Origin of the sequence: Mesorhizobium sp. M6A.T.Cr.TU.017.01.1.1 (assembly GCF_004023115.1) — a bacterium.
GTDB classification, from domain to species: Bacteria; Pseudomonadota; Alphaproteobacteria; order Rhizobiales; family Rhizobiaceae; genus Mesorhizobium; species Mesorhizobium mediterraneum.
On the sequence record NZ_RZTA01000013.1, the window covers coordinates 10,885 to 65,760 of the forward strand.

Here is a 54,876-nt window from a genome sequence, read left to right on the forward strand (position 1 = left end):
TTCTGAAGGGCGGCCCCGATCCGTCCTCGGCCCCCCTCGCCATACTCAATGGTTTGCTTCATCACCCGCGCCCCCATTGCAATCGGCACCGCCAAGCCGATGCCGACACTGCCGCCGGCCGGCGCGATGATGCAGTGTTGATGCCGAGAAGGCGGACATCGGCGGTGACCAGGGTTACCGCGAGAAAACGCGACGAGACTGGCCGAGAAACAATGCAGGAAACAGCTCGATGTTGCCGGCCCGCGGGCTACTTCTTGGTCGGCGCCGAGGTGGCGCCGGCGATCGCTTGGCTTGCCAGATCCGCCTTGATGTCGCGTGCCAATTGCAGATGCTCGAGCACTGTCGGCAAAGTCTCCGAGGCGAAATGCTGAAGGTCGGCGTCCTGTCCCGAACCTATTTCCCATTCAAGCAGCTGCACCGTCTTCTGGTGATCGGTGATCTGCCCACTGATATAGGCAAGATCGAATTTCGCCCCGTCGAGCTTTTCAAGCTCGGTCCGTTTCCGCTCGTGCTCCTCGTCGAGCCCTTCCGGCAGCGGGATCTTATTGGTTTCGGCGAGCGATTTCAGTCTCGCGTTCGCCGCCGAGTGGTCGTCGACCATGCGGCCGGCAAATGCCGTGACGGCAGAGTTGCCGGACTTTTTCGCGAGCTTGCCGAATTCGACCTCGGCTGCGCCGCCGGCGGCGGCGAGCTGCGTGAACAGCCGGTCCTGATAATTGGTCTGATGAGGCGCCGGCTGTCCCGGCGCCTTCATCTGGGTATCCGGGGCCATGCCGGCTGGGTTTCCGATCTGGGCCAAAAGGGGCGATACCGAGAGAGCCGATGCTGGAAACACTGCCAATCCCAAAGCAGTTGCAAAAACACGCATGAGAACCTCCATCGAAGATGTGCCTGGGCCGGTCGGCCTGTGTCAAAGCGCGAGCATGTAGGCAACGAGGTCATTCTTCTCGTCTTGGGTGAGCTTGGTGCCGAGCACCAGGTTGAAGAACTCCACCGTATCGGCGAGTGTCATCAGACGGCCGTCATGCAAATAGGGCGGCGTGTCCTTTATGCCGCGCAGCGTAAACGGCTTGATCGGTCCGTCCGGCAATTCCACCATGTCGTTGAAGGTCTGCCCCGGCTTATAGAAGCGCTCCAGCTTCAGATCGTGCATGTTGTTGTCCATGAACGACGTTTGCGGGACATGGCATTGCGCGCAGCGGCCCTTGCCCATGAACACGCGCTCACCCGCCAGTTCCTGCCCGCTGGCCAAAGCGGGATCGAGCCGGCCGAACGGGTCGAGCTTCGGCGCCGGCGGAAAATCGATGATGTTCTGCATCTGCGCCATCATCGCCACCTGGTTTGTACGATCGGGCAGGTGGACGCCTTTCCTGGTCGCGCTGACATGGTCGCCGTTGAAGTATGCGGTGCGCTGCTCGAATTCGGTAAAATCCTCGACCGAGCGCAGCGACCGTTTCGACCCATGGATCTGCTGGTTGAACAGACCGCGCAGGCTGGTGGTGTCAAGACGGAAGCGCGCGGCCTGCGGCCTGACATCGGGCGTCAGATGAAAGGCAGCATTGGTGTTGAAGTTGGCATGGCAATCGAGGCAGGTTACGCCCAGGCTCTGCGCCGCCACCTTGCGGTCCTCGGTCTGATTGAATTCCTCCTGTGGGAACGGCGTCAGGAGAAGCCGCAGCCCCTCCATCTGAACCGGCGTGATGATGCCGTTCATGATTTCGTAGTAGTTGCGGATCGTCAGCAGCTCGCCGCGGGACACGTCGCCCAGTTCCGGATGGGTGGTCAGGAATATCGGTGACGGGAACTCTGGCGTGAGGTGATCGGGAAGATCGAAATCGACATCGAAGCGTCTCAGATCGCGCCCCTCCTGCCGGCCGATCTCACGAATTTCTTCTTCCGGGAAAACCTGTCCTCCGGTTGCCTGTTTGACATGGGGCAGCGGCAGAAGACCGATGGGCAGCAGGTTGCGGTCACGTATCTCGCCAGGGCTCATCTCCGCCAGGCCCTGCCAGGTCTGGTCCTTCGCCAGCTTGACCCGGACGCCGTCCTGGACAGGTTTTATCCCGCCCGACATCATTGTACCCGGCATCGCGCGATCCGACAGGTCGTATCGCTCCTCCAGCAAAGCCCTCTGGCGCGCCATGACGCGCGGCTTCTGCGCTTCGTCGTCGGCCTTGACGGCGGAGAATGGACGGGCGGGCAATGGTCGGTAGGTTGTATCGGGCGGCAGTGGATCCGATAGTGCGCTGAGGCTGGCGGCCGCAACGATTAGAGCGCACGGAATGCCTGCATTCACCACTCTGCGCATTTTGTCCCTCCATGGCTGAAGCGCCCCGAACCGCGCTGTCCGTGATTTGTTCCCACAGCGAGCGAGGAAACAGGGATCGAGCAGTTGCGCGATGCTTGCGGACAATGCCGGGCGCCGGACTAGCGAGGCTCGCCTGGCGACTCCCGTTTGCCCCGCCTTGCCAGCGCCAAGCCGCCAATCAGCATCAGTGCACCCCAAATCAGGAACCCGATGTCCCAATAGATCCACTGGTCCTGCGGGACGGTTTCGTTGACATGGTGGATGCCGAGAAGCTGGTGATCGATTACCCCCTCGACCAGGTTGAACATGCCGAAGCCCATGAGCATCGTCCCAAGCAACATCTTTCCCGACCACCAGAGATGAGATTTGTGCGCGGTGCGCCAGAGCACGATCAGACCAAGCACGACGAACACGTATGTGCCGGCGTGGAACAGTCCGTCGAGAAGCGTGTTGAACCGAAGGTTCTCAACACTGTCGTCGGGATAGCCGGCGCTGGTCGCTATATGGTGCCACTGAAGCAACTGATGCAGCACGATTCCATCAAAGAATCCGCCTAAGCCAAGCCCGAGCAGAATACCTGCCGACGTCGGAAATCGGCGATGCTGCGAAGCCATCGTCGCCATCCTTTTTCTCCTCGGGCAACCTAACTTCGGGCCAAGCCATGTGTTCCTCTACCCTGCGGGTGGATTCGCGCGCAGCTAAGGTCGCAAGAATCGGATGTTTAGGCAGCGGAAGCGCTGGCGATGACAACATCCATTCGAACAGATGAAAGGCTGCGCCTCTGGCGGAGAGAGCGGGCCGATCGGGCCGCTGTTCCGAGTTTTATGACACTCGACCGAGATCGCGGTTTCGCCTTCGACGCTCGATCATGCGCGCATTTCGACGAGCGACTCTAAGTTCGGCAAGCGTTGGTTGCCACCAGCCTCGGGAATGCTCCATCGGTCCAGCTTCATCACGAGCGGGCCATGTTTTGATGAGTTCCGTCAGCGTCGCCGAGCGCCACGTTCCCCACACGTAGTCGAAGTCTGCCCGCATCGCATGTGGATAGAAGGCGGCCAATCCTGGCGGTTCGACGACTTCACCTGACACATCGGTAAAGACGACAACACCGTACTGCTCTGTTGCGACGGGGCGGCCCGTCGGAGGCAAGTCTTCAGCTGGCAACGGATAGCGGTGGCGGCGGCGTTCAGCATATCGCAACCGCGTGGTTCTTTGAGCTTCCGAGTCCCTCTCAGCCTCGCGTCGCCGCTTCCTTTCCTCGGGCTCGTTACGTCGGGCAGCCTCTTCGATTGCCGACCACCGCCGCCGCAGTTCCTCATAGGACCGAAACGGCACGCGCCATGCCCGCAGTTCATCGTCCCAACTTGCCCAGGGAATGCCATGTAGTTCCCGAAGGGCGGTCCTCGAATATGGCGTCCGAATGCGCAGATCGTCGGCAACATCGAGATAGGGACTGGAGATCGGGTCGAACGCATAGGCGTCACGTCCCTTGCTGTCGGCGTGGGCCGCCAGCAACTCGGCCTCACGCGCCAGCCAACGGTCGACCCGACGGGCTGCCGTCTTGCCTGGTACAAACCAGCTCCTGCGCTCGTCGCTCCACCTCGCTCGCGGAAATGCCTCCCGAAATCGTTCGACAAGTATTCGGTCATAAGGAAAATTCGCCAAGGCACCGGGCGTGTCTTGTTTCTGCAGCGCAGGCTGAGGCTTGGATTCCTCCACGGTCGTGCCGTCAATAGTATTGGATTCGCAGAGAAACGCCCCGCCGGGCCTAATGGTTCACTCGCGAGTCACAAACGCGAGTGGCCGAGCTGTCGCCCGGTAGCGGGCAAGCATTCATTTACCTGCCTTCGACGGAGTTAAGGCAAAAGTCTCGAAAACTCCCGCACCTGGAACTGTACACGCCTACATTGCTAGACGGCACGCCTTCGTTCCGACAAAACTGCGAATCGCGGGGCCACTGGCAATCCGCAGGTCGGCGGGTTCAGGCAATGCTCATTGAAAGATGGGCCGCCGGCTTTCCTTTTGGCTGTAAAGCTCCGCGGGTTGTCGATCTCAGTTGTCGTCTCAAATTAATCGGCGGGGAGTGGCGACGCGGATGGCTGTAACACGCTACCATTTGGACGCACCAACATTGTCGGCGCCTCGCTTTTGTGTCGGAAAAGAAGACTTGCCTTTGTGTGATCACCTGTCGTGACCAGGGAAGAAGCAGAACAGGGTGTTCGCTACTTTTGCACAAAATGGGCTGAAGAGCGCGGGCTTCCTCAAACCAGAGAACCCAAGATTTTCCGATTTCTTTTCTTGGCTTGAGCAGAAGTCGCCGGGCTACTTGAAATTCCGAAGCAGTACTTCGGAGTTGCCGTAGCCCTGGAACGAGAACCGTGCAGCCACATCCTACGCGGCTGCAGGCCTGCTGCTTCGATGGGGACATGCTGGTCCGCAAGTTCCCGCCTATAAAAGGAAGTTCGCAGAAGCTTGCCGTCCCAAAATGTTACTCGCGTTAGAGACCTGCCATTGGCCATTGCGCGCTGTTCGAACGCCGCGGTTATTTAGAGCGATGGCTAGGCCACGCGGGCTGGTGATGCCGGACCGTTGGATGGAGGCGATGATGGGCAGCACGGTCTGGGCAAATCTGTCAGCTTCCCGGATCGAGATTTTACGGCCTCTGGCTGCAGCTTCTGCGGTGTTGGTCGGATTACCGAGTTTTAGCCCAGTGGTCTTGCGTGAGGCGAGGGCGGCTTTGGTGCGCTCAGAGATCAATCGACGCTCCTTCTCGGCCAGCGCCGCATACAGGTGAAGCATGAATGGATCGGCGTCGGCGCCGAGTTCGGCAACGATGAACGGCATCCGTTGCACCATCAGTCCGGCGATGAAGGCGACATCTCGAGAGAGACGATCGAGCTTGGCCACGACCCGCGGGCATTTTGTCTGGCGGGCAAAGGCGAGGGCGGCTGCAAGTTGCGGGCGGGCGATCCAGGGCGTCCGAGCCCTTGCCAGTTTCGACCTCGGTGAACTCCTGGATGACCACGATGTCCTCGGCATCAGCGAAGCGCGCGACCGCGGCACGCTGGGCCTCGATGCCCAAGCCTGAACGTCCTTGCCGCTGTGTAGAGACCCGATAGTAGGCGACCGCGCTCGTCATGCTGCTGTTTCCGGGGTGTTCAAACTGCAAACCACCGTTTGCAGTTTGCTCAAGGCCAGGACCAAGCTGACCGGAAACGCACGGCCCTGAGCGGCATGGCCGCCCGACTATCGGAGAAGGTCGGCAGGAGCCACGGCGCGGTGTTGGCCGCTTTCCTTCGTCGCGAACGGCTCCGGCCGACCGCTGTTGGCGTTGGCATCGGGATACCGCATGCCCGCCTGGACGGGATCGCCGCTCCGGCGGCGCCAAGCCTCAAGACCCCGAAATGGCCCCGGTAAATAGCGGAGCCAATGATTAGACGGCTCTAGTCGGGAACAAAGTCGAACACCCATGATTTGTACGTTGCCCAGAGTGACAGGACCGCTAGCTATCCAACGGGTGTTCCATGGATTCTCCAACGTTGCCTCCGCCACCTCCCACTGAACTCAGCCAAGCACTGAAACGCAATATCAAAGCGATTGAGGAGCGCCGGGCGAAGGAAGCAAGCGATGCAACTTTGGAAGAGAAAATCGCTCAGGCGATTACTTCTTTTACGGGCAGTATGCGTTTCGTGTACCTTCACTTGGCCGTGTATGGCGGCTGGATCGTCTCGAACTTGGGCTGGATACCGATCACTCCGCCCTTTGATCCGACATTCGTGATATTGGCTATGGTAGCTTCCGTCGAAGCCATATTCCTCTCGACCTTTGTACTGATCAGCCAAAACCGGATGTCAGCTGCCGCAGACAAACGGGCGGATCTGGACCTTCAGGTGAGCCTGCTGACGGAGCATGAACTCACAAAGCTTACTGAACTTGTGGATTCGATAGCGGATCGGTTGAATGCAAAACCAGCCTTAAGCGATGTAGAAGTCGGCGAGATTAAGAGGGACATTGCGCCAGAAGCAGTGCTGGACGAGATCGAATCGAAGCAGCGGGAGGCTGCGGAGAAGCTAGACCAGCGCTGAATCGACACAACGCCCTAGTGTCGTGATTTCGAAATTCGGTTGTTTTGATTTCCCTTCGGTCGAACTTCGAAAGCATGGGGCTGATGGCTGGGGCGGGCCATCAGCCTGCCTCGCCAGATGCCACACTCGCGGCCTGGCATGCATTGGCCTTGTCTTCCCGACCCTTCGCAGTGCGGCTGGTAGCCACCCGCGCAGGCGAACTTTTCCATGTAGAAGTGAAGGCTAAGCTGGTCGGTCTCGACCGGCTGAAGCTGCGCGCGGCCCAGATCAAGGAAGTGGCCACGGGGACGATCCGTGTGGCCAGCCTGTCGGCACTGGGGCATGGGCTAGTGCCGCGCGCCATCGTGGCTTTTTCGCGCAAGCATCCGCAGGTGCGCATCAGCTATCAGGTGCGCACCTCCAATGTGGTGCGCGATCTGGTGGCATCAGGCAGTTTCGACATCGGGCTCGCCGCTGACGAGGTGGACACGAGCGGTGTACTCCACAGCGTCTTCAACACGCCGCGCGCGGTTTGCGTGATGCCGAAGAACCATCGACTGGCGGAGAAGGCGGTGATCACGCCAACCGATCTCGCCGACGAGGCGTTCCTGGCATTGTCACCGGAGGACACGGTGCGGTTGCGATGGACAAAGTTTTCGCCGCGCAGGGCGTGCGCCCGCGCATCCTGATCGAGACCCCCTATGGCCTGACGATCGCAATTCTTGCTGCAAAAGGCATGGGAATCGGCCTGGTCAATCCGTCCGTTATCACCGACCGCATGATCGCTGGCATTATCGCGATACCGTTCGAGCCGGCGGTCCATTTCCGAGAGTTGATCCTGCGGCCGCCAGACGGCATCAACTCGGCTCTGATTACCGATGTCATGGCGGAACTCTATGCCGCGCGCAATGTGCTATCGACCGAAGAGTAAGGCAAAGAGTCGGTGCCGAGAAGCGAGGCAGGCGCGAAGATCTGTCCAATATCAGATGGGACGGATCGATCTCCCTGGGCCAGTCCGATCCGTATTATACGTGCTAAACTTTCTCGCAGATCGTGCCATGGGCAGAAAAGCGGTGTTGAGTGACATTGATGGTTACGCTTTGAAAAATAGAATGAAATGAGTCACATATCATATAGGCCGGCAATGTCAGTCTGTCCAATCTCAGTGTGGTTTGGAAACTGTGGATAAATGATTGAAAAATATAGGAAATTCGTCATCGCGCCTATGATGGATTGGACGGACCGGCACTGCCGGTTCTTTCATCGTCAGTTGACACGCCGGGCGCTGCTTTACACCGAGATGGTCGTGGCCGACGCGGTCATCCAGGGCGCGCGCGAGCGCTTACTCGGCTTCGACGATACCGAGCATCCAGTCGCGTTGCAGCTCGGCGGCTCCGATCCGCAGAAGCTTGCCGAGGCGGCGCGCATCGGCGAAGCCTTCGGCTATGACGAGATCAATCTCAATGTCGGCTGCCCGTCCGATCGCGTCCAGTCGGGCACGTTCGGTGCCTGCCTGATGAAGGCACCAGTTCTTGTCGCTGACTGCATTGCGGCGATGAAGGTTTCCGTCAGTATCCCCGTCACAGTCAAATGCCGGATCGGCGTCGACGAGCAGGATCCTGAGCCGGCGCTCGACGCGCTGGCGGACGGCGTTTTCGCGGCCGGCGCCGACGCGCTGTGGGTGCATGCCCGGAAAGCGTGGCTGGAAGGGCTGAGCCCGAAGGAAAACCGCGACGTCCCGCCGCTCGACTACAGCAGGGTCTATCGGCTGAAAGCCAGAAAACAAAACAAATTCATTGGCATCAATGGCGGTATTCAATCTCTTGAAGAAGCGCTCGACCACATTGATCACGTCGACGGCGCTATGCTCGGCCGCACCGCGTATCACACGCCGGGCATTCTGGCAGGCGTCGACGCCGCGTTTTACGGCGACAAACCCGACGCGCTCGATTTTGTCGCGCTGATCGACGCCATGGCGGATTATGCGGCGCACCATATCGAGCGGGGCGGGCGGCTTGGTCATGTCACCCGTCATATGGTCGGGGTGTTCCACGGCCTGCCGGGCGCGCGCCGCTACCGGCAGATCCTTTCCACTGACGCGACAAGGCCCGGCGCTGGACCGGATGTTCTGAAGGCGGCTTTCGCTGCAGTCGATTTCGGCAGGGCGGATGCGGAAGCAGCCTGACTGTTCAGTCGCGAAAGATCATGCGGCGCGTCTACGCAGTCCGTTCAGCAATCCAGAGGACCGTCGATAGCTGAGGCAAGTCGGGCTAAGCAGCGCGCGCCCGCTCGCCGTCCGGCATTTCTTCTCTGATCCCGCGTGCTGCGCTCCGGACGCGAAGGGCGTCGCGCTTCGGCGGCGCTTTGAACAGTCGGGCATAGTCGCGCGTGAATTGTGAAACGCTCTCGTAGCCCACCTCGAACCCAGAGCTGCTTGCCGAGAGGCCTTCATCCAGCATGAGGCGGCGCGCTTCGACCAGGCGAAGCCGCTTCTGGTACTGTCCCGGTGTCAGCGATGTCATCTGTTTGAAATGCTTATGGAAGGCGGTGAGGCTCATTGCCGCTGCCGCCGCCAGGCGTTCGGCGGACACGCGCGATCGGTACTCCGCTCTCAGGATCGCGATGGCCGCGGCGAGGCGGCTCGCGTGGCTTTCTGGATCCGCAAGTGCCCGCAAGGCGACGCCGTGCGGCCCCGACAGAAGCCAATAGTGCAGCTCATGCATGATTCCGTCGCGCAGGAGCGGTATCGCATCGGGCCGGTCCAGCAGCCTCATCAGCCGCGATGCGCAGTCCAGCGCCGCGGCTTCGGTGTCTTCGGCGAACAAGGTGCGTGTCTCGGACGGGCGTAGCGGGCGGACGCTGCCCAGTTGCGCCGTCAGCTCGCGCAGGATCGTCATCTCGAGCTCGACCGCTACGGCCAGATAGGGTTCGCTCCGGCTCGCCTGCACGATCCGCCCGACGACCGGCATGTCCGCGCTCACGATCACAGACTGCCCGGCGGAGAAGACCTGCTGCTCTCTTCCCACGGTCATGCGCTTGGCGCCCTGTAGGACCAGGCACACCAGGGGTCGATAGACTGAATGAAGATCGCCGGAAGGGGACTCGATGTACATCATCTTGAGACCCGGCACAGGCGTCACCGCCAAGCCATCGCTGTTGGCATGTCGACTGGCATAAGCCTGAGCGGCCTGTTTGAGCGAGTCCATGTGATCTCTCTCCTGTAGCGTGGCTCGATACCTAGCATACCGCGCGCGCAAACGTCACGTGGGCTGCAGAATCGAGCAAGTTTTGCGCATGGGTTGGCAAGCTCCTGGCCGGCCCGCGCGGTATGTAACGTCCCGACAAAAGCAAGTTCGCTACAAGGAAAGGAACTCCCAATGTCTGGACAGAACGAGGTGCCGAGACGAGCCGTGCTGGCGGTGGTCGCCATGGCTCCAGTAGCACTCGCGGTCGGGGCCGCCCGCGCGCAAACGACCGGTCAGGCGCCGGCATCGCGCGGCAAGGTCGCCCTGGTGACCGGCTCTTCCCGGGGCATCGGCGCAGCGACGGCCAGGCGCCTCGCTCGTGACGGCTATGCCGTCACCGTGAATTGCGAAAAGAACCGCGATCTCGCGGCCGGCGTAGTCCGGGAGATCGAGGCAACTGGCGGGCGCGCCATCTGGGTGCAGGCCGACGTCAGCGATCCCAGTGCAGTGCAACGCCTGTTCGAGGAAAACGAGCGCGCGTTCGGCGGCGTCGACGTTGTCGTGAGCAATGCCGGCATCATGCGGCTTGCGCCTTTCCGCGACATGACCGACGCCGATTTCAGCCGGATGGTCGACGTCAACCAGAAGGGCAGTTTCTACGTGCTGCGCGAGGCGGCGCGGCGCGTGCGCGACGGCGGCCGGATCATCGCGCTGTCCTCGAGCATCACTCAGCTGCGCAGCCCGACCTACGGAGCTTACGCCGCCACCAAGGCCGCGCAGGAACTCTACGCGAACATACTCGCCAAGGAACTTGAAGGCCGCATGATCTCGGTGAACGCCATGGCACCAGGCCTTGTGAACACAACCCTCTTCACCGACGGCAAGACCCCCGAGCAGATCGCCGGCTTCGCCGCTCGCACGCCACACAAGCGGCTAGGCGAGCCTTCCGACATTGCCGATGCGATCGCGGCGCTCTGCAGCGGGGACGGCGCCTGGATCAACGGACAGACGGTATTTGCAAACGGTGGCGTCGTTTGATCCCGAGCAGCTGGAATACATGGAGCACAGAACGATGAAAACGACGGGAAACACGATCCTCATCACCGGCGGCGGATCCGGTATTGGGAGGGAACTGGCGCTGCGCTTCAATGCGCTTGGAAACACTGTGATCGTCGCCGGACGGCGCGAGGAGGCGCTCGAGCGGACGATTGCCGGGCGTGAAGGCATGCACGCGATGGTCGGCGATGTCGAAGATTCGGAAGCAATCACAGCATTTGCCAAGCGCGTAGTCGCCGAACACCCGGCACTCAACATGCTCATCAACAATGCCGGTATCATGCGCCGCGAAGATCTGACCAGGACCCGCGATCTGCGCGACGCGGAGGAGACGATCGTCACCAACTTGTTCGGGCCGATCCGGCTCATCAACGCGCTAATCGACCACCTGGCGGCCCGGCAAAATGCCGTGATCGTCAACGTCTCGTCAGGCCTGGCCTTTGTGCCGCTGAGTGGCACGCCGACCTACAATGCCACCAAAGCGGCGATCCATTCCTATACGGTGTCGTTGCGCGAGCAACTCAAGGGCAAGGTCGAAGTGATCGAGCTTGCGCCGCCCGCGGTTCGCACTGAACTGACGCCCGGCCAGTCGACCCGCGAGGAGTATATGCCGCTCGATGCGTTCATTGACGAGGCGATGGCGTTGCTCAGTCGGCAGCCGACGCCGAAAGAGATCCTGGTGGAGCGAGTAGGCTTCCTGCGCTGGGCGGAACGGGAAGGCCGGTTTGATCAGGCAGTCGAGATGCTCAACACTCACTGAGCGGCGCCGAAGCAGCCTGACTGTTCAATCGCGCAAGATCATGCGGTCGCCGCGCACGTCAAAACCGGACAGCGAGCTGATGAAATTCATGCCGAGCAGGCTCTGGCCGAGCATGCCGGGCGCGGCAATCATGACCGACATGTCCTTGCGCACGATCCCGCCGATCGCCAATTCGTCGGTTCTCACGGCGGCGGCGCGCGCCATGCCATTGGCGGTAGAAACCGGTATGGTGAAATTGAGAACGGCTGGATTGAACCCAGCCGCTTGCGCGTCCTGCGCGGTCAGCACGGTGCTGGTTGCGCCGGTATCGACCACGGCCCGGACCGGCGTGCCGTTGATCATGATGCGCGCTTCGAAATGGCCATTGCCGGCCTTGTCCAGGGTCACGGTGGCGTGGCCGTCTTCCAACCCCAATGCCAGTGGACTGCCGGGAACAAGGCCGGCCGTTACCCGGCTGGCGACATCCTGCAACTCATAACGGTACTGATAGCCGGCGATCAATGCGAGCACGATGACGACCCAGGTGCCGAGATTGCGGGCCATGGCGCCCAAGGGCCTGCCTGATCTGAGCAGGCCGGCGCCGATGAGCGCGACCAATGCGCCAAGCCAGATCAGCCGGCTGAAATCGTAATTCTCGACGCCGAACGTGCTGCCGGCGGAATCGTTGAGCATGAGCAGGACCACGCCGGCCCCGATCACGATCATCAAAGTCCAGAAAAACCGGTTCATATATGGCTCACGAGAGGGCGTCGCGTTCGCGCGCGAGGCGGGTGCGGCGCGTTTCCCGACGCGGTCTGCGTTCAACCATCTCCAGTCGGGCCGGCAGCTCGGCCATGACGCTGCGGCGGACTTCAGGGGTCATCTCGATCCAGGCGCCGATTTCCTCGCGCGTGCGGCCGCACCCGAAGCAGAAGCCGGTTTTCATATCGATCGAACAGACCAGGATGCATGGGGATTCGATGGCCGTCATGATATTCTCTTGTCTCGCTTCCACATGGTGTAACGGCAAGGCCAATGCAAGCCCTCCGGAATGCGCCGCCGGCAACCGCTTTCGCGTCAATGCTGGCAGTTGTGCCTACGAAGCAAGGCGGCTATGCCGCTCACCAACTCCAGGGAATGATCACCAACGACATGACCAGCGCGCTGCCCTTCGACGATTTTCGCAATCTTCTGGCGACCCTGCCGCCGGCCGACGCGGCGGCCGAAGCCCGTGTCCGTGCGTTGTTTGCCAAGGCCGACAAACCCAAAGATTCGCTCGGCCGCGTCGAGGACATCGCCGCGTGGCTCGCCGCCTGGAGCGGCCGTGCGCCGCCGGCGGTGAACAGGCCGTTGGTGGCGATCTTCGCCGGCAATCATGGCGTCGCCCGGCACGGCATTTCGCCGCGGCCTGTCGCTGCTACGGCGAACGCGGTCGAGCTTTGCGCGGCGGGCGGTGCTGCGGTCAACCAGATATGCATTGCCAACGATCTGGGGCTGAAAGTGTTCGATCTTGCGCTGCACATTCCGACCGCCGACATCACCGAGGATGCAGCACTTGACGAGCGCGGCTGCGCCGCCACCATGGCCTTCGGCATGGAGGCAGTCGCCGGCGGCACCGATCTGCTTTGCCTTGGCGACCTCGGCGTCGGCAATTCCACTATAGCAGCGGCTTTGTTTGCGGCACTGTTCGGCGGCAAGGGTGCCGATTGGGTCGGATCCGGATCGGGTGCCGATGCGGCGATGCAGGCGCGCAAGGCCGAGGTGGTCGATGCGGCGCTAGTCCTCCACGGCACAAGTCTCAGGGACCCGCTCGAAGCGTTGCGCCGGGTTGGCGGCCGCGAATTCGCGGCGATCGCCGGCGCCATCCTCGCCGCCCGGATGCAGAAGATCCCGGTGCTGCTCGATGGACTGGCGGCGACAGCCGCCGCCGCGACACTGCATGCTGCCAACCCCGCCGCGCTCGACCATTGCCTGCTTGCCAGTCTGTCGCCAGAGCCTACGCACGCTCGGGCCGCCGGACGGCTCGACCTGCGCCCGCTGCTTGATCTCGGCGTGAGCCACGGCGAGGGGGCAGGGGCGGCCCTTGCCGCGGGTCTGGTCAAGGCAGCCGCGCTCACCAGTTCGGGCATGGCGGCGGCGGTTCGTTAGGCGACTAGCGCCGCCGGGCGGCAACCGCCTTGGTCGGCAGTGCAGGCAATTCCTCCATTACCCGGCTCAGCGGGAAGATGGCGATGGCCTCGGTGCCTTCACGCAGTTTGGAATGGAGTTCGAACTCGCCGCCATGCAATGCGAGCAGGCTCTGGACGATCGGCAGGCCGAGCCCGGTGCCTTGTTCGGCGCTCTTGATGGCGATCGAGCCCTGGCCGAAGGCGGACAGCACGACCGGAATCTCGTCTGCCGGTATACCAGGCCCATTATCCCTAACGGAGAGGTATTGGCCGCCGCCCGCCGTCCAGCCGACGCGCACGCGGATTTCGCCGCCAGTCCCGGTGAACTTGATGGCGTTCGACAAAAGATTGAGCGCGATCTGTCGCACCGCGCGTTCGTCGGCGAACAGGCGCGGCAAGGCGCTTTCGAAATCCTGGACGATACGGATGTCCTTATTGCGCGCCTTCAGCTCCATCATGTGACAGCAATCCTCGACGACGGAGAGCAGCATCATCGGCTCCTCGTTGAGCTGGTAGCGGCCCGCCTCGATGCGCGAGAGGTCAAGGATTTCGTTGATCAGATCGAGCAGATGCTGGCCAGAGTCGTGGACGTCACGAGCATAGTCGCGATAGGTCGGGTTGCTCATCGGTCCGAGCACTTCGTTCGCCATTACCTCGGAGAAACCGAGAATGGCGTTGAGCGGCGTCCGCAGCTCGTGGCTCATCGAGGCCAAAAACCGCGACTTTGCCAGATTGGCGTCTTCAGCCCGTCGTCGCGCTTCGTCCGACATCGATTTCGCCGTGTCCAGTTCGGCGATAAGCGCGTCCTTTTCGGAGCGGAACGAGAGCAACATCAAGGACGAGCGATTGAGTTGGCGCGCCGTATAGACGAAGAAGGGCAGCGAGACGATCAGCAAACCGGCCATGATCAGCTCGACCGGAATCCACTGCCTCGTACTGGCACAGGCATAGACCGCGACCGGAACGGCAAAGGTCGACAGCAGCGCACCGCGCAGCGATGACGCGATGATCGCGGTCGCCGCCATGGCGAGCAGCAGCACTACCGCCTTAGTCAACTGGAACTGATCGACCTGGCAAGCGTCGCAACCGAGCCAGGCGAACCAAGCCCAGCCCAGGCCGCAAAGGAAGTGGCCTACCAGGAAATCGCTGTGCGTCTGCAGCGGGTTGAGTTCGGCAGCTTCCGTTTGATCGATGCGCCTCGCCATGAATACTACGATGGTGTAGCAGATGAGTGTAAAAAGCGCCCAAACGCCAATTTCGTTACCCACTCCAGCAAACAGACCCGTCGCGGCGGTCGCCAGGACGAGAATCGGAACGATGGTCGCGCTGCCTATCATCGCACGGGCGTGGAGTTTTAAGAGCTCGCGGTCGAAATCAAGATTTCCGACCTGCTGCGAAAGACGGTCGCGCGTCTTGCGCACCGCGCGCGCCACATCGCTGTTGCGATGGGGTTTCCTGCGGTCCACAATAAACTTGTCCGCTGTGGTCGAGCGTTGCGAGGGCATGGAGACTTCAATTTATGCGGGCAGCGGTTTCAAATTGTTAAGCTACGTTCGAATGATTAACCAACGGTTTGCCATATGAGCCGTTCGTGGTCGTGGCGACCGCGACAGCGATACGTGCCGCCGCGGCCGCGAAGCCTGTGGCGCCGGCTGGGGGACTACGCACTGGCCGTCATCGTCCTCGGTCTGCTGATCCTTCTGGCAGCGCGCCTTGACCGGATCGAGACGCGCAAGACGGAGGGTGCCGCCGTCGTCAATGACGGCGATACGATCACGCTCGGTACCGAGCGCATCCGCATGCGTGGCATTGACGCGCCGGAATATTCGCAAATCTGCCGTAAGGACGGTATCGACTATGCCTGCGGCAAGCTGGCACGGCAGTCGCTGGTGAGGCTGATATCAGGCAAACCCGTCTCCTGCACCGGCTGGCAGCGCGATCGATACGGCCGGCTGCTCGGCGATTGCAAGGCCGGCGGCAAAGATCTCAACCGCGCCCAGGTCGAGGCCGGCTGGGCGGTTGCCTATGGCGATTTCGAAACCGACGAAGCCGCCGCTCGTTCCGGCAAGGCTGGCATCTGGGCCGGCACGTTCGACGAGCCGCACGATTGGCGCGAGAGTCACGATCACGAGGTTGTCGAAAGAAAGCATGGCAGTCTGGCTTCGATTGGCGATGCCTTGCGAGAAATTTTTCGCTTCTGGTGAGCAGCAACCTTATAATTTGTCGGATCAATCAGGAGGATGGAATGAAACTCTTCGATGGCGGCCGCGCTCCCAATCCACGGCGGGTACGCGTCTTCCTTGCCGAAAAGGGCATTCAGGTTCCGCTGGTGCCTGTCGATATGGGCGCGATGGAGCACAGAGAACAGACGGTCAGTTCGCGCAACCCGCTGCAGCGCCTGCCGGTGCTCGAACTCGACGACGGCACCGTCATCACCGAATCCGTCGCCATCTGCCGCTATTTCGAGGAACTGCATCCGGAACCGGCTTTGTTCGGGCGCGGTGCGCTCGGCAAGGCGCTGGTCGAGATGTGGCAAAGACGCATGGAGCTCAACCTGCTCGGTTGCGTCGCCGCCGCGTTCCGGCACACCCATCCGGCGATGAAGGAATGGGAGGTTCCGCAAATTCCCGAATGGGGCGAGGCCAACAAGCCGAAAGCCATCGAATTCCTGAAATTCCTCGATGAGGAACTGGCGAACCGTGAATTCATCGCCGGCGAAACCTATTCGATCGCCGACATCACCGGGTTGATTGCCGTCGACTTCATGAAGCCGGCGCGTATCAAGGTGCCGGAGGAGTGCAGCAATGTACTGCGCTGGCATCAGGCAGTCTCCAGCCGGCCGAGCGTCGCCGCCTGAGTATGAGTTCTCCGAGAATGAACGACGAGCTGGAAAACTTCGCGGCGACCGTACGCACCTGCCGAATCTGCGTCGAAAACCCGGTCGGCCGGCCGTTGCCGCATGAGCCGCGCCCGGTGCTCAGGCCGTCGTCGAGCGCCCGCATTCTGATCGCCAGCCAGGCACCGGGCACCAAGGTGCATGTGTCAGGCATGCCGTTCACCGACGCCTCCGGCGATCGATTGCGAAATTGGCTGGGCGTCAACAGCGAAGAATTCTACGACACGACAAAGTTCGCCATCGTGCCGATGGGTTTTTGCTTTCCCGGCCAGGATGCCAAGGGCGGCGACCTGCCGCCGCGCCGCGAATGCGCACCGGCCTGGCGCGCGCCGCTGATGGCACTGATGCCGCAGGTCGACCTGGTGCTGACGATCGGCCTCTATGCGCAATCCTGGCATTTGGGCGCAGCGCGCCGGCCCTCGCTGACGGAGACGGTGATGAATTGGCGCACCATCTGGGATGCGCCCGGCAACCCGAAAGTGCTGCCGTTGCCGCATCCGTCGTGGCGCAACACCGGCTGGCTGAAGCGCAATCCGTGGTTTGAAATGGATTTGCTGCCGTTTCTGAGATCGGAAATCCGCTATCGCCTCGGCTGAAGCGTGAGCAAGAAATCACTCGCTTTTGCGCTATCTGACAGAATTTCTTTCTTGTGAATGGCCTAAATAAGAAGGACTATAGCCAATCTATTCCAAGTCTATCCCTGTGGGAGCACCCAATGGACCGCCTTGACAGAAAAATCCTCCGCCTCTTGCAGGAGGACGCGACGCTCGCGGTCGCCGATGTCGCCAAGAAAGTCGGACTGTCGACCACGCCCTGCTGGCGGCGCATCCAGAAGCTCGAGGAGGAAGGCGTCATCAAGCGGCGCGTCGCCATCCTCGATCATGAAAAGGTCAATGTGCGCGTCACCGTGTTCGTGTCGATCCGCACCAATTCGCACAGCCATGAATGGCTGCGGCGCTTTTCGGAGGTCATCCAGGAATTTCCGGAAGTGGTCGAGTTCTACCGCATGAGCGGCGACGTCGACTATCTCTTGCGGGTGGTGGTGCCCGATATCGCGGCTTACGACGCCTTCTATAAGCGCCTGATCGCCAAGATCGAGATCCGCGACGTGTCGTCGTCGTTTGCCATGGAGCAGATCAAGTACACGACCGAAATGCCGCTGGACTACATGGTGCTGGACAAGGAATCGGGCGCGAACGCTGCTTGAGGTTTTTTTGCTTAGTTCTTCTTTTTGTTGAGAAAACGCCACGGTGAGTTTGCCGGCTGCGTGATCGTATCCGGCACCACATCGACGTCCACCACCTCCGCCTTGCGCACCGCGTAGCCTGACTGGATGACGCTGGCACCGTCGACGATGAAGAGCTGACTCTTCTCCATGCCCGGCTCCAGGGCGCCGGTCACGGAAACCGGCTGGTAGGCCTCCGACATCCTGTAGGGGTGCGCGGGCGTGACGAGGACGATCTGATTGGGCGGCGGCGTCGGCATGTGACTGCACGCACCCGTCCACGGCACCAGCAGGAACTGGTAGACGAGATCGCCCTCGCGATCGACCGGTAGCGCGTATCCCGCCAGTTGGATGGTCTTGTCCTGCAGATTGAGAGACAGCGTCTCGCCATGATCAGGCATTTTTGCCGCGATCATCGGCAGTCCGACACTTTCGGCAGCCGCTTGCGTCGCCGGGCGCAGATCCTTCCAGAATATACGCGCGGTTTCGGCGGAAGCGCTGCCCGCCGCGATGGAAATCAGCACGGCCGCCAGCGCCGCTGTCGATTTGAGACGATTGCTCATCGTGTGCTCTCCATTTGACAGGAGTTAAGCTGCCGTCGCCAACAGCGTCAACGTTCGAGCCGCATCACATGCCGGCGCGAGCCGGCCATGCCGATCTCGTGGAATCCGCGGGCCACGAACATGTCTCGAAAGCCCATGAAACGGTAACTCGGCGATGCCTGGTCGACCGGATAGGCCTCGATCGTCCTGGCGCCTTTGGCGAAGGCGTGATCGATGGCCGCGTCGAGCAGTGCGGTTGCCAGCCCGCGGCTGCGCAATGCCCTCGGCACATAGAAACAGACGATCGACCAGATGCCCGTTTCGGTATCGTCCTGCTGCGGCGACAGTTTGCGGTAGGTTTCGCGTGGTGCCATCGAGCACCAGCCTATGGTTTTGCCTCCGGCTTGGGCGACAATGCCGACCGGCGTGTCGGCCGCGATGAGCGCCATCATCGCCCGTTTCCTCTCATCGTTGCCCACGTGCTCGCGGTTTTCGAGATCGCGCCAGGCCATGCACCAGCAATATTTCGGCCCGCCCGGCTGCTCGAACAGGTTCTCGAAATCGGTGCGCGTTGATCGCGTCACCTCAGTAAAGAGGATTTCGCCCCATTCAGCCTTTCCTGGCGAGCCGCTCAAGCGTTTTGGCATCGGAAAGCTCCCTTGCAGCGTCCTTGCCGATCCAGCGTGCCGTCTTGTCGGTCGAGGCAGCCAGCTTTTGTGCCAGCGCAAGGGCAGGGCCGTGCAGATCCATCGATCGCTTGCCGATCGAACGAAGCGCCCAGTTCACCGCCTTTTTCACGAAATTACGGCCGTCGGTGGCTTGCGCTTCAATGATCGACAGGAAGTCGAGGAAGGTGGCCTCTGGTTCGTTCTTCCGGTGGACCACCGACCAGGCCATCATGGCAAAAGCCGTACGTCGAACGAATTCCCGGTCGTCGACCGCGAATTCGACGATCAGTTCCCTCCAGCAATCCGTGTCGACAAAGAGATCGGAGACGCCGTCAACGATATCCCATGAGTCGAAAGTCGCCGCCCAACGTCTTGCATCCGCGACAGAAAACCGCGTCGGATCGGCCGTGACGGAAGCGATGAACTGCGCTTCCATGATGCCCGACTGCCACAGCTCGAACGCACGTTCATGGTTGCGCTTGATTTTCTTGGCAATCTGCCGCTGCACGCCGTGCGAGATACCGAGCGCACGTTCGATCTTGATGCCGTAGCGCAGCATGCCAAGGCGATTCTCCTCCGAGCCGATCGAGCGCAGATGGGCGACAATTTCCTCGGCGCTGGACTGAGGCGACAGCTCGGCCACGACAAAACCTATTTTTCCAATCGCGCCAACAGCGAAGACGTATCCCAGCGCTTGCCACCCATTCCCTGCACATCCTTGTAGAACTGATCGATAAGTGCCGTCACCGGCAGCTTGGCGCCGTTGCGGTCGGCCTCCGCCAGGCAGATGTCGAGATCCTTGCGCATCCAGTCGACGGCAAAGCCGAAATCGTATTTGCCGGCATTCATCGTCTTGTGCCGGTTCTCCATCTGCCACGAGCCGGCCGCGCCCTTGGAAATCACCTCGATGACCTTTTCGATGTCGAGCCCGGCCTTCTTGCCGAAATGGATGCCCTCGGCCAGCCCTTGGACAAGGCCGGCGATGCAAATCTGGTTGATCATCTTGGTGAGCTGGCCGGAGCCGACCGGACCCATCAGCCCAACCATGCGGGCATAGGCATCGATGACCGGCTTTGCTTTGTCGAAGGCTTTCTGCTCGCCGCCCACCATGACGGTGAGCACGCCGTTTTCGGCGCCGGCCTGACCGCCGGAGACCGGTGCATCGAGGAACGAGAACCCGCCCAATTGCGCCTTCTCCGCCAGTTCGCGCGCGACTTCAGCCGACGCCGTGGTGTTGTCGATGAAGATGGCTCCCTTCTTCATCGTCTGGAACGCACCCTCGGCTCCGATCGTCACCGCGCGCAGGTCGTCGTCATTGCCAACGCAGGAAAAGACAAAGTCCTTGCCGTCGGCGGCTTGGGCCGGCGTGTTGGCAACACTGCCGCCATGCTGAGCAACCCATTGCTCGGCCTTTGCTTTGGTGCGGTTGTAGACGGTGACGTCGTGGCCGCCCTTGTTCCTGAGATGTCCGGCCATTGGATAGCCCATGACGCCAAGACCGAGAAATGCCACCGATGCCATGTTTTCGAATCCCTTAGAAGCCTGCTTTCCGACCTTCTTAGCGGATCAGGCAGAGCTATGGGAGTCAGCGGTGCAGATGTATCGTGATGCGCCGTTCTATCCACTCGACCGCGTGGCGCAGTATCTCGACAATGATCAGATAGATGATCGCCGCCCAGACATAGGACTGGAAGTCGAAAGTGCGCGAATAGGTGAGCTTCGTGATGCCCATCAGATCATAGACAGTGATGATGGCGACGATCGCCGAGCCCTTGATCATCAGGATGATCTCGTTGCCGTAGGGCCGCAGCGCCACGATCAGTGCTTGCGGAAGTATGACCTTCCACATCGTCTGCAATTTGTGCAGGCCGAGCGAGGCGGCGCCCTCCCACTGGCCCCTGGGCACGCTCTGGATCGCGCCGCGCAGGATTTCCGCCTGATAGGCGGCAGTGTTGAGCGAGAAGGCGAAGATTGCGCAGTTGAACGCCTCGCGGAAAAAACCCCAGAGGCCGACCATCTCGAGTTGCGGCCTGAAGGAGCCTACGCCGTAATAGATAAGGAAGGTCTGGGCCAGCAGCGGTGTGCCGCGGAAGAAATAGACATAGGCATAGGCAAGACCTGAAAGAACCCGGTTCTTCGACATGCGGGCATAGGCGATCGGCACCGACAGGATCGCACCGAGCACGATCGAGATGGCGACAAGCAGTAGAGTGATGCCAAGTCCCGATACATAGCCGGGCGCGTATTTCGCGAAAAGCTCGCCGTTCCAGGCGAGAATGAGGTAGGCGGCGATCCCGGCGAGAAAAGCGATCCACAGACAGACCAGCGCGTAGCCGAGAATGCGTTGCCGGGGCCAGCCGCGTGGCAGAGCCGGCGGTCGGTCGATGGCGGCTACGCTCATCGCTGCACCTGCTGGCGGCTGACCGCACGTTCGATCGCGTTTATGCCGAAGGACGATATGATGGCGAGGAGCAGATAGATGAGGGCGGCGACACCGAAAAACAGGAAGGCGTGCTTGGTGACGCGGGCGGCGACGCCCGCTTGCCGCAATATGTCGGTAAGACCTATGGCGGACACCAGGGCCGTGTCCTTGAGCAGGATGAGCCACAGATTGGCAAGGCCCGGTAGCGCGATACGGATAAGCTGAGGTAGGACCACAAGTCGCATCGTCTGCCAGCCCGACAGGCCAACAGAATAGCCGCCCTCATACTGTCCCTTCGGGATGGCGCGGAATGCGGAGAGGAAGACCTCGCTGGCGTAGGACGAGAAGACGACGCCGAGCGCGATCATGCCGGAAACAAAAGCGTTTACTTCGACCGCGGCGGTCGGGTCATACAGGCGCATCACTTGCTGGATGCCGATTTGCGCGCCGTAAAAGATGATGAACAGCGTCAGCAGCTCGGGCAATCCGCGAAAGATCGTGGTGTAGATGTTGCCGGCCAGCCGCAGCGACGGCTCGTCGGATTGCTTGGCCAGTGCGACCAGAAAGCCGATCACCAGACCGACAGGCAGGGTCGCGGCTGCAAGCGAAACGGTGATGAAAACGCCATAGGCAATGTCGTCGAGCCAGCCTTCGGGGCCCCAACTGAGCAGCGTCCAAACGCTTTGCATCCGCCTGCCTGTTCTCCTTTATGGGCTCTTTGAGAGCAGCGCGGCGTCACCCCTCGTGCGCCGCCCCTTGTGCGAACGGCGGGAATGTCCCGCCGTTCGCTATCAGATCCATAAGGATCAGGACTCGCCGCCGTAGACGTCGTACTTGAAGTACTTGTCGTTGATTTCCTTGTACTTTCCGTTGGCGCGGATGGCGTCGATCGCCGCATTGAATTGGTTGACCAGCTCGGTCTCGCCCTTACGCACCGCGATGCCGGCGCCCGGACCATGGATCTTGATGTCAGGCGCGATCGCACCGATCACCTTGCAGCAGGCGCCCTCAGGCGTGGCAAGCCAGCCTTCGAGAACAGTGATATCGTCGTTGACCGCATCAACGCGGCCATTGGCGAGATCGAGCTGGTATTCCTGCGCGGTGGGGTAAGGCTTGATCGTGCTGTCGGTGTAGGTTGCGGTCGAATAGTTGAAATGCGTAGTCGAACCCTGCACGCCGATCGTCTTGCCGGCCAAGTCCTCCTTGGTCACGCCCTTGATGTCGCTGTCCTTGGGCGCGACGATTGCCGGTGGCGTGTTGTAGTATTTGTGGGTGAAGTCGACCTTCTCGGCACGCTCCGGGGTGATCGACATCGATGCGACGATGGCATCGAATTTGCCAGCCTGGAGCGCCGGGATGATGCCGTCCCAATCCTGCGCGACGAATGTGCACTTCACCTTCATCTCGTCGCAGAGTGCCTTGGCGATGTCGATGTCGAAGCCCACGAGCTGGCCGTCGGCGGTCAGGTTGTTGAACGGAGGGTAAGCGCCTTCAGTGCCGATCCTCAAAGTCTTTTCCTGAGCCTGGGCAACGCCCAGCGTCAGCAGCGCGGCCGATGCGGCGAGCGCTATACGCAATGCAATACGCATGATGGTCCTCTCTGTATGTCCCGGCCGTCGTTCCAAACGGCTCTGTGGGCGGTGCTTTTGACCGCCCGCTGGCGCGATACTCCCACTCTTTCCCCAAAAAAAGCAACTGCAAAAACCGTTGCTTCCGGGATTTGCATTCGTGGACAATGATGACGTTGGGGCAGGCATAATAGCGGCGAAAAAGGGCCCCTTCGCAAATGCCCTCAGCGCTTCATGCCTGTCGCGCGCTCGATGAAGTCGGCTATCGATTTCGTGTCGTCGAGATCAAAGACAGGCAGGCTTTCGCCCGCTATGGCGAAGTCGGCGGCGATGGCGACGATATGCGGATCATTTGCCGAAAGCGGTGCCCGGTCCTTGGCCTCCAGCCGCCGTGTTTCGATCTTGCTGTGCGCCTCACGCTTGTAGCCTTCGACCAGCACGATGTCGAAGGTGCCGAGCCGCGACAGGATCGTGTCCAGCGTCGGCTCGTCCTCGCCGCGCAATTCATGCATCAGGGCCCAGCGCCTGTCTGACACAATGGCGACTTCCGTGGCTCCGGCCTGCCGATGGCGAAAGCTGTCCGCTCCCGGCTTGTCGATGTCGAAATCATGATGGGCGTGTTTTACCGTCGAGACTTTCCAGCCACGCCGGACAAGTTCGGCGACCAGCTTTTCGGTCAGCGTCGTCTTGCCGGAATTCTTCCAGCCCGTGATGCCGAAGACGCGTCTCATCATCGCCTCATGGTCTGCAACAGACGTTCGGCTTCGGCAAGGTCGTCGGGCGTATTGATGTTGAAGAAAGGATCAATCTCGTGCCCACCGGAGTTCCACATCGGAAATTCGACATCGACAAAGCCGTGCCGCTCGATGAAGGCGAAAACCCGCCTATTGTCTTCATTGACCAGGAAACGTCGCAACGCGTCGTGCAGACCAAGCGGCCAGAGCGCGAACGTCGGATGCCGCTTGCCACCCGAACTGGCGACAGCGATCGCGCCGGGACGTTCCTTGACCACCGCGGCCAGCCGCCCGACCACATCCTCGGGAAAGAACGGCGTGTCGCCAGCGACAGTGACGACCACACTGCAAGCCATGGACGCCCACTCGAGGCCGGCAAGGATGCCGGCAAGCGGTCCCGCGTAACCCTCGACCGTATCGGCAAGCACCGGCAGTCCGAACTTGGCAAAGCGTGTCGGATCGCCGTTGGCGCTCAGCGCCAGCGGTCCGACTTGCGGGGCAAGGCGCGCGACGACATGGTCGAGCACGCGGCGGCCTCCCAGCGCAAGCAAGCTTTTGTCGCCACCACCCATTCGCCGCGACTGGCCACCGGCCAGAATGATCCCTGCAATATCTCGGTTCATCGTCTGCTGTCTTCTCGCCGGCCCCAAATCGTCAGGTCCAGCGACCCTCGGGGCTCGTCTATATGCCGTCCGGCGCCATATCAGGTCCAGCGCTTTCGGCGGCTGTCTTTCGCCGGCCGACGATCCGTTCGCGGTAAAGTGTGTAGAGGCCGGAGCCGACGATGACGGTGGCGCCGAGTATCATCGGCAGGTCGGGGACGTCACCGAAGATGAACAGGCCAAGCAGGATCGACCAGAGCAGGGCTGTGTAGCGGAACGGCGCGACGAACGAGATGTCGCCCACCCGCATCGCCATGATGATGAACTGGTAACCGATGACCACGAGCACTGCCGCAAGCGCTAGCAGCGCCGTGCTTTTTCCCGTCATCGGTGTCCACCCACCCATTGGCGAAAGCAGTGCCGCGCCCAGCACTGTCATGGCAAGTGCTGTGGCGGTAGACACCAGCAATGTCGGAACGGCCTGCGGTATTCGCGTGGTGGCGAGATCACGCACCGCGCAACAGGCGACGCAGGCCAGCGCCAGCAGGGAATAGATGCTGAACCCCTCGAGGCCGGGCCGCACAATGATCAGCACGCCGGCAAAGCCGATGGCGATGGCCAGCCAGCGCCGCCAGCCGACGCCTTCATTGAACACAAGTGCTGCGCCCATCGTCACCGCAAGCGGCAGCGCCTGCAGCACGGCCGAGACGTTGGCAATTGGCAGATGGGCAAGAGCAATGAGAAACGACACGGTAGCACCGGCTTCGCCGGCGACACGCACCGCAACCATCGGCTGCAACATCGAGCCGGGCAGGGCAAGCGCACCGCGTTGCCAGGCAAGCAGGCCTATAAAAAGCGAAGCGAAGGCGCCGCGGATCAGCATGACCTGCGCCATGTTCATGGATTCCGACGAGAATTTGCTGATCGCGTCGTTGAGGGTGAAGCCACTCATGGCCACCATCATGAACAACGCGCCGCGCAGGTTTGGCGAAAGAGGCAAGGGCGTTACCGGTTGTGGTTCTGCATCAAGCCTCTAGCAGCCGGCTGCAAAACAGCAACGTCAAAGGGCTAGTCCACAGCCGTTCCGTGGCCCGTTACATCCTCCTCGCAAGAGCGGCAGGATTTATTTCGGCGGTGTGAGCGAGAAGATCAGCCGCCGGTGACGCTCATGTGCCGCGACACCGATGGACGGTTGGTGCGGCGGTCGATGATGAAATCATGGCCCTTCGGCTTGCGGCCAATGGCTTCATCGATGGCGTCGGCGACCAGTTCATTGCCTTCGGAGGCACGCAACGGCGCGCGCAGGTCGGCGGCATCTTCCTGGCCGAGGCACATATAGAGCGTGCCGGTGCAGGTCAGCCGGACGCGGTTGCAGCTTTCGCAGAAATTATGCGTCATCGGCGTGATGAAGCCGAGCTTGCCACCAGTCTCGGCGACGTGGACGTAGCGGGCCGGACCACCGGTCTTGTAACGAATGTCGGTCAGCGTGAACTGCCGCTCCAGTGCTGCGCGCAGCAGCGACAGCGGCAGATACTGGTCGGTGCGGTCGGCATCGATTTCACCCATCGGCATGGTTTCGATGACCGTCAACTCCATGCCGCGGCCGTGCGCCCAGCGCAGCATTTCCGGCAGCTCGGCGTCATTGAAATCCTTCAGCGCCACCGCATTGAGCTTTACCTTCAGCCCCGCCGCCTGCGCAGCGTCGATGCCATCCATGACCTTGTCGAGATTGCCCCAGCGGGTGATCTGGCGGAATTTTTCCGGGTCCAGCGTATCCAGCGAGACATTGATGCGCTTGACCCCGCAATCGGCGAGCTCAGCGGCAAAGCGGGAAAGCTGCGAGCCATTGGTGGTCAGCGTCAGTTCTTCCAGCGCACCACTTTCGAGATGACGCGCAATCTGGCGGACGAGATGCATGATGTTCTTGCGCACCAGCGGCTCGCCGCCGGTAAGACGCAGTTTCCTCACACCCTTCTCGATGAAAACCGTGCACAGCCGGTCGAGCTCTTCCAGCGACAGCAGATCCTTCTTGGGAAGGAACGCCATATCTTCGGCCATGCAATAGGTGCAGCGGAAATCGCAGCGGTCGGTGACCGACACGCGCAGGTAGCTGATCGTGCGACCAAAAGGATCGATCATGTCCATGCTCGTGCGTTTCCCGTGGCTGCGAACGGCATCGTTATATATGGCTATGTGATACGATCCAACCTGCTATTCAAGATAAGAGGTCTCGATCTTTGGTAACATCGCGCCGCCGACAGATTGCGTCGGAAGTTTCGAAGCGGCCTTTTCCCGTTGCGTGAAGCGGCGTAGGGAAAGGACAGATGATGCGGAATCTATCACCATGACGGCGCCGAAGGAACTGAGGGTCTCGAAGGACCGCAAGCTGCTTACCGTGACCTTCCCTGACCATCAGCCGTTCGAATTGCCGGCGGAGTTTCTGCGTGTTGTCTCGCCATCGGCCGAAGTGCAGGGCCATTCGCCCGAACAGCGCGTGACCGTTCCCGGCAAGCGCAATGTTGCGATCCTGAAGATCGAGCCGGTCGGCAACTATGCCGTCCGCATCACCTTCGACGACTTCCACGATACCGGCATCTTCACCTGGAATTACCTGCATACGCTGGGCCATGAGAAGGAGGCACGCTGGGCCGCCTATCTCGCCGAGTTGGAAGACAAGGGGCTAAGCCGCGATCGTTGAATGGTTCCCGCACGACGCCCTGGTCAACGCAGGATCGCCAGTATTTCGCTGGTGTCGTGATAAAACGGCGTGCCTTCGATCAACCGGTCATCCTTGAAGCATAAACCTCTTTCAGGTCGAGCCAAATGCCATTCGCAACCAGTGCATAGTGAAACAAGAAAGATACGGTTTTCGGAGGAACTAATGCATTACACACTTTATGCTGCGCCAGGCTCATGCTCTTTTGCGCCTCACATCCTCATGGAGGAGATTGGAAGACCATATTCGCTAGCGTTGATGTCTCCCGGCCATCCCGAAACCAAAACCGACGAATTCCGTCGATTCAATCCGAAAGGGCGAATCCCTGTTCTCATTGCCGAGAATTTCACTCTCACTGAAGCGCCGGCAATTTTGTTGCACCTGGGCCTGACGAACCCAGACACGGGACTCCTGGGAGCGGATGCAGCAAATGTCGTCCGTTCCATCGAATGGTTTAACTGGCTATCCAGTGCGGTTCACGCGGTCGCCGTCCGAATGATCTGGCGCGCCGACTTTTTCTTACCGGATGAAACGATGTACGCGCCGTTGGTTGAAAGAGGAAAGGAGCATTTGGCCTCCGCATTTGCTCTTATAGATACCAAGATGAAGGACCGAGTTTGGGCAATAGGAGAGTGCTACTCAATCGTTGATCCATATTTGCTCGTATTCTATCGGTGGGGAAATCGTATGGCCATTGATATGCAAAATACTTATCCAGCTTGGACCACTCATACTCGTCGACTGGAGGAACGTGCGGCTGTGCAACGAGCTATAGCGCAAGAAGGAATATCCCTCTGGGAGTAGCTGTTGCATTGCCGAATCCAAAGATTGGCAAGGCCACCGATCAATACTCGCTCGTGCTTTAATCTGGTAGCGTTGTTTATCGGGAAACCAACGCTATGGCCTCGATAGGGCAAGGACTGCGGCTCATGCACGACAATCTCGGCATGAAATGCGCTAGCAAGCGTGTCGAGGCTCGCCGGCCCTGATTGCAGGAAGCGCATTCAACCTCGAACATGTTTTCAAGAAGTTCCATGGCGGTGCGTCGCCGATCGAGTGGTTTATCCATTTCGGTCTCCGTGATCAGTATCGTACGGTTGACGCGACTTGCCCCTTATATCGTTGGTTCGACACCCGTTTCCAGACAACCGAAAAGACGTGCAGCACGTGTCGTCAAAACGTCACGGATATGGAGTAGCGGCGGCGGATACTCGGAGACGAAAACATGCCCGTCATCACCACGGTCGAACAGCTCGAAGCGCTTTATGGCCTGCCCGGCGAGACCTCGCTGGTCAAGGAACTCGACCATGTGATCCCTGAATACGCTGCCTTCATCGAAGCCTCGCCCTTTGTCGCGCTCGCGACCAGCGGGCCGGAAGGGCTGGATTGCTCACCGCGCGGCGATCTCGCCGGCTTTGTTCGCATCCACGATCCGAAAACCCTGATGATGCCGGACCGGCGCGGCAACAACCGTGCCGATTCGCTGAAAAACATCATTCGCGATCCGCGCGTCGGCCTGTTGTTCCTGGTCCCAGGCTCCGGCACGACGCTGCGCGTCAACGGCCGCGCCCATATCACCACCGACGCCGCGCTCTGCGCCTCGTTCAGCGTCGACGGCAAGCCGGCGCGCTCAGTCACGGTCATCGATGTCGATTCGGTTTATTTCCAGTGCGCCCGCGCCATTGTCCGGTCGGAACTGTGGAACCCGGCGAGGCATGTCGATCCGAAATCGCTGCCGACACCTGGAACAATCCTGGAAATCACCAGCCGGAAAGGCATCGACGGCGAGGCCTACGACAAAGAGTGGCCGGAGCGCGCGAAAAAGTCGATGTGGTGAGCGGATCGCTACCGGCCCCGTCACGCTTCCTTGAGAACGTCGGCAATCTTGCGCATCTGCTCGCCGATCATATCGCATTGCTCCGGCGTCGACTGGCTCATCGCTTTCTCGATCAGCGCCATATGGACCTTCAGCGCCTGCATCAGAAGTTCCGTGCCGGCTTCGGTCAAGGTAAGCCGCAGCACCCGCTTGTCCTTCTGGTCACCTTCGCGGCGCAGCAGGCCGCGTGTCTCGAGTTGCGGCAAAAGCATGGTGATGTTGGAACGGCCGACCAGCAGCCGGCGGGCGAGATCATGCTGCGACATGCCGGGATGGCGGTAAAGGTTCATCAGCACGTCGAGTTGCGCCGGCTTGAGGTCAAGCGGCGCGAGCTTCACCGCCAGCGTGCGCTCCAGCACATGGCAAGCGCGCGCCACCGCGACCCAGTTGCGAAACCGCGGGTTGTCCCAGGGTAGCTCTTGTTTAATGTTCATGTTTGAACTATTATGTTCATGCTTGAACGAATGGATGGATCGCCACTATGGCATCATTTGGATTGAAGGTCATCCGGGGCGTGTTTGCTGCCGCCGAACATGTGGCTCCCCGCCTTACCGGGCGCGCGGCGTTCGAACTGTTCTGCCGCACGCCGAACGCCAAGATCCTCAGCGACGGCGAGCGACGCGCCGTCGACCGCGCCGCCGGCTTCATGGCCGAGGCGCGCCATCATCGGCTGAAGACCAAAAACGGGTGCGTCATGGCGCATGAATTCAGGCCAGAGCCGGGCAGGCGGGCCGTCGGCACGGTGCTCGTCATCCATGGCTGGCGTTCGCGCACCGAATATATGCGCACGCTGATCGAAGGCTATCGTGACGCCGGTTACAAGGTTGTCTCGCTCGACCTGCCGGGGCACGGCCAGTCGCAGGGCCGCCGACTCACACTGGTCAGTGCTGTCGAAGCCGCACGGCTGACCGGCGAATGGTTCGGCCCGTTCGTGGCGGTCGTCGGCCATTCCTTCGGCGGCGCCGTCGCCGCCAATGCCGTCGTCGGTTCGGTCAAGAACATTCCGCCGCTGGCGGCCGAGCGGCTGGTGCTGATCGCGGCCCCGAGCTCGCTGCCGGCGATCTTCAACGATTTCAGCCGCATGCTCAGTGTCGGCCCACGCTCGCAGGCCGCCATGGCGGACCGGGTCGAACGCATCGCCGGCCGGCCGCTGCACGAATTCGTCGGCGACCGCCAGCTTGCCCGCACGCCAGTGCCAACGCTGGTCATCCATGCGCCGGACGACCGCGAAGTGTCCGCCGACCATGCGAGGCTCTATGCGGGCGCCGGCGACCACGTCACGCTCTACTGGGCGGACGGGCTCGGCCATCGCCGCATTCTCGCCGACAAGGGCGTGGTCGAGCGCGCGATCGACTTCGTTGCCGAACACCGGGAGCCGGTATCGCTGCATTAAATGCCGCCGGCGTTTGTCACGTGTCGGTGCCGGCCATCCCCTTCCACGCTGCCATCGCACCGGCGACAGTCGCCATAAGGGCGGCGCGCGATGCGCCGTCGCGCGCCTGGATCGACATGCCGTGCTGCACGGTCGCATAGAACGTCGCAGCCACGCGGCAATCGAAGTCTGCCGGCAATTCGCCTTCCGCGACGCCACGTTCCAGCCGTCTCAGCAAGGCTGCGCGGTTCTCGGCGCGGCGGCGGCGCAGATCATCGCAGATGGCGCCGCGGCTTGAGTCCTGGTGCAGCGCGCCGAGCGCGATCAGGCAGCCTTGCGGACGATCGGTCTGCGAATAGGCCTTGGCCGTCTGGCGCAGAAAACGCTCGACCGCCTGGCACGCCGTCGGCGCCTTTTCCAGTGCGGACCAGATATCGGTGCCTTCGACCTGCGTGTAGAGCTCGACCGCTTCGAGAAAGAGCGCTTCCTTGCTGCCGAAGGCGGCGTAGAGGCTTGGCGAGTTGATGCCCATCGCCGCGGTCAGGTCGCTCATCGATGCGCCCTCATAGCCCTTGGCCCAAAACACCTCCATTGCGCGCCGGAGGGCAGTGGTTCGATCGAAGGTGCGGGGGCGGCCTCGTTCCGTCATGGCATCCTTTCTGTGTTGATTGATACATAAATCTGTTGACGCATCCGGGCAAGGCTGGCAGACATTTATGTATCGATCATTACAGAAAAGGAGTAAACGAATGTCTCCCATCGGCTTGAATGGCAAGGCCGCGCTCGTCACCGGCGGCAGCCGCGGCATCGGCGCGGCGATTGCGCGAAGGCTCGCGGCCGACGGCGCCAGCGTCGCGCTTACTTACGTGAATGGCGAGGAGCAGGCCCGTGCGGTCGTGGGAGAAATCGAGGCGGCCGGCGGTCGCGCCGTTGCCCTGAAGGCCGACAATCGCGACGCTGCCGCAATCCGAGCGGCGGTCGGTGAAACAGTGAAGGCCTTCGGGCGGCTTGACATCCTCGTCAACAGCGCCGGCATCTGGCGCGCCGCGCCGATCGATGCATTATCGCTCGCCGACTTCGATGAAACCATGGAGGTCAATGTCAGAGCCCCGTTCGTGGCCTCTAAGGCGGCGGCAGTGCATATGGGCGAGGGCGGCAGGATCATCTCCATCGGCAGCAATCTGGCCGAGCGTGTCACCGACACCAGCCTCAGCGCCTACTCGGCCAGCAAGGCGGCATTGGTCGGCTTGACCAAGGCATTGGCGCGCGACCTCGGTTCACGCGGGATCACCGCCAACGTCGTTCATCCGGGCTCGACCGATACCGATATGAACCCGGCCAGTGGCCCGCACGCCGAGCACCAGCGGCAGAAGATGGCGACGCCTCGCTTCGGCAAGGCTGAAGAGATCGCCGGCATGGTCGCCTGGCTGGCCGGTCCCGAAGGGCGCTTCGTGACAGGCGCCGCATTGACCATCGACGGCGGCGCCAACGCCTGACCCGTGCGCTAGTTCCCAAACCGGAGCGGGACTCAATCCGCTCCGGTTGCCCCGGTGTCGTGAAACTGTTCTGCAACAGACCTTCCCAAAATTTATGGAAGCTTAACGAAATCGGTATGAATCGGTATAGTCGCGTCTTACACCCGTCATACGGTGGGCAAGACCGTCAAGCGTGCGGAACGGGAACCGGTTGCAGCCGGAGCGGGTGATCCATGAAATTTCTCGGAAACAAAGCAACCGTGATGCCGCTTGCGGCGATCGCGGCAATGCTTGCCTTCGGCATGCCGCAGGCAGACGCCCAGGGGCTTTTCGAGAGGCTTTTCGGCGGCGGCATCCGGCACACACCGCAAGGTGATTTTCCCCCGCCGCCGTCGAGGCAGAAGTCACGATTTAAGCCAAACGCAACGGCGCCGGCCGTTTCCCGAAGCGCAGGCAACAAGCGCAGCGGCGGAGGGGGCGGTGCCGTCCAAATCAGCAGCCCGTCCTATTACACCTACAAAAGCGATCCACTGGTGCGCGTCGACTTCTCGACGCTGGCGGTAACGCCGGGGCCGGCAATGCCACAGGATGCCGCCTTCCAGCCGTCTTCCGCCACTCCATCTTCAGTTACTGGCGCCGCCTTCCGCGAAGCGATCGCCGGCCTTGGTGACTACGAACTCTATGCTGAAAAAGACATCGCCAAGGCGCTTGTTGCCTATTACTCGGCCAATCCTGATTTTATCTGGGTAACGGGAGCCAGCGCTAACAGCCGCGCGCAGGACGCGGTGCGGGTGCTTGGCGAGGCGGCGAGCTATGGCCTCACACCTGCCGACTACACGGTAGAAGTGCCCGCGGCCAGCGTATCGACCAGCGATGCCGATGCGCGGCTGAAGGAGCTCGTCCGCTTCGAGATGGCACTGTCGGCGCGAGTCCTGCGCTACGTTCATGACGCGCAAAGCGGTCGCGTCGACCCCAATCGCATGACCGGATATTATGATTTTCCGGCCAAGCCGCTCGACATGGAAGGCGTGCTGAAAACGCTAGCACGCACCCAGCAAGCGCGCACCTATCTCGAATCACGGCATCCGCAGAACGTGGAATATCAGGCGCTGCGCGTCGAACTGGAATCGCTTCAGGCCAGCGCCGAAGACGAGATCGTCGTCGATCCCAAGCTGTTGCTGAAGCCAGGCGAGACCAGCCCCGAACTGCCGAAGCTTCTGGCGAAGATCGCGCGCAACCTCGACGACGAGATGGGCGGCGCCTATGGCGAGATATTGGCCCGGCTCGCCACCAGCGAGGTCTATGACCCGGAACTGGTGCCGGTTATCAAGGCGGTGCAGAAGAAGGCCGGCATGAAGGGCGACGGCGTCATCGGGCCGCGCACCGTGGCGGCGCTGGCTGGAACGTCCAAGGTCGACAAGATCCAGAAGGTAAAGGTCGCGCTGGAAGAGTTGCGATGGTTGCCATCCGATCTCGGCAGTCCGCGCGTCTTCATCAACCAGCCGGCCTTCACGGCGAGCTACATCGAAAATGGCGAGGAGAAGCTGAAGACCCGCGCCGTCATCGGCAAGACCACCAATCAGACATCCTTCTTCTACGATCAGGTCGAGCAGGTCGACTTCCATCCTTATTGGGGCGTGCCGCAGTCGATCCTCGTCAACGAGATGCTGCCCCGGTTACGCCGGGATCCCGGCTATCTCGACCGCGCCGGCTACGAAGTGGTCAATGCGCGCGGCAAGCGCATTCCCTCCTCCTCGGTCAACTGGGGCGCTTATGGCGCGAAGATACCTTATGGCGTGCGCCAGCTGCCGAGCGAGGCCAACGCGCTGGGCGAGCTGAAGATCCTGTTCCCCAACAAGCACGCAATCTACATGCACGACACGCCGCAAAAGTCGTTTTTCCAGCGTGACATGCGCGCACTCAGCCATGGCTGCGTTCGTCTGCAGGATCCGCGTGGCATGGCGGCTGCCGTGCTTGGCACCTCGGTCGACTATATCGCGGAGAAGCTGAAGCACGGACATTCGACCGAAAAGGTGGCGCGCACGATCCCGGTCTATGTCGCCTATTTCACCGCCTGGCCTGATATGTCCGGCAATGTCGAATACTTCCATGACGTCTACGACCGCGACACGCGGCTGCAGCAGGCGCTGGACAGCACGGAAGCGGTGCGCTCGCCGGCAAGCTGAGACTAAGCCTTGGTCGATCCGTCCTAACGTTGGGAGAGCGGGCGTCGGAAGCCGGCTTCGCGCCCGGCGATCAGCCAGTAGACCAGACCGGCGACAAGACCGGCGGCGGCGATGATGCCGATATCGGCCCAGCGCTCGGGGCTGATATCCTCCGGCGCGCTGGGCCAGATCAAGGCGAAGCCGGCAGCCGCTGCCGCGGCGCCGAAGACCATATGCAACAGGAAATTGCGCAGCGAAAACAATTCGGCGATCAGCGCGAAGATCAGCGTCTGCAGGCCCGTCAGCACGATCGTCAGGAAATAGATGAACATGCCGAGCGGCGGCACGACCAGCGCCGCGATCGGGCTGACCCCCATGAAATCGAAGTACCCCGGCGCATTGGGCAGCGAACTCAATGCACCATAGATCGTGGCCACAGCGATCAGCCCGACCAGCACCGCAACGAAATAGCCGGCGAGCATCATCAGGACGCGTTTCGCCACATGCTTTACCGTCGCCATGCCCACCCCCGTGCGGCTCAATGATAACGCTGCAGTCAGCCATCAAAGGCGCATCGGCGCAAGGGGACACCGAAAAGCGTGCAGGAACTCGCCCCCGCTCTTGGTGACGCGACGGCGCTGCCAGTCTCCGAGGGATGCCACCAAGCTGCGCACGTATTTGCATGGAGGAAAGTGCGGCGATCTATTTCGGCTCGGCGGTCACGGGATCATAGGTGATTTCGACTTTCGCCTTGTCGGTCGTGTAATAAGTAACGGTGTAGGCGCCGCTGTCCCAGGCGACCTCGTCGACGTAACGAAAGTCGTCGCGCTGCTCGACCTTGGCGATTATTTCCGACAGTTTCCTGGCATTCTGGGGCGGCAGCGGGCTTTCGTCCGCGGCAAATGCCGATCCGCCGACAAGCAGCACGGCGGCCGCCAAAACAAATCTGGACATGGCTTTCCCTCACACTTCGACGAGTAGAAACTCGCGGCCATGCAAGTTTGTTCCGGGGTTCTGGATGCACACTCGCGAATCGCGCCGATGCATCGCGTTGTTGTTGCTCACGTTACGGCGTCTGCAGCGCTCATCCCTCCTCGGGGAAGAGATGGGCCAAGGCCGTGTCGAACGCGAGTTCCAGAGCGTCACCCGGTTGAAAGATCTTGTCTTCATTGAAGGCCGCAATGAGCTCGCGATCGTCGCGAAGCGTCAGGTCCACAACCGTCTCGCTGCCCAACCGCTCGGCATGTGCCACGACGCCATGCAGCATGCCTTTTCCAGATTGCACCGCCCGGAGGTGCTGCGGACGGATGCCCAGGATGGCCTTACCGTCTTTCCGGAAGGGGCGTCTTCTGGTCGCCACCCTGATCGGCTCCAGGGCTCGGTTGCCCACTGTTGCCGCTTCGCCATCGAGGTCGAGGACGTCGACTGTCAGGAAATTCATCGACGGGGCTCCCAGAAAACCGGCGACAAACCTGTTGGCCGGCTCGTGATAAAGCTCCATCGGCGCTCCGATCTGCATGACTTGACCGTCCTTCAGGACGACGATCCTGTCGGCCAGCGTCATCGCCTCGACCTGGTCGTGGGTGACATAGATCATCGTTGTGCCGAGTTGCCTGCGCAGCCGGCCGATTTCCATGCGCATGTCCATGCGCAGCGCGGCGTCGAGGTTGGAGAGCGGCTCGTCAAACAGGAATACGGCCGGTTTGCGCGTGATCGCGCGCCCGATAGCGACTCGCTGGCGCTGGCCGCCCGAAAGCTGACTTGGGCGGCGGTCGAGCAAATGTTCCATTTGCAGGATGCGTGCGGCCTCGGCGACCTTCTGTTCCTTTTCCTGCTTGGAAGCGCCCGCGATCGTAAGACCGAACGCAATATTCTCGCGCACGGTCATGTGCGGAAAGATGGCATAGCTCTGGAATACCATCGCAACACCGCGTTCCTTGGGTTGGAGCTCGTTGACCACCCGGCCTCCGATCTCGAGGATGCCTTCGGTCATCTCCTCGAGCCCGGCGATCATGCGCAGCAAGGTGGACTTCCCACAGCCGGACGGTCCGACAAAGACGACGAACTCGCCATCGTTGATGTGGATATCGACGCCTTTGATGACGTCGACGCGGCCATAGGATTTCTTGATGCCCTTGAGCGAGACCTCAGCCATGAGCGATGGCTCCCGTTTCCTGGTTCATGTGTCGCAATTCGGGGTCACCGGTCGTTTTTTCGTCCTTGAGGAAATAGCCGTGTCAGCGCTTGCCGTCATGGGCACGCTGTCCCAGACCCGCTGTCTTTAAGCGCGACAACCATGTATTCAGCCCTTCACGCCGGTAGAGGCGATCGATGCGATGAAGGCGCGCTGCAGGAAGAGATAGAAAATCAGCACCGGGACGGTGATAAGGGTGAGATAGGCCATGACCTCGCCCCAGGCGACGTTGAGTTGAAAGAAGTAGCCGAGACCGACCATGATCGGGCGATAGTTTTCCTGCTGCACCACGATGAGCGGCCAGAGATATTGGTTGTACATGACGAGGAACTTCAGGATGGCGGCAGTCGCCAGAACCGGTCCTGAAAGCGGCATGACAATGCGATAGTAGACCTGCCACCAGCTCGCGCCCTCCACCCGGCCCGCCTCAATCAGCTCGCCCGGCAGCCCTTTGAAATATTGCACGAACAGGAAGATCGTCAGCCCGTCGGCGATCCAGGGGATGATCTGCACCCGGTAGGTGTTCAGCCAGCCCCATTGCAGCCCCTCGAGCCCGATCCAGGGCAGTTTCGAGACCAGGAGCAGGAGCGGGATAGCGATGGTTTCGAAAGGGATGATCAGCGTGGCGATGACGATCGAGAGCACCACGTCGCGCCCCTTCCACCGCAGGAAAGCGAAGGAGAATGCGGCCAGCGAACAGATCAGCAACGAGAGAAGGACGGTCGCCCCGGTGACCAGAACCGAGTTCAGGACGAACAGGGCGACCGGCGCCCGCCGGAACGCTCCGAAATAGTTGTCGAGGCTGATGTCCCCGACGGGCAGGAAGGCACGCAGGCTGGAGGTGTCCGCGAGGAGCTGATTGTCGGGCTTGAAGCTCGAGTTGATCATGAACACGAGCGGAAAGATAAAGATCAGCGCGATCAGGCACAGCACCAGATAGCGGACGAAGAGCCTCAGGCCGTAATTGTCGGGATCAAAAGCCATCTTAACGCTCCCGAGTCAGCCAGCGCTGGATGAGTGAGATCGCGAGCACGATCGCGAACAGGATGACCGAGATGGTCGAGCCGCCCGAGATGTCCTGCTTGCCATAACCGCGCTCGACCGCCTGGAAGACTAGAGTTTGGGTGCTGTCTCGCGGGCCGCCGTTGGTCATCACGTCGATCTGGGCGAAGAGCGCGAAGCCCTGCATGGTGATCACGACAAGGACGAGCACGGCGGTGTTGCGCAGGCCCGGCCAGGTGACATAGCGGAAGGTCTGCCATTTCGAAGCCCCTTCGATGGCGGCGGCCTCGTAGAGCGTGGGGCTGATCGTCTGCAACCCGGCCAGCCAGATGACCATATGGAAGCCGACGGCCTGCCAGATCGACATGGCCATGATCGCGGGCAGCGCAGTCGAGGGATCGCCCAGCCAGTCGACGGGCTGGAAAAGACCGAAGCTGAGGCCCTGGAGAATGCTGTTCAACAGCCCGTTCTGGCCGTCATAGATGAACCGCCAGAGAAGCGAGACCACGACGATGGAGACCACCACCGGCATGAAGTAAATGGTCCTGAATATGCTGATGCCCCTGAGCTTCTGGTTGATGAGCAAAGCAAGCATAAGCGCGAGGCCGCCCTGCACCGGCGCCACGACCAGAACGAACAGGAAGGTGTTTACCAGCGCCTTCATGAACACAACGTCTCTGGCGATGACGACCATGACGTTCTCGCCGGACTGCCAGCGAAACCACTCACGCATGCCGCGATATTGGGGATAGTCGTCGCTACGGGTGATCGCACGCAGGCGGGGGTACTGGATTTCGCCGGCCTCGTCTCGGACCACTTCGCCAGCCTCGTCGCGCTCTGGCTCGAGGGTCACCACCGCAAAGCCCAGGAGCTGACGATAGTTTTCCAACCCGACGAACTGGGTGGGGTTCGGTGACAGCAGTCGCTGATTTGTCAATGAGAGACCGATCGCGAAGAAAAACGGCAGGACGATGAATGTGAAGATGAGTGCGAAGCCCGGCAGGGCGAATGTCCAGCCCGTCCGGTTCGACAGGGTTAGTTTCGACGCCATTTGCGATATCCGCCCAGGAACCCAGAAAGCGTGGAGTCCGCGGCCGGCGAGGACCCCGGCGCGACAGAACTACCGATGGCCGTAGCCGCCGTTGCTTTCGATGTCGGCGTCGATCTCGTCGACCGCCGCATCAAGCGTGTCGGCCACATCGGCACCATTGGCAATGTCGGCCAGTGCCTTGGTGAAGACCTTGGCCTGGACCACGTAGCCCGGGGTCACCGGGCGCACCAGAGCTTGTGCTTTAGAGAGGTCGAAGAACATCGCGAGCGGGCCGCCGTCCTTGTAGTTCTTTGTCATCTGTGCCGCCGAGGGCGTGGGCGGGATCAGGCCGATGCCGTCGGAGAAGGCGGCCAGATATTTGTCCTGCGCGGCGAACTTGATGAACGCGGCAGCACCTTCCGGATGCTTGGACTTGGCCGAGATGCCGAACTGCCATGAGCCCGCGCCGATCTTGTTGCCCGCGCCGAAGTCGGGGGCTGGAAGGAAGACAACGTCATCCACGGCTTTCATCGTCGCCACCGCGCGCCAATTGCCGTTCCACTGGAAGGCGAACTTGCCGTCGATGAAGCCGGTCTGCTGATCGGCGGGGTCCTCACTGGTGCCAGGCGCATAGCCTCCGGTGAACAGCGATTGCCACCACTTGCCAAAGGCCTGTGCAGCCTCGCCGTTCAGCGCGCCTTCCGCGGTCCGGTAGGTCGAACGGTCGACGATGTCCCCGCCGAAGCTCTGCAGGAACGGCGAGAAGGCATAGGAATACCACTCGGCTTGGTCGTTCATGCCGAGATCGAGGGCAAATTCATACTTGCCGGAGGCCTTGGCGGCATCGAGCGCGGCCATGAATTCCTCACTCGACCAGGGCTTGTCGACGGTCGGGGTACGCAGGCCCAACTCGTCCAGTGTCGATTGGCGTGCAAAAAGCGCCACCGCCGCGTCCCACAGACCGACCGAATAAAGCTTACCGTTCCACACACCTTTGGTGCCGGGCAGGAAGTCGGCGAATTCGCTCTCGTCGATCGGCAGCGGCTGCAGATAGCCGGCCCAGGCCCAATTGGGCATGATGGGCCCATCCACATCCAGGATGTCGGGCAGGTTGCCCGCCAGCGCCGCCGCCGCGACGGAATCGTTATAGCTCTTCTCTGGGAAGCTCTCGATACTCACCGTCCAGTCGGACTGGCTGGTGTTGAAGTCTGAGATGATCTGGTTGAGGGTTCGCGACTCCACCTCGTTGCCGGCGCCGTGATACCACAAGGTCAACTTCGTCTGCGCCAGCGCGGGCACACACAGACAAGTCGACGCGATCATCACACCGGCGAGGTGTTTTGTCAGGTTCATTGGCTATTCCTCCCTTTTGACGGACGCTGACTGAATTCAAGGTCACCCCCGAGGCCCGCCAGGACACCGGGCCGGAAGCCAGCGTCTTGGTTTCGGGTCGGCCGCTACGGGCCCTTGATGGGGTCCAGCAATGTTCGCGGAAGCCGGACGCATTTGCAATTGCGCAGTTTCACCTAGTCGGAGCAGGAGGTTGACGGCGATTTCCCCTCGTCAGTTCCCGGGGTACAACTATTGAGATAGCAGCTCACCTAGGACGATTTCGTCGTCCGTCAACTTTCTCCCGGCCGCGTTCAATATGCAGGTTGAGTGATTCCAAGGTGGATAGCGCTTAGTGATGTGTCCCCAACTGCCCGGCGGATCGCATGAACCGGGTCGTGGCAAACCCGGCGACGAGGCAGAAGTTCGAAGCGTAGGCGACCGCGAAGCGGATGATAGCTTCGCACTGGGAGCGGGTATTGGTGGGCGATGCAGGGATTGAACCTGCGACCCCACCCGTGTGAAGGGTGTGCTCTCCCGCTGAGCTAATCGCCCGCTCGTTGCCCGAAGGCCAAGCGCGCCGCGATATAAGGGAGGCAGGCCTGGGAAGTCAAGGCGATGTGCTGGCGTTCCGACGAAGACCGAATGCAACCCGCCGGGACACGCCCGGTCGCCGTCGTGCTCAGCGCCCCGCAGCGGCAATTAGGCGTTCTGCCAGGCCAAGCGTCAGCGCATCGAAATGCGAGATCACTGCCGACGGTTCGAATTCGCGCACATGGCGGTCGGTATAGCCGAAATCGACCGCCACCACGGGAATGCCGGCGGCTTTCGCCGTATCGATGTCGGTCTGCGAATCACCCACCATCAGCGCAAGATGTGGATTGCCGCCGGCCAGGGCGATGGTTTCGGTCAGATGGCGCGGGTCGGGCTTGCGGAACGCAAACGTGTCCTGACCGCAAATCGCTGCGAAATGCTTCGCCAGGCCGAGCGCCTCGATCAGTGCCACCGAGTTGGCTTCGTATTTGTTCGTGCAGACGGCCAAGAGATAACCGGCTGCCTCGAATCGGGCGATCGTCTCGACGACGCCGGGGTAGGGGCGTGATTTGCCCGGGATGTTATCGGTGTAATGATCGAGAAACAGTTTCAGCAGCCGATCATGCTCCTGGCTTTCCAGCGATCTCTGCTGCGCGGCATGGGCGCGCTCGATCATCACCCGTCCGCCATGGCCGACGAAGCGCCTGAAGCCGACCTCATCGACGGCTGCGAGTTCGCTGGCGGCAAGGCTGTGGTTGAGGCTGTCGAGCAGGTCCGGCGCTGTGTCGATCAGCGTCCCGTCGAGGTCGAACACGATGATCGGTCGGGTCATGGCCTGTCCTGTGGCGATTGCTTCGTTGGCAGGCGATAGCCGCTGCGATCCATTCAGGCAAGCCGGCTCAGTCAATCCACAGCCAAGGTCTTTGACCGGACTTGCAAAAATGCTAGGAGCGCCGAAACAAATTTTTTGGGGCGCGACACGCAGCATGGATGCGAGGCAACTGAAGGTCGAAGCCGCACGGGCAGCACTTGCCCATGTGAGCGACGGCATGCGGCTGGGCATCGGCACCGGCTCGACGGCGGAAGAGTTCGTGCGGCTGCTCGCCGAAAAGGTCGCTACCGGCCTCACTATTGTCGGCGTGCCGACCTCGGAGCGCACCGCCATCCTTTGCCGCGAGCTTGGCGTGCCGCTGTCGACGCTGGAGGAAACACCTGAACTCGACCTTACCGTCGACGGCGCCGACGAGATCGATCCGGCGCTGACATTGATCAAGGGCGGCGGCGGTGCGCTGCTGCGCGAAAAGATCGTGGCGGCGGCTTCCGCCCGCATGATCGTCATTGCCGACTGTTCGAAGATGGTCGAGACGCTCGGCCGTTTTCCGCTCCCCATCGAGGTCAACCCATTCGGCCTGCGTGCCACGGAAATCGCGGTCGCCGCGGCGGCCGGAAGGCTCGGCCTTTCCGGTCCCGTCACATTGAGGATGACGGAGCGCGAGCCTTTTGTTACAGACGGCGGCCATTTTATCCTCGATGCATCTTTTGGCCGCATTCCGGATACAAGAGCGCTTTCGAATGCTCTCCATGCCATTCCGGGCGTGGTCGAGCATGGTCTTTTCATCGGGCTGGCATCAACGGCTATCATCGCGGGCGACGGCACCCAAACCGTCTATGCCGCCCGAAAACCAGGGAGTTCTATCGATCATGATGTTGCATAACCGGGTTCGCCGTTTTTCTGCCGTTCTGGCAGCCTCAGCCGTCTTTGCGTTTTCATCGCCGGCGTTTTCGCAGGACGTCACCGACGGGCATCTGAAGGCGGCGCGCGCCGCGGTCGCGGCTATCCACGCCACGGACCCGTTCGACAACATCCTGCCGCAGGCCGCCGCCGCGCTTCAGCAGCAGCTTACCCAAAAGAATCCGGACATGCAGGAGCTGATCGGCAGGACCATCAGCGAAAAGGCGATGGCGCTGGCCTCGCGCCGCGCCGATCTCGAGAAAGAAGCAGCCATGGCCTATGCCAAGGTATTTTCCGAAAAAGAGCTTACCGAAATCGCCGCTTTCTACAATTCCGATTCCGGCAAGAAGCTGCTCGACAGCGGCCCGGCCGTGACGCGTGAACTGCTCAAGGCCGCCGATATCTGGCAGAACGGTGTCGCTCGCGATCTCGCCCAGCAGGTCGGCGAAACGCTGGCCGCGGCGGCAAAGGCCGCAGCACCGGCAAATGCCGCGGCTCCTGCTGACGGCACGCAGCCGGAAGCACCGAAGAACTGAGCACATTTTCCGGCGGCGTTATCGCTGCTGGACCGGAAGCCCGGCCGCCGTTGCGCACATCCGACAGCATGCGTGGCGTGGCGGTCCGGGCTTTTCTTTTGATGGTTTGCAGCCTACCTGTCTCAGACATTTTGAAGGGCAAGGAGCCGCACCATGGCCGGTTACGACTACGATCTTTTCGTTATCGGCGGCGGCTCCGGCGGGGTGAGGGCGGCGCGCGTTGCGGCAGCACTCGGCAAGCGCGTCGGCATTGCCGAGGAATACCGCTATGGCGGCACCTGCGTCATTCGCGGCTGCGTGCCGAAGAAGCTCTATGTCTATGCCTCCCAGTTTCCCGAACACTTTGCCGACGCCGCCGGTTATGGCTGGACCGTGCCGCAGGCGACCTTCGACTGGCAAACACTGGTTGCCAACAAGGATCGCGAGATCAGCCGGCTGGAGGCTATCTACAGGAAGAATGTGCAAGGCGCCGGCGGCGAGACGTTTCAGTCGCGCGCCATGCTGGTCGATCCCCATGTGGTGCATCTTCTCGGCGAGGACCGCACCGTCACCGCCGACCAGATTCTTATCGCCACCGGCGGCCGCCCGGCACCGCACCCCGCTCTGCCCGGCCATGAGCACTGCATCTTTTCCAACGAGGCCTTCGACCTGAAGGAATTGCCGAAGGCAATCATGATCGAAGGCGGCGGCTATATTGCCGTCGAATTCGCCAACATCTTTCACGGCCTCGGCGTCGACACCACGCTTGTCTATCGCGGCAAGGAGATCCTCTCCCGCTTCGACATGGATCTGCGGCGCATGCTGCACGAGACGATGGAAAAGAAGGGGATAAGGATCCTTTGCCATGCTGTATCCGAATGGGTGAGGAAGCGCCCGGACGGACGGCTAGACGCCGTCGTCACTGGGGGCGAGGTGCTGACGATCGATCAGGTCATGCTCGCCATCGGGCGTCTGCCCAACACCGAGAACATGGGTCTGGAAGGTGTCGGCATTGAATTGTCGAAGACCGGCGCGATCCATGTCGACAAATACTCCCGCACTAATATCGACAACATCTGGGCGATCGGCGACGTCACCAACCGCGTGCAGTTGACGCCAGTGGCGATCCACGAGGCGATGTGTTTCGTCGAGACCGTCTTCAAGGGCAACCCGACCGCGCCCGACCACGATATGATCGCCACCGCTGTCTTTTCGCAGCCCGAGATCGGTACGGTCGGCCTGTCGGAAGACGAGGCCATAAAGCGTTTTTCCGACATCGAGGTCTACCGCGCCACCTTCCGCCCGATGCGGCATACACTGTCCGGTCGCGACGAAAAGATGCTGATGAAGCTGGTAGTCGACGGCGCCTCGAAAAAGGTGCTCGGCGCCCATATCCTCGGACCGGATGCCGGCGAAATGGCGCAGCTTCTCGGCATTCCGCTGAAGGCGGGGCTGACCAAGGATGACTTCGATCGCACAATGGCCGTGCATCCGACCGCGGCGGAAGAACTCGTCACCATGTACAAGCCGACCTACCGGGTGAAGGACGGCGAGCGCGTCTGACGCGACAAGAACCCATCGCGGCAGCGAGATTGCCGCGACGGAAGCGCGAGGGTTGTTACAGCAGCGTGCCGCGCAGGATCATCAGCGCCACCGAAAAATAGATCACCAATCCGGTGACATCGACAAGCGTGGCGACGAACGGGGCCGACGCGCTGGCCGGATCGAAGCCGATCCGCTTCAGGGCGAACGGCAGCATCGATCCCGACAGCGAGCCGAAGGTGACGATCCCGACCAGTGCAGCACCGACGGTTGCGGCGATCAGTTGCCAGTGCGGGCCGTAATCATAGAGGCCTAGATACTGCCACAACGTGATGCGGCAGACGCCGACGACGCCGAGGATCGATCCAAGCACCAGTCCGGCCGGCAGTTCGCGCAGGGCCACCCGCCACCAGTCGTCAAGGCCGATCTCGCGTAACGCCAGCGCTCTGATGACCAGAGAGGTCGCCTGCGAGCCGGAATTGCCGCCGGAGCTCATGATCAGCGGAATGAACAGGGTCAGCACAACAGCCTTCTCCAACTCGCCTTCATAGCTCTGCATCGCATTGGCCGTCAGCATCTCGCTGATGAACAGCGCGCACAACCAGCCGGCGCGTTTCTGGATCATGGCGAGAAAACTCATCTTCATGTAGGGCTCTTCCAGAGCCTCCATGCCGCCGAAACGATGGACGTCCTGCGTCGTCTCTTCGATCATCGTGTCGATGATGTCGTCGACGGTGACGATGCCGAGTATCTTCCCGTTCTCGACGACCGGGACAGCGAGCAGGTCATACTTGGAAATGAGGTGCGCAACCTTTTCGCGGTCGGTCAGCGGCGAAACGGTCACCGGCAAGCGATCTGGAGCGATCGCCATGATCGGATCGTCCGGCTCGCCGGTGATCAGCCGGCGCAGGCCGGTCGAGCGCACGAGGACGTGCGTCCGCGGGTCGACGACATAGATCGCGTAGACGGTCTCGCGGGTCCGCTCCACTTTGCGGATATGGTCCAGCGTACGGCCCACGGTCCAGTCCGAGGGCACGCTGACATATTCCGTCGTCATGATGGAGGCGGCGCTGCCTTCGGGATAGCCAAGAATCGTTAGCAGCGTCGCGCGCAACGGCGGCGCGAGGCCGTCGAGCAGCTCGCTACGTGCCGGCTTCGCCAGATCGCGCGATATGTCGGCGGCGCGGTCGACCGACATGGCGGCGAGGAGTCTACCCGCCTTGACACGAGGCAGCGCCTCGACGAGCTCGGACGCGCCATCAAGCTCGGGCTGGTCGAATATCTCGACCAGCCGCTCGAAAGGCACTTCACAGAGCAGTTCCGTCGCTGTTTCGCGAGGCTCCCGGTTCAGTGCCTCGACAATGTCGGCGACATGATCGTTTGCGAGGATACGGGCGATCGCGGTGGCATCGCCGCGCGCTACGAGGGAAGATTCGTTCATGGCTCACTCCTTGCCGCCCGGCAGGACGTGAACCGGTCAGGTCACGTTCAGGCGGACGGCGGTTGCGTTCGACTGTGACTGTCGCCAGGCATGGCGCGGTGACCTTTCTGCTCGCGGGTCAAGGCATGACCCCGAAAATCGAATTCGGCTTTCGGAAGAGGATCATGCCCAAAATCAAAAGTGCTACAGCGTCATTTGCGCTGCAAGCCGGCGCAACATAGGAGGGCGCCCGGCCGAGTCAATCGCAATGGCGGCTGAAAACGGCTGCGGATGGGTCAGATCGCAAGACTGTGATCGCTGTCGGATGCGCTGCGGCGAGGCAGGACCCGACAATGGGCAGCAATCGTCATGTCGCCACTATTTCTGCCTCATGCGGCGAGGGAAGCGCAGCCATTTTTCCTCGACCGGCCTTGGGTGCGCGAGGATGGTGGTGAGCTCGACCGGCAGGCTCGGCGCCAACGGCTTCTTGGTCGCGACACCGTCCGCGATGGTAACGATGCTGTGGTAGAATTCGGCGCCCGAAAGCGACCTTGGCGGCACGGCCTCGTGCATGATTGAGATCACCGTGACGTCTGGACAATTGTCCTTGATCGCCTGATGGAAAGCGATCTTCCCTTCGGGATCGAGCGCGCCGGTCGCTTCGTCGAGGAACAGCAGGCCCGGCTGCTGCAGGACGATACGAGCGACAACCAGCTTCTGTTTCTGGCCACCCGAAAGCACCTGGTCCCAGTTCATTCCCTCGCGGCTTTCATCAGCCATGTGTTCGATGAAATCGCCAAGGCCCGCTCTGTGCAGAGCCGACGCAACCTGCGCGTCGGTGTGATCGTGCTCTGAGCCGGGCAGGCAGACCAGTTGCTTCAGCGAGACCTGCTGCAGCTTGACCTCCTGGGCGGCATAGAAACTTTCGACCCCGTCCGGGAATACGATGGTACCGCGGCCATAGGGCCACAAGCCGTTGATCGCCTTGATCAGCGATGTCTTGCCGCAGCCTGATTCACCCTTCAGGAACGTCCACTCGCCGCGTCGGAAGCGCAAATTCGCGGCGCTCAGGAAGGGCGAGGCGTCCTCGCCCTGATGGGTCAGCTCCAGCTTCTGGATGGTCAAGCCGAAAACCGGGTTTTGGCGGTCGTAGCGGAAATCGGAGCAGCCGGTGAGACTGTAGAATTCCTGCGGATGCTGGACATTTTCGATCGCGTTGGCGAGTTCAGTCACGCGTTGGCTGTTAGCCCGCAGCGCCGCGATGGAAGGCATGACATGGATGAACCACGAGCATTGACTGATCAGCGAGTTGACCATCTCTGAGCCGGTTATGTAGCCCTTGAGGTCGAAACGGTTGTGGATGTAAGGCACGAGGCCCGGCCCATAGGCGACAATGCGGGCGCCGATGAAATTGTAGATCAGCTCGAACGAACGGTAGCCGGTGTTGACGATGTTCAGCCGCGCCCAGGTGTGGTCGATGTCGACATAAAGCCGGTCGTGCATCGTCTTTTGCACATTTTCGCCCTGTGACGCGGCGACGTGGAAACTGCGGCGCAGGAACGTGGTCAGCTCGCCGCGATAACTGCCTTCGGACTGCTGCATCCTGATATTGAGCCGTTCCAGCAGTCTGCCGACCTTCACCGCGATCCAGGTGTTCAGTGGCACGTATATGGCGACCGCCAGGAAAGCCAGGACCGCGCTGCCATAGCTGCCGAGGAACTCAAGCCCTTTTACCTCTACCGAAGTTTCAAGCAGTTTCTGGCCGACGAAATAAAGCGATGTGGCGACAGCCATGACCCCAATGGCGAGGCCGATGGCTCCGCCGGTCATGTCCTTGATCGATTCCTGGACGCGCTGGTCGATGTTGTCTGGAGCGGCGGCGCCGGAGGACCCATGCTGGGCGTGGAAATGCGTATGGTTGGTGTCGAGAAGCGCTTCGTTGAAACGGCTGTCCAGCCAGCCGCGCCATTTGCGATGCAGCGTCGCCGAGACAAAGGTGCGGATGCCGGTAAAGCCCGCGTCCTTGAGCACGACCAGAAGGATGAGCATGCCGGCGTTGGTAAGCAGCGATGCGAGCGGCGTGGTGTTCGCGGCATCGTGATAAAAGGCGATCGAGTTGACCAGTTCCCCGGATGCTTCGGCGAACCAGACGCCGGCTTTGCTGGAGAGCGCGGTGAACAGCGCGATGACCAGCGTCAGCGTCCAGGCCTCCACCCAGCGGTCCGAGAACCAGTAGGCCCGCATCAGTCCCCAGAAGCTGCGCATCGAGGAAACCGGTGTCAGGAGCGGCGGCCTTGCGGCACCGCGGAGCCATTTTTCCGATATTGAATGTCGCTCTGGTCTACCGACCCGAATCACTATCCGCCCAAACCTCTTTTAGTTTTGTTACAGACAGTAACACCAATTGATCATTTTCCATTATCTTTTCTCGGCCTACCGGTGGATTGACCCACTCGGCGTTGCCATCAAGCAACAGAATTCAGGACCGCCATGTCATGCGGTCTCGTTCCCGAAGGCATATTGTCCCTATAATTTTAATGGCTTGTCGGCCGACATATGCGAACGTGGGCACCTTCCCTTAGGGAAGCCCTTCACACAGTTTTGTGAAAAGTCGATCAGCCGATTTTATGCTGCGGAAGACAGAGGCGCGCAAAAACGTGCCGTTTTCGACACGTCTTTGTTGGCATGTCGACCTGGCGGCGGCCGAAAAAGTGACCGGAAATGGCGCTGGCTGAAGCGCTGCTGCAGCGATGTCGCCAAGCTCGCCCACGGAAACAGCCGGAGCTAGGGCCCGTTTCCTGCAAGTCAGCCAGCCACGGGATTGACCCGCACCAGCAGCAACGGCCACCGATTTTTAAGGTGACGGTGTATTCAGTTCGCCTTCTCCATCTCACCTCGCGCCTTGGCCGCCGCAACCTGGCGAATGGCGTCGGTGAGCGTATCGATGTCTTGCGCGCCCATCACCGCATACTTGCCTTCAAGCAGGAAGCACGGCACGCCCGTAATGCCCATGTGCGAAGCGGTGGCGATTTCGGTGCGCACCGCCTCGACATCGGCGTCCGTCGGCAAAAGCGTCTCGACCACGGATGCATCCATGCCGGCCTCGCGGGCGGCGTTGATCAGCACGAGATGGTCGCCGAGATTGGCGCCTTCCTCGAAATTCAACTGGAACAGACGTCGCACCAGCCGGTTCTGCATGACCTCGCCGGCGGCACCAGCCCAGCGGATGACACGGTGCGCGTCCAGCGTGTTGGGCGCGACCTTGATGGCGGCGAAGGCGAAGTTGATCCCCTCGGCTTCGCCCAGTGGCTCGATGCGGGCGTGGATCTCGCGGATGCGTTCGTCGCTGCCGAACTTGGCCACCATGTATTCGCGGCGATCCTTGCCTTCGGGGGGGATGGTCGGGTCGAGCTGGAACGGCCGCCAGCGTATATGCACGTCGATATCGCTTGCCGCGGCAATCGCCTTGTCGAGCCGCTTCTGGCCGATGAAGCACCACGGGCAGACGACGTCGGACACGACGTCGACGGTGATGGAGTTCAGTTCGCTCATCATGATCTCCTGTCAGGAGGGGAAGCTTTTCTTTTGGGCATGACCTCATCCGGAGGTCGGCAAGCAGAACCGGGGGTCTAGTTTTCGCTGACGCGGACCTTCGGTTCGGATTGTGTTCAGTTCGCCTTGCGCCACCACGTCGGCAGTCGATAGCCTGATATGGGCGTCTTTTCAGGATGTTCCAGGTAGCTCCAGTAGGCAAGCCATTGCTGCGTGTTGTGCTGCATCGGAACCATGTAGTTGCCGGAGATCAGCAACCTGTCGAGAACCCGGACGGCGGCAACATAATCTTCGCGGCTGCGGGCGTCGAGCATCGCCGCAAGTGCGGCATCTATTGCCGGATCGGCGACGCCGGCGAGGTTGAATGACCCTTCGGCATTGGCGGCAGCGGATCCCCAGCGCCCGACCTGCTCGATGCCGGGCGACAGCGAGTTCTCGAAGCCGCTGGTGCCGATCAGCACCTCGAAATCGAAACGTTGCTTGCGCGACTGGATCTGGTCGCCGTCAAGGCTGCGGATGGTGACATCGATGCCGATCTTCGCCAGCGTGCGCTGGTAGATGGCGGCAAGGCGCTCCTCGTTCTGCGAGGCGGTCAGGATCTCGAAGCCGAAGGGTTTCCCCTCTGGATCGTGCATCGCTCCATCCTGCAACGTATAACCCGCGCCTTTCAATATATCGAAGGCGGCCTTCAGCACCTTGCGGTCCTGACCCGAGCCGTCGGCGACGGGTGGCCGCCAGGTGCCGTCCATGACATCGGCCGGCACACGGCCCGGGTAGGGTGCCAGAAGCGCCTTTTCCCTATCGTCGGCCGGATGGCCGAGCGCGGAAAGCTCGGAATTCTGCCAATAGCTCATGGTGCGCATGTACTTGCCGCCGAACAAGTTCTTGTTGGCCCATTCGAAGTCGTAGAGCATGCCGAGCGCGCGTCGAACGACCGGACTGGAAAACTTCGGCAGCCGTGTATTGAACAGGAACCCCGTCACCACTGGCGGGATGCCGGTGTCGAACGTTTCGGCGATCACGTCGCCCTTGTGGAAGGCCGGGAAGTTGAGATCGCGCTCGCGCTTGACCGGATCGCTGTCGTCATCGATGGCGCAAATGCCTTTCTTGAAAGCTTCCAGCTTGGCGTTGGCGTTGAGGAAATATTCGATGGTGATCTGGTCGTAATTATCGAAACCGCGCTTGGTGGGGATGTCCTTGCCCCAATAATCTGGGTTGCGCTTGAACACGATACGCTGGCCGGGCGCCACCTGCGCCACGGTGTACGGGCCACTGCCGATCACAGGTTTCAGCGTGGTCCTGTCGAAAGTCTCCTTGTTGAAAGCGTGCTTCGGCAGAATTGGCGTCAGCGCGATAATCAACGGAGTCTCGCGGTTGGCCTTGTCGTTGAATGTAAAGCGCACGCTGCGGTCGCCGGTTTTTTCGAGTTTGGCGACCATGCTCATACGGGCGCTGTAGGGTGGCCGGCCTTTTTCGGTAAAGACGTCGTAAGTGAATAGCACGTCGTCCGCAGTCACCGGTCGGCCATCCGACCACTTGGCCTTCGGATCAAGATGGAATTCGATGCTCTTGCGCTCTGGATCCATGTCGGCAGTGTCGGCAAGCAGGCCGTAAAGACTGAAGGCTTCATCGTCATTGCGCTGCATCAGCGGCTCGAAGACGAGATTACCGAAGATCTTATCCATCATTCCGCGCGCCGTCGTGCGCAGGCTTTTCAAGATGAACGGGTTGAGGTTGTCGAAGCTGCCGACGACGCAATAGGTGATGCTGCCGCCCTTCGGCGCATCGGGATTGACGTAGTTGAAATGTGTATAGTCGGCCGGCAGCGCCGGCTCGCCTTGCATGGCGATCGCGTGTTTCGGCTCCGACAGAGCTGGCTGAAGCGAAAGGGTGATAGACGAGATCGCGGCGATCAGCCAAACAAGAACGCGGCCCATGACCGTCTCCTTACTGGGTCGGCTTGATGATTCGGAGCGCACCCTAACATGAGCCGGCCACCTGGCGGCCAATCGCGAGTTCAAGAATTGCGAGTATCGGGCTGGATTCGGCACCACTTGCGGTGTAACACGCCGTCCGAGTCATTCTGTTGCCTCATTTTGGCAACAGGTAGCTGGACCACACGGCGCGAAGAAGCCGGCCCTGGGATTATTTGAGAGGAAGTTCACGATATGACGAGCCTGAACAGCAACGCGTACCGCCTGTCGGTCCTGGCCGCTGGCGTGGTCGGCTTTTTGGGCGCACAACTTCCTGCTGCTTTTGCGCAGCAGCAACAGCAGATTCCGCAGGGCTGGTTCAAAGCCTGCACCAAGCAGGAAGACGTCGACATCTGCAATGTCCAAAACATCACCACTGCCGGCAACGGCCAGCTCGTCACCGGCGTCAGCCTGATCGAGTTGAAGGGCAAGGTAAACCGCAAGGTGTTTCAGGTGACGGTTCCGACCGGTCGCCTGGTTCCTCCCGGCATTGGCCTTCAGATCGATACCGGGAAGGCGCAGAAGCTCGATTATGTGATCTGCTTCCCCGACCGCTGCGTGGCGGAAGTGCCGCTGACCGACCAGCTCGTCGCCTCCTTCAAGAAGGGCTCGAACCTGACGCTGACCTCGGTCAATTTCCAGAACCAGCCGAACCCGATCAAGATCGCGCTGACCGGCTTCAGCGGCGCCTTCGACGGGCCGCCGCTGCAGCAGTCGGATATCGAGGATCGGCAGAAGAAGCTTCAGGATTTTGTTGCCAAGAACAACCAGGACTTCGCCAAGAAGCTCAAGGAAGAGCAGGACAAGGCGAAGACCGCCAACTGATCGCGCTCAAGCGAACAAGAAAAAAGCGGGGTCATGCCCCGCTTTTTTCGTTCCGGCCGGCCATTTCTGATCCCGGTCAGGCGCGCAATCTCGTCATGTCAATGTCTTGACTGGCGTCTCGGCGCGTAGCGCCCGTCCGGTCTCTTGTCGAACATCTCGCCGATCTGCGGATGCCGCACCGGTTCGCCAGACTGATCCTCGAGCAGGTTCTGCTCAGACACATAGGCGATGTATTCCGTTTCCGAATTCTCGGCGAGCAAATGGTAGAAGGGCTGGTCCTTGCGCGGCCGCACATCCGCGGGGATCGCCTCGTACCATTCGTCGGTGTTGGCGAACTGAGGGTCGACATCGAAAATGATGCCGCGGAACGGAAACAGCCGGTGGCGAACCACCTGTCCGATCGAGAATTTGGCTGTCTTCATCGTACTCACCACTAAGTCCCGGGAATGCCGTGCGGCCTTGGAATGCGCAGACTCCCTAAGACCTTGAATTTACGCATTACGCTACAAAAATCGAGCCCGACTTTAGGGCTGATGCCTGGCTCTATTTGGCGCAGACGCCGCGTCAATTCAATGCCGAAGCGCTTGACGCCCCGTCAATCTACGGGCTAGCCCCGCCCGAGGGCGTGCTACCGCCGGATTTGTTTCCTTAATCCGCCGGCGAGCGCCGCAAAACCACTGCCGGGCAGCAAGCCCTCGCGCATGAAAAAGGCGCGCAGCGGCGCGAAGCCGCCGAGCACGCCGAGGCCGGCACTTCGGGCCATCTGTGCCGGCAGCATGTCCGAGAGCAGCGACTTGTTGAGCAGGTTGACCGCGCTGCTGCGTGCCACAATGTCGGGCCGACGCCTGAAATCATAAGCTGCAAGTGCCTTGATGGCGCCTGGATCGGTCCTGTTTTCGCAAGCAATTCCAATCAGATCGTCGATGTCCCTGATACCAAGGTTGAGACCTTGCGCGCCAATCGGCGGGAACACATGGGCGGCTTCGCCGACAAGCGCCACCCGGTTACGCGCGAAGCACCGCGGCGTCACGCCCGAAAGCGGGTAGATCTGCCGGCCGGGCTCGACAGACACCCGGCCCAGCATCGATTGCATCCGCAGTTCGACCCGCATCGAAAGCGTCGCGTCGTCCAATGCGGCGAGTTCCTTCGCTGTTTCCGGTTCTACCACCCAGACAAGGCTGGACCGGTTGCCGGGCAGGGGAACCTGGGTGAACGGACCGGTCTCGGTGTGGAATTCGGTCGAGGTGAAAGCGTGATCGCTGCGGTGGCCGAAATTGAGAACCAATGCCGCCTGCGGGTAGGAACGGGCGGATGTCGAGATGCCGGCAGCCTCGCGGGCCGGCGACAGACGCCCGTCGGCAGCGACCGCCAGCGACGCCGCGATCTCACTGCCGTCAGACAGGACCGCATGGGCATGATCGGCGTCGAGGCGCCAGCTCTCCACCATCAATTTTCGCCATTCGATGCCGGAATGCGCGGCAACAGCCCCGGCAAGCGCGGGGTTGAGCGCGCTGTTGGGTAAATTCAGCCCGAACTGCTCCTCGCCGATTTCGCTGGCGCGAAAAATGACCACCGGGCTGCGGATCAGCCGGCTGGTTGCATCGACGATGCGCATCACCTTCAGCGCTGCGGCCTGGGATCTCACCTCGTCGAGGACGCCCAACCGCTCAAGCATCTTCAGGGCCGGGTTCATCAAGGCCGTCGTTCTGCCGTCTTGGCCATTTGCCTCAGGTCCGACGAGCGTCACCGGAAAGCCGGCATCTGCGAAGCCAAGCGCCGCAATCAGCCCTGCCGGGCCGCTGCCGGCAACCAGTATCCGTGCTGTCTCCCGATGGTCCAAATTCGGCTTCCCGGTTGCGAGGCGAGGCGGTCGGTCCGACCTGATAGGCATATAGGTCAGATCATGCGGCTTGATCAACGCGGCGATTCGGCCCATTCGATTGCCATGACCGGCCAAGACCATGATTTCAGCCATCTCGACCGTGTCGGCCGTGCCACGGCAAGCGTCTCGCGCAATCCTCGACTGACGGTGAACATCGTCTTGGGGGCAGGCGTCCTCCTGGCATGGCTGCTTCTTGGCGCCATGGCGATACGTGGCGCCGAAAGCCGGGTTCCCGGCATCGATGCACCCGGCGACACGATGCTCAGATATCTGCCGGAGCTGCCGCTGCCGGATTTTCTCGAGCGCTTCTTCACCCTTTGTCTCGCACCCGCGCCGCTCGACGGAGGCGTCGGCGCGCAGGCCGGAGCGTTCATCGTCATGTGGTTCCTGATGGCGATCGCCACCATGCTGCCCTCGGCGGCGCCGATGATCCGTACCTATTGCGAGATCGCCGATACTGCGCGGATCAAGGGCGAACCGGTCGTCCATCCGCTGGTCCTGGTCGCCGGTTACCTCAGCGTGTGGTTGGCTGCGTCGGTAGTGTTTGCGGCGCTGACGCTCGCCGTCCACACCTTCGCCTCATCTGTGCAGATGCTCGATCCAGTGGTCGGAGCGACCGGAGCAGCCGCGCTTTTGGTTGCCGGCCTCTACCAGTTCAGCGGCTTGAAGGAAGCCTGCCTGACAAAATGCAAAAACCCGTTCTCGATCCTGTTTTCGAACTGGAGCGCGAGGCCCGGCCGCATTTTCCGGCTCGGCATGGAGCAGGGCGTCTGGTGCCTCGGCTGCTGCTGGGCGCTGATGCTGGTGATGTTCGCTGTCGGTGTGATGAACGTGTTCTGGATGGCGCTGATCGGCCTGTTCACCTTGATCGAAAAACAGACGGCGGGCAGGCTGCCAACCCGGGTCGCCGGTGCGATACTGCTTGTCTGGGCAACCGCCCTGCTAGTAGTCTCGGCATAAGGGGAGAGAATTCGATGGCAGATCAAAGCTGGGCAATGAAAGGAGAGCTGGTGCTCTCCTGCAATTGCACGGTTTTTTGCCCTTGCGTGCTGTCTCTCGGCAATCATCCGCCGACCGAGGGCTATTGTCAGACCTGGGCAGGGTTCCGCATCGATGCCGGCCATTTCGGCGAGGTCGACCTGTCCGGTCTCAACCTTGGGCTGGTCATGGAAATCCCCGGCTATATGAGCCGCGGCAACTGGACGGCCGGACTGTTCATCGACAAGCGCGCCTCGGTCTATGCGGTCAAGGCATTGACGAAAATTTTCACCGGCAAGGCCGGCGGAACCACCTCACTGCTCTCCATCTTGGTCGGAAAGTTCCTCGGCGTCGAGCAAGCGCCGATCACTTATGAGACGCGCGACAGGACGCGGGTCTTCCAGATACCGAAAATCATCGATGGGGCGGTGACGCCGATTGCCGGCAAGGACCGCGACAAGGATACGGTGATCAGCAATTCGGAGTACTGGATCGCACCGGAAATCATCGTGGCCAGGTCCGACAAGAGCAAGATGCGGGCCTTCGGCCGCAACTGGAATTTTGCCGGCCGCTCGGCCGAAATCTGC

General features: G+C 61.3%; 58 protein-coding genes, 1 tRNA gene and 4 pseudogenes (1 of these 63 only partly in view). 25 read left to right on the forward strand and 38 right to left on the reverse strand.

The genetic code is table 11. The features are described 5' to 3' along the window. The 6 genes and pseudogenes from EOB36_RS34915 to EOB36_RS06355 all read right to left on the reverse strand — a co-directional run. Positions 1–172 (reverse strand): annotated as a pseudogene (locus EOB36_RS34915) (serine endoprotease DegQ); the annotation flags it as partial. Between the two features lie 75 nt (positions 173–247). Next, positions 248–772: a DUF4142 domain-containing protein gene (locus tag EOB36_RS06335; RefSeq protein ID WP_245329959.1), complete on the reverse strand. Its 525-nt coding sequence runs from the start codon at positions 770–772 to the stop codon at positions 248–250. Between the two features lie 138 nt (positions 773–910). Next, the gene (locus EOB36_RS06340; protein ID WP_128284528.1) at positions 911–2,308 is read right to left on the reverse strand and encodes a cytochrome B6; all 1,398 of its coding nucleotides are present in this window, start codon (positions 2,306–2,308) and stop codon (positions 911–913) included. Positions 2,309–2,427: 119 nt separating this feature from the next. After that, positions 2,428–2,931: a DUF2243 domain-containing protein gene (locus EOB36_RS06345; RefSeq protein WP_095486887.1), complete on the reverse strand. Its 504-nt coding sequence runs from the start codon at positions 2,929–2,931 to the stop codon at positions 2,428–2,430. 199 nt (positions 2,932–3,130) lie between these two features. Further along, entirely contained in the window at positions 3,131–4,027 is an 897-nt protein-coding gene (locus tag EOB36_RS06350; RefSeq protein ID WP_245467643.1) for a hypothetical protein, read from the reverse strand. A gap of 729 nt (positions 4,028–4,756) precedes the next feature. Then, entirely contained in the window at positions 4,757–5,215 is a 459-nt protein-coding gene (locus tag EOB36_RS06355) for a recombinase family protein (protein ID WP_292502941.1), read from the reverse strand. Between EOB36_RS06355 and EOB36_RS35935 the strand changes: the two genes are divergently transcribed. Next, positions 5,208–5,396, forward strand: coding sequence for a hypothetical protein (locus EOB36_RS35935; RefSeq protein ID WP_342587112.1), 189 nt, complete (start codon positions 5,208–5,210; stop codon positions 5,394–5,396). The two genes, EOB36_RS06355 and EOB36_RS35935, sit on opposite strands and share 8 nt — an antisense overlap. Here EOB36_RS35935 and EOB36_RS35940 read toward each other — a convergent pair. Then, positions 5,346–5,447: pseudogene (locus tag EOB36_RS35940) on the reverse strand (resolvase); the annotation flags it as partial. The gene EOB36_RS35935 and the pseudogene EOB36_RS35940 overlap by 51 nt on opposite strands. A 38-nt stretch (positions 5,448–5,485) precedes the next feature. Between EOB36_RS35940 and EOB36_RS06360 the strand changes: the two are divergent. The 4 genes and pseudogenes from EOB36_RS06360 (at position 5,486) to dusA (ending at position 8,557) form a co-directional block, all read left to right on the forward strand. Beyond that, positions 5,486–5,725, forward strand: a complete 240-nt coding sequence (locus EOB36_RS06360; RefSeq protein WP_095486885.1) for a PTS sugar transporter subunit IIA — start codon at positions 5,486–5,488, stop codon at positions 5,723–5,725. Positions 5,726–5,832: 107 nt separating this feature from the next. Then, positions 5,833–6,393: a DUF1003 domain-containing protein gene (locus EOB36_RS06365; protein ID WP_095486883.1), complete on the forward strand. Its 561-nt coding sequence runs from the start codon at positions 5,833–5,835 to the stop codon at positions 6,391–6,393. A gap of 83 nt (positions 6,394–6,476) precedes the next feature. Beyond that, a pseudogene (locus tag EOB36_RS06370) lies at positions 6,477–7,303 on the forward strand (LysR substrate-binding domain-containing protein). A gap of 261 nt (positions 7,304–7,564) precedes the next feature. Further along, positions 7,565–8,557, forward strand: a complete 993-nt coding sequence (dusA, locus tag EOB36_RS06380; protein ID WP_095486931.1) for a tRNA dihydrouridine(20/20a) synthase DusA — start codon at positions 7,565–7,567, stop codon at positions 8,555–8,557. Positions 8,558–8,642: 85 nt separating this feature from the next. On the opposite strand, the gene EOB36_RS06385 is transcribed toward dusA, so the two are convergent. After that, the gene (locus EOB36_RS06385) at positions 8,643–9,578 is read right to left on the reverse strand and encodes an AraC family transcriptional regulator (RefSeq protein ID WP_095486877.1); all 936 of its coding nucleotides are present in this window, start codon (positions 9,576–9,578) and stop codon (positions 8,643–8,645) included. Positions 9,579–9,749: 171 nt separating this feature from the next. Between EOB36_RS06385 and EOB36_RS06390 the strand changes: the two genes are divergently transcribed. Together EOB36_RS06390 and EOB36_RS06395 are read left to right on the forward strand one after the other, a co-directional pair. Further along, positions 9,750–10,595, forward strand: a complete 846-nt coding sequence (locus tag EOB36_RS06390) for an SDR family oxidoreductase (protein ID WP_095486875.1) — start codon at positions 9,750–9,752, stop codon at positions 10,593–10,595. Between the two features lie 34 nt (positions 10,596–10,629). After that, positions 10,630–11,373 carry an SDR family oxidoreductase gene (locus EOB36_RS06395; protein ID WP_095486929.1) on the forward strand — a complete coding sequence of 248 codons (744 nt, stop codon included), beginning with the start codon at positions 10,630–10,632 and terminating at the stop codon, positions 11,371–11,373. Positions 11,374–11,397: 24 nt separating this feature from the next. Here the strand turns inward: EOB36_RS06395 and EOB36_RS06400 are convergent, their stop codons facing one another. Further along, on the reverse strand, positions 11,398–12,102 hold the full coding sequence (locus EOB36_RS06400; RefSeq protein ID WP_095486873.1) for a TIGR02281 family clan AA aspartic protease: 705 nt from the start codon (positions 12,100–12,102) through the stop codon (positions 11,398–11,400). A 7-nt stretch (positions 12,103–12,109) separates the two neighbouring features. Further along, entirely contained in the window at positions 12,110–12,343 is a 234-nt protein-coding gene (locus EOB36_RS06405) for a DUF1289 domain-containing protein (RefSeq protein ID WP_164547208.1), read from the reverse strand. 161 nt (positions 12,344–12,504) lie between these two features. Between EOB36_RS06405 and EOB36_RS06410 the strand changes: the two genes are divergently transcribed. Continuing rightward, positions 12,505–13,500 (forward strand): nicotinate-nucleotide--dimethylbenzimidazole phosphoribosyltransferase, encoded by a 996-nt coding sequence (locus EOB36_RS06410; protein ID WP_095486927.1) that lies wholly within the window; start codon positions 12,505–12,507, stop codon positions 13,498–13,500. Between the two features lie 4 nt (positions 13,501–13,504). Here the strand turns inward: EOB36_RS06410 and EOB36_RS06415 are convergent, their stop codons facing one another. Next, positions 13,505–15,025: a HAMP domain-containing sensor histidine kinase gene (locus EOB36_RS06415; RefSeq protein WP_128284530.1), complete on the reverse strand. Its 1,521-nt coding sequence runs from the start codon at positions 15,023–15,025 to the stop codon at positions 13,505–13,507. A 75-nt stretch (positions 15,026–15,100) separates the two neighbouring features. Here EOB36_RS06415 and EOB36_RS06420 point away from each other — a divergent pair, with 75 nt between their 5' ends. The 4 genes from EOB36_RS06420 (at position 15,101) to EOB36_RS06435 (ending at position 17,623) form a co-directional block, all read left to right on the forward strand. Beyond that, positions 15,101–15,724, forward strand: a complete 624-nt coding sequence (locus EOB36_RS06420; protein ID WP_095486867.1) for a thermonuclease family protein — start codon at positions 15,101–15,103, stop codon at positions 15,722–15,724. Between the two features lie 41 nt (positions 15,725–15,765). Then, on the forward strand, positions 15,766–16,377 hold the full coding sequence (locus tag EOB36_RS06425) for a glutathione S-transferase (RefSeq protein ID WP_095486865.1): 612 nt from the start codon (positions 15,766–15,768) through the stop codon (positions 16,375–16,377). Beyond that, positions 16,317–17,012, forward strand: coding sequence for a uracil-DNA glycosylase family protein (locus EOB36_RS06430; protein WP_127206637.1), 696 nt, complete (start codon positions 16,317–16,319; stop codon positions 17,010–17,012). Before EOB36_RS06425 ends, EOB36_RS06430 begins: the two co-directional genes overlap by 61 nt. Before the next feature lie 119 nt (positions 17,013–17,131). Next, positions 17,132–17,623 carry an Lrp/AsnC family transcriptional regulator gene (locus EOB36_RS06435; protein ID WP_006333679.1) on the forward strand — a complete coding sequence of 164 codons (492 nt, stop codon included), beginning with the start codon at positions 17,132–17,134 and terminating at the stop codon, positions 17,621–17,623. A gap of 11 nt (positions 17,624–17,634) precedes the next feature. Here the strand turns inward: EOB36_RS06435 and EOB36_RS06440 are convergent, their stop codons facing one another. From EOB36_RS06440 to moaA, 11 genes and pseudogenes are all read right to left on the reverse strand, one after another. Continuing rightward, a complete protein-coding gene (locus EOB36_RS06440) occupies positions 17,635–18,204 on the reverse strand; it encodes a DUF3299 domain-containing protein (RefSeq protein ID WP_095486861.1) in 570 nt (189 codons plus the stop codon). A 47-nt stretch (positions 18,205–18,251) separates the two neighbouring features. Next, on the reverse strand, positions 18,252–18,830 hold the full coding sequence (locus EOB36_RS06445) for a GNAT family N-acetyltransferase (RefSeq protein ID WP_095486859.1): 579 nt from the start codon (positions 18,828–18,830) through the stop codon (positions 18,252–18,254). Then, positions 18,793–19,494 (reverse strand): DNA alkylation repair protein, encoded by a 702-nt coding sequence (locus EOB36_RS06450; RefSeq protein WP_095486857.1) that lies wholly within the window; start codon positions 19,492–19,494, stop codon positions 18,793–18,795. The genes EOB36_RS06445 and EOB36_RS06450 overlap by 38 nt, the downstream gene beginning before the upstream one ends. An 8-nt stretch (positions 19,495–19,502) precedes the next feature. Then, positions 19,503–20,378 (reverse strand): annotated as a pseudogene (locus EOB36_RS06455) (NAD(P)-dependent oxidoreductase); the annotation flags it as partial. A 58-nt stretch (positions 20,379–20,436) separates the two neighbouring features. Beyond that, positions 20,437–21,252: an ABC transporter permease gene (locus EOB36_RS06460; RefSeq protein ID WP_095486853.1), complete on the reverse strand. Its 816-nt coding sequence runs from the start codon at positions 21,250–21,252 to the stop codon at positions 20,437–20,439. Next, positions 21,249–21,962, reverse strand: a complete 714-nt coding sequence (locus tag EOB36_RS06465; RefSeq protein ID WP_095486851.1) for an ABC transporter permease — start codon at positions 21,960–21,962, stop codon at positions 21,249–21,251. Before EOB36_RS06465 ends, EOB36_RS06460 begins: the two co-directional genes overlap by 4 nt. A 117-nt stretch (positions 21,963–22,079) precedes the next feature. After that, complete coding sequence (locus EOB36_RS06470) at positions 22,080–22,862, reverse strand: ABC transporter substrate-binding protein (RefSeq protein ID WP_095486849.1); 783 nt, start codon at positions 22,860–22,862, stop codon at positions 22,080–22,082. Positions 22,863–23,065: 203 nt separating this feature from the next. Beyond that, positions 23,066–23,575 (reverse strand): molybdopterin-guanine dinucleotide biosynthesis protein B, encoded by a 510-nt coding sequence (gene mobB / locus EOB36_RS06475; protein WP_095486847.1) that lies wholly within the window; start codon positions 23,573–23,575, stop codon positions 23,066–23,068. After that, positions 23,572–24,198, reverse strand: coding sequence for a molybdenum cofactor guanylyltransferase MobA (mobA, locus tag EOB36_RS06480; RefSeq protein ID WP_128284531.1), 627 nt, complete (start codon positions 24,196–24,198; stop codon positions 23,572–23,574). Before mobA ends, mobB begins: the two co-directional genes overlap by 4 nt. Positions 24,199–24,256: 58 nt before the next feature. Then, positions 24,257–25,177 (reverse strand): DMT family transporter, encoded by a 921-nt coding sequence (locus EOB36_RS06485; RefSeq protein WP_095486843.1) that lies wholly within the window; start codon positions 25,175–25,177, stop codon positions 24,257–24,259. A 149-nt stretch (positions 25,178–25,326) separates the two neighbouring features. Further along, the gene (moaA, locus tag EOB36_RS06490; RefSeq protein ID WP_095486841.1) at positions 25,327–26,322 is read right to left on the reverse strand and encodes a GTP 3',8-cyclase MoaA; all 996 of its coding nucleotides are present in this window, start codon (positions 26,320–26,322) and stop codon (positions 25,327–25,329) included. A gap of 193 nt (positions 26,323–26,515) precedes the next feature. Between moaA and EOB36_RS06495 the strand changes: the two genes are divergently transcribed. The 3 genes from EOB36_RS06495 (at position 26,516) to EOB36_RS06505 (ending at position 28,730) form a co-directional block, all read left to right on the forward strand. Continuing rightward, positions 26,516–26,875 carry a DUF971 domain-containing protein gene (locus EOB36_RS06495; RefSeq protein ID WP_185928347.1) on the forward strand — a complete coding sequence of 120 codons (360 nt, stop codon included), beginning with the start codon at positions 26,516–26,518 and terminating at the stop codon, positions 26,873–26,875. A gap of 183 nt (positions 26,876–27,058) precedes the next feature. Continuing rightward, complete coding sequence (locus tag EOB36_RS06500; protein WP_095486837.1) at positions 27,059–27,697, forward strand: glutathione binding-like protein; 639 nt, start codon at positions 27,059–27,061, stop codon at positions 27,695–27,697. Between the two features lie 421 nt (positions 27,698–28,118). Then, positions 28,119–28,730 carry a pyridoxamine 5'-phosphate oxidase family protein gene (locus EOB36_RS06505; protein WP_095486833.1) on the forward strand — a complete coding sequence of 204 codons (612 nt, stop codon included), beginning with the start codon at positions 28,119–28,121 and terminating at the stop codon, positions 28,728–28,730. 20 nt (positions 28,731–28,750) lie between these two features. On the opposite strand, the gene EOB36_RS06510 is transcribed toward EOB36_RS06505, so the two are convergent. After that, positions 28,751–29,203 carry a MarR family transcriptional regulator gene (locus EOB36_RS06510; RefSeq protein ID WP_091590958.1) on the reverse strand — a complete coding sequence of 151 codons (453 nt, stop codon included), beginning with the start codon at positions 29,201–29,203 and terminating at the stop codon, positions 28,751–28,753. 47 nt (positions 29,204–29,250) lie between these two features. Here EOB36_RS06510 and EOB36_RS06515 point away from each other — a divergent pair, with 47 nt between their 5' ends. Then, positions 29,251–30,162 (forward strand): alpha/beta fold hydrolase, encoded by a 912-nt coding sequence (locus EOB36_RS06515; protein ID WP_095486831.1) that lies wholly within the window; start codon positions 29,251–29,253, stop codon positions 30,160–30,162. Positions 30,163–30,178: 16 nt separating this feature from the next. On the opposite strand, the gene EOB36_RS06520 is transcribed toward EOB36_RS06515, so the two are convergent. After that, entirely contained in the window at positions 30,179–30,790 is a 612-nt protein-coding gene (locus tag EOB36_RS06520; protein WP_095486829.1) for a TetR/AcrR family transcriptional regulator, read from the reverse strand. A 100-nt stretch (positions 30,791–30,890) separates the two neighbouring features. Here EOB36_RS06520 and EOB36_RS06525 point away from each other — a divergent pair, with 100 nt between their 5' ends. Together EOB36_RS06525 and EOB36_RS06530 are read left to right on the forward strand one after the other, a co-directional pair. Next, positions 30,891–31,637, forward strand: a complete 747-nt coding sequence (locus tag EOB36_RS06525) for a 3-oxoacyl-ACP reductase family protein (RefSeq protein WP_128242251.1) — start codon at positions 30,891–30,893, stop codon at positions 31,635–31,637. A 212-nt stretch (positions 31,638–31,849) separates the two neighbouring features. Continuing rightward, positions 31,850–33,802, forward strand: coding sequence for a murein L,D-transpeptidase (locus EOB36_RS06530; RefSeq protein ID WP_095486827.1), 1,953 nt, complete (start codon positions 31,850–31,852; stop codon positions 33,800–33,802). Between the two features lie 23 nt (positions 33,803–33,825). On the opposite strand, the gene EOB36_RS06535 is transcribed toward EOB36_RS06530, so the two are convergent. The 3 genes from EOB36_RS06535 to ugpC form a co-directional block, all read right to left on the reverse strand. After that, the gene (locus tag EOB36_RS06535; protein WP_095486825.1) at positions 33,826–34,302 is read right to left on the reverse strand and encodes a hypothetical protein; all 477 of its coding nucleotides are present in this window, start codon (positions 34,300–34,302) and stop codon (positions 33,826–33,828) included. Positions 34,303–34,483: 181 nt separating this feature from the next. Next, the gene (locus EOB36_RS06540; RefSeq protein ID WP_095486823.1) at positions 34,484–34,735 is read right to left on the reverse strand and encodes a PepSY domain-containing protein; all 252 of its coding nucleotides are present in this window, start codon (positions 34,733–34,735) and stop codon (positions 34,484–34,486) included. A gap of 130 nt (positions 34,736–34,865) precedes the next feature. Then, complete coding sequence (gene ugpC / locus EOB36_RS06545; protein ID WP_095486821.1) at positions 34,866–35,936, reverse strand: sn-glycerol-3-phosphate ABC transporter ATP-binding protein UgpC; 1,071 nt, start codon at positions 35,934–35,936, stop codon at positions 34,866–34,868. Here ugpC and EOB36_RS35700 point away from each other — a divergent pair. After that, on the forward strand, positions 35,935–36,066 hold the full coding sequence (locus EOB36_RS35700) for a hypothetical protein (protein WP_280953382.1): 132 nt from the start codon (positions 35,935–35,937) through the stop codon (positions 36,064–36,066). The two genes, ugpC and EOB36_RS35700, sit on opposite strands and share 2 nt — an antisense overlap. A 17-nt stretch (positions 36,067–36,083) precedes the next feature. On the opposite strand, the gene EOB36_RS06550 is transcribed toward EOB36_RS35700, so the two are convergent. From EOB36_RS06550 to EOB36_RS06570, 5 genes are all read right to left on the reverse strand, one after another. After that, on the reverse strand, positions 36,084–36,959 hold the full coding sequence (locus EOB36_RS06550) for a carbohydrate ABC transporter permease (protein WP_095486820.1): 876 nt from the start codon (positions 36,957–36,959) through the stop codon (positions 36,084–36,086). A gap of 1 nt (position 36,960) precedes the next feature. Further along, on the reverse strand, positions 36,961–38,028 hold the full coding sequence (locus EOB36_RS06555) for a sugar ABC transporter permease (protein WP_095486818.1): 1,068 nt from the start codon (positions 38,026–38,028) through the stop codon (positions 36,961–36,963). A 69-nt stretch (positions 38,029–38,097) separates the two neighbouring features. Further along, positions 38,098–39,330: a sugar ABC transporter substrate-binding protein gene (locus EOB36_RS06560; protein WP_245467647.1), complete on the reverse strand. Its 1,233-nt coding sequence runs from the start codon at positions 39,328–39,330 to the stop codon at positions 38,098–38,100. Positions 39,331–39,816: 486 nt separating this feature from the next. Further along, positions 39,817–39,891 (reverse strand) — tRNA-Val (locus tag EOB36_RS06565). 127 nt (positions 39,892–40,018) lie between these two features. Further along, complete coding sequence (locus tag EOB36_RS06570) at positions 40,019–40,702, reverse strand: phosphoglycolate phosphatase (protein ID WP_095486814.1); 684 nt, start codon at positions 40,700–40,702, stop codon at positions 40,019–40,021. A gap of 154 nt (positions 40,703–40,856) precedes the next feature. On the opposite strand from EOB36_RS06570, the gene rpiA reads away from it, so the two are divergent. The 3 genes from rpiA to gor all read left to right on the forward strand — a co-directional run bounded on the left by rpiA (position 40,857) and on the right by gor (position 43,680). Next, on the forward strand, positions 40,857–41,585 hold the full coding sequence (gene rpiA / locus EOB36_RS06575) for a ribose-5-phosphate isomerase RpiA (protein ID WP_128284533.1): 729 nt from the start codon (positions 40,857–40,859) through the stop codon (positions 41,583–41,585). Beyond that, entirely contained in the window at positions 41,572–42,138 is a 567-nt protein-coding gene (locus tag EOB36_RS06580) for a DUF2059 domain-containing protein (RefSeq protein WP_128284534.1), read from the forward strand. Before rpiA ends, EOB36_RS06580 begins: the two co-directional genes overlap by 14 nt. A 153-nt stretch (positions 42,139–42,291) precedes the next feature. Then, positions 42,292–43,680 carry a glutathione-disulfide reductase gene (gor, locus tag EOB36_RS06585; protein ID WP_128284535.1) on the forward strand — a complete coding sequence of 463 codons (1,389 nt, stop codon included), beginning with the start codon at positions 42,292–42,294 and terminating at the stop codon, positions 43,678–43,680. 55 nt (positions 43,681–43,735) lie between these two features. Here the strand turns inward: gor and mgtE are convergent, their stop codons facing one another. The 4 genes from mgtE to EOB36_RS06605 all read right to left on the reverse strand — a co-directional run bounded on the left by mgtE (position 43,736) and on the right by EOB36_RS06605 (position 50,568). Further along, positions 43,736–45,100 (reverse strand): magnesium transporter, encoded by a 1,365-nt coding sequence (gene mgtE / locus EOB36_RS06590; RefSeq protein WP_128284536.1) that lies wholly within the window; start codon positions 45,098–45,100, stop codon positions 43,736–43,738. A 357-nt stretch (positions 45,101–45,457) separates the two neighbouring features. Beyond that, positions 45,458–47,344 (reverse strand): ABC transporter ATP-binding protein/permease, encoded by a 1,887-nt coding sequence (locus EOB36_RS06595; protein ID WP_164897463.1) that lies wholly within the window; start codon positions 47,342–47,344, stop codon positions 45,458–45,460. 606 nt (positions 47,345–47,950) lie between these two features. Next, complete coding sequence (locus tag EOB36_RS06600) at positions 47,951–48,631, reverse strand: DsbA family protein (RefSeq protein ID WP_127294907.1); 681 nt, start codon at positions 48,629–48,631, stop codon at positions 47,951–47,953. A 116-nt stretch (positions 48,632–48,747) separates the two neighbouring features. Beyond that, complete coding sequence (locus tag EOB36_RS06605) at positions 48,748–50,568, reverse strand: extracellular solute-binding protein (RefSeq protein WP_128284538.1); 1,821 nt, start codon at positions 50,566–50,568, stop codon at positions 48,748–48,750. Positions 50,569–50,799: 231 nt separating this feature from the next. Between EOB36_RS06605 and EOB36_RS06610 the strand changes: the two genes are divergently transcribed. Beyond that, the gene (locus EOB36_RS06610; RefSeq protein WP_095486806.1) at positions 50,800–51,429 is read left to right on the forward strand and encodes an invasion associated locus B family protein; all 630 of its coding nucleotides are present in this window, start codon (positions 50,800–50,802) and stop codon (positions 51,427–51,429) included. 98 nt (positions 51,430–51,527) lie between these two features. On the opposite strand, the gene hspQ is transcribed toward EOB36_RS06610, so the two are convergent. Beyond that, positions 51,528–51,851, reverse strand: a complete 324-nt coding sequence (hspQ, locus tag EOB36_RS06615) for a heat shock protein HspQ (protein WP_164547210.1) — start codon at positions 51,849–51,851, stop codon at positions 51,528–51,530. A gap of 206 nt (positions 51,852–52,057) precedes the next feature. Then, a complete protein-coding gene (locus tag EOB36_RS06620) occupies positions 52,058–53,269 on the reverse strand; it encodes a UbiH/UbiF family hydroxylase (RefSeq protein ID WP_128284539.1) in 1,212 nt (403 codons plus the stop codon). 63 nt (positions 53,270–53,332) lie between these two features. Here EOB36_RS06620 and EOB36_RS06625 point away from each other — a divergent pair, with 63 nt between their 5' ends. Next, positions 53,333–54,271: a DUF2182 domain-containing protein gene (locus tag EOB36_RS06625; RefSeq protein ID WP_095486804.1), complete on the forward strand. Its 939-nt coding sequence runs from the start codon at positions 53,333–53,335 to the stop codon at positions 54,269–54,271. 14 nt (positions 54,272–54,285) lie between these two features. Then, positions 54,286–54,876 carry the 5' portion of a DUF1326 domain-containing protein gene (locus EOB36_RS06630; protein ID WP_095486803.1) on the forward strand. It continues 24 nt past the right edge of the window, so the window shows 591 of its 615 coding nt (coding positions 1–591); its start codon is at positions 54,286–54,288; the stop codon falls past the right edge of the window.

Excerpts from the sequence above, each read along its gene's own strand:
- moaA (WP_095486841.1), bottom strand. The coding sequence starts at position 26,322 with ATGGACATGATCGATCCTTTTGGTCGCACGATCAGCTACCTGCGCGTG.
- mobB (WP_095486847.1), bottom strand. The coding sequence starts at position 23,575 with ATGATGAGACGCGTCTTCGGCATCACGGGCTGGAAGAATTCCGGCAAG.
- EOB36_RS06570 (WP_095486814.1), bottom strand. The coding sequence starts at position 40,702 with ATGACCCGACCGATCATCGTGTTCGACCTCGACGGGACGCTGATCGAC.
- EOB36_RS06365 (WP_095486883.1), top strand. The coding sequence starts at position 5,833 with ATGGATTCTCCAACGTTGCCTCCGCCACCTCCCACTGAACTCAGCCAA.
- EOB36_RS06435 (WP_006333679.1), top strand. The coding sequence starts at position 17,132 with ATGGACCGCCTTGACAGAAAAATCCTCCGCCTCTTGCAGGAGGACGCG.
- EOB36_RS06440 (WP_095486861.1), bottom strand. The coding sequence starts at position 18,204 with ATGAGCAATCGTCTCAAATCGACAGCGGCGCTGGCGGCCGTGCTGATT.
- mobA (WP_128284531.1), bottom strand. The coding sequence starts at position 24,198 with ATGAACCGAGATATTGCAGGGATCATTCTGGCCGGTGGCCAGTCGCGG.
- EOB36_RS06625 (WP_095486804.1), top strand. The coding sequence starts at position 53,333 with ATGCGGCTTGATCAACGCGGCGATTCGGCCCATTCGATTGCCATGACC.
- EOB36_RS06385 (WP_095486877.1), bottom strand. The coding sequence starts at position 9,578 with ATGGACTCGCTCAAACAGGCCGCTCAGGCTTATGCCAGTCGACATGCC.
- EOB36_RS06415 (WP_128284530.1), bottom strand. The coding sequence starts at position 15,025 with ATGCCCTCGCAACGCTCGACCACAGCGGACAAGTTTATTGTGGACCGC.
- ugpC (WP_095486821.1), bottom strand. The coding sequence starts at position 35,936 with ATGGCTGAGGTCTCGCTCAAGGGCATCAAGAAATCCTATGGCCGCGTC.
- EOB36_RS06520 (WP_095486829.1), bottom strand. The coding sequence starts at position 30,790 with ATGACGGAACGAGGCCGCCCCCGCACCTTCGATCGAACCACTGCCCTC.
- EOB36_RS06405 (WP_164547208.1), bottom strand. The coding sequence starts at position 12,343 with ATGACGGCCATCGAATCCCCATGCATCCTGGTCTGTTCGATCGATATG.
- EOB36_RS06400 (WP_095486873.1), bottom strand. The coding sequence starts at position 12,102 with ATGAACCGGTTTTTCTGGACTTTGATGATCGTGATCGGGGCCGGCGTG.
- EOB36_RS06410 (WP_095486927.1), top strand. The coding sequence starts at position 12,505 with ATGACCAGCGCGCTGCCCTTCGACGATTTTCGCAATCTTCTGGCGACC.
- EOB36_RS06390 (WP_095486875.1), top strand. The coding sequence starts at position 9,750 with ATGTCTGGACAGAACGAGGTGCCGAGACGAGCCGTGCTGGCGGTGGTC.
- EOB36_RS06535 (WP_095486825.1), bottom strand. The coding sequence starts at position 34,302 with ATGGCGACGGTAAAGCATGTGGCGAAACGCGTCCTGATGATGCTCGCC.
- hspQ (WP_164547210.1), bottom strand. The coding sequence starts at position 51,851 with ATGAAGACAGCCAAATTCTCGATCGGACAGGTGGTTCGCCACCGGCTG.
- EOB36_RS06530 (WP_095486827.1), top strand. The coding sequence starts at position 31,850 with ATGAAATTTCTCGGAAACAAAGCAACCGTGATGCCGCTTGCGGCGATC.
- EOB36_RS06560 (WP_245467647.1), bottom strand. The coding sequence starts at position 39,330 with ATGATCGCGTCGACTTGTCTGTGTGTGCCCGCGCTGGCGCAGACGAAG.
- EOB36_RS06465 (WP_095486851.1), bottom strand. The coding sequence starts at position 21,962 with ATGCAAAGCGTTTGGACGCTGCTCAGTTGGGGCCCCGAAGGCTGGCTC.
- EOB36_RS06595 (WP_164897463.1), bottom strand. The coding sequence starts at position 47,344 with ATGCGCAGCTTCTGGGGACTGATGCGGGCCTACTGGTTCTCGGACCGC.
- gor (WP_128284535.1), top strand. The coding sequence starts at position 42,292 with ATGGCCGGTTACGACTACGATCTTTTCGTTATCGGCGGCGGCTCCGGC.
- mgtE (WP_128284536.1), bottom strand. The coding sequence starts at position 45,100 with ATGAACGAATCTTCCCTCGTAGCGCGCGGCGATGCCACCGCGATCGCC.
- rpiA (WP_128284533.1), top strand. The coding sequence starts at position 40,857 with ATGGATGCGAGGCAACTGAAGGTCGAAGCCGCACGGGCAGCACTTGCC.
- EOB36_RS06500 (WP_095486837.1), top strand. The coding sequence starts at position 27,059 with ATGCATTACACACTTTATGCTGCGCCAGGCTCATGCTCTTTTGCGCCT.
- EOB36_RS06425 (WP_095486865.1), top strand. The coding sequence starts at position 15,766 with ATGAAACTCTTCGATGGCGGCCGCGCTCCCAATCCACGGCGGGTACGC.
- EOB36_RS06510 (WP_091590958.1), bottom strand. The coding sequence starts at position 29,203 with ATGAACATTAAACAAGAGCTACCCTGGGACAACCCGCGGTTTCGCAAC.
- EOB36_RS06395 (WP_095486929.1), top strand. The coding sequence starts at position 10,630 with ATGAAAACGACGGGAAACACGATCCTCATCACCGGCGGCGGATCCGGT.
- EOB36_RS06610 (WP_095486806.1), top strand. The coding sequence starts at position 50,800 with ATGACGAGCCTGAACAGCAACGCGTACCGCCTGTCGGTCCTGGCCGCT.
- EOB36_RS06605 (WP_128284538.1), bottom strand. The coding sequence starts at position 50,568 with ATGGGCCGCGTTCTTGTTTGGCTGATCGCCGCGATCTCGTCTATCACC.
- EOB36_RS06600 (WP_127294907.1), bottom strand. The coding sequence starts at position 48,631 with ATGAGCGAACTGAACTCCATCACCGTCGACGTCGTGTCCGACGTCGTC.
- EOB36_RS06555 (WP_095486818.1), bottom strand. The coding sequence starts at position 38,028 with ATGGCGTCGAAACTAACCCTGTCGAACCGGACGGGCTGGACATTCGCC.
- EOB36_RS06335 (WP_245329959.1), bottom strand. The coding sequence starts at position 772 with ATGGCCCCGGATACCCAGATGAAGGCGCCGGGACAGCCGGCGCCTCAT.
- EOB36_RS35700 (WP_280953382.1), top strand. The coding sequence starts at position 35,935 with ATGAGCGATGGCTCCCGTTTCCTGGTTCATGTGTCGCAATTCGGGGTC.
- EOB36_RS06470 (WP_095486849.1), bottom strand. The coding sequence starts at position 22,862 with ATGCGTATTGCATTGCGTATAGCGCTCGCCGCATCGGCCGCGCTGCTG.
- EOB36_RS06460 (WP_095486853.1), bottom strand. The coding sequence starts at position 21,252 with ATGAGCGTAGCCGCCATCGACCGACCGCCGGCTCTGCCACGCGGCTGG.
- EOB36_RS06505 (WP_095486833.1), top strand. The coding sequence starts at position 28,119 with ATGCCCGTCATCACCACGGTCGAACAGCTCGAAGCGCTTTATGGCCTG.
- EOB36_RS06580 (WP_128284534.1), top strand. The coding sequence starts at position 41,572 with ATGATGTTGCATAACCGGGTTCGCCGTTTTTCTGCCGTTCTGGCAGCC.
- EOB36_RS06340 (WP_128284528.1), bottom strand. The coding sequence starts at position 2,308 with ATGCGCAGAGTGGTGAATGCAGGCATTCCGTGCGCTCTAATCGTTGCG.
- EOB36_RS06420 (WP_095486867.1), top strand. The coding sequence starts at position 15,101 with ATGAGCCGTTCGTGGTCGTGGCGACCGCGACAGCGATACGTGCCGCCG.
- EOB36_RS06525 (WP_128242251.1), top strand. The coding sequence starts at position 30,891 with ATGTCTCCCATCGGCTTGAATGGCAAGGCCGCGCTCGTCACCGGCGGC.
- EOB36_RS06345 (WP_095486887.1), bottom strand. The coding sequence starts at position 2,931 with ATGGCGACGATGGCTTCGCAGCATCGCCGATTTCCGACGTCGGCAGGT.
- EOB36_RS06550 (WP_095486820.1), bottom strand. The coding sequence starts at position 36,959 with ATGGCTTTTGATCCCGACAATTACGGCCTGAGGCTCTTCGTCCGCTAT.
- EOB36_RS06445 (WP_095486859.1), bottom strand. The coding sequence starts at position 18,830 with ATGCCAAAACGCTTGAGCGGCTCGCCAGGAAAGGCTGAATGGGGCGAA.
- EOB36_RS06515 (WP_095486831.1), top strand. The coding sequence starts at position 29,251 with ATGGCATCATTTGGATTGAAGGTCATCCGGGGCGTGTTTGCTGCCGCC.
- EOB36_RS06540 (WP_095486823.1), bottom strand. The coding sequence starts at position 34,735 with ATGTCCAGATTTGTTTTGGCGGCCGCCGTGCTGCTTGTCGGCGGATCG.